We start from the raw sequence: 53,424 nt of genomic DNA, 5'->3' as shown, positions 1-53,424 counted from the left end.
GCGGCAGGTTCACCCGGTCGTCGTAGTTCGTCGCCCGCGCGCCGCCGACGGCGTAGTTGCGGGCCTTGCCGTTGCCGCTCCGGAAGGCCGGCGCGACGTCGCCGGCCAGGCCCCGGCCCTGGGCGAACTGCTCGATCCAGGTCGCGCCGTTGCTGAAGTGGTGGCCGCCACGCGCGTACGGCGCGCCGGGCACGAGCGACTCGTCCAGGGCGTCGTAGGGCGGCGTATTGTGGATCACGCTGCCGTCCAGGCTCAGGCCGTCGACCGGGTGCGCCAGGAGGGAGAACGCGTTGCCCGGGTCGGACAGGCTGCTGCCGAAGACGACGATGCTGCCGAACGACATCTGGGCGCTCGCCCATCCGGAAACGGCAAGCAGCAGGACGGCAAGCAGCGAACGCATGCCACGCGATGATTTGGTCATGATCTTGTTACCTCCGATGCCGGGCGGCGCCCGGCGCTGTCCCATGTGGAAACCGCTGATGAGGTGCCGAACCCGGCACGGCCTCGGGCATAGCTTGCCCGCTTCCCGGGCGAACGGCAACCGGGTTCCCGCCCGGGCGGGAACGACGCAACGGCTAGAATCCCGGAGGTCGCGGTACTGCGGGGCGGCGCCCCGCCCGGGGGCGCCCGGTCAGTCGCGGAAGTTCTGGTACTGGAGCGGGAAATCGCTGATCGATTTGCGCACCAGGGCGATGCATTCCTGCAGGATGTCGCGTTTGGCGCCGGAAACCCGCACGGTGTCGCCCTGGATGTTGGCCTGGACCTTGAGCTTGCTGTCCTTGATCAGCTTGACGATCTTCTTGGCCAGGTCCTGCTCGATGCCCAGCTTGATCTGCAGCACCTGCTTGACCTTGTTGCCGGAGATCTTCTGGATGTCGCCATGCTCCAGTCGCTTGGTGCTGTCGCGTTCCTTCTTCTCCATCTCGGGGAACAGGATCATCTGGACCTGTTCGAGCTGGAAATCGGAATCGCCATGCATGGTGATGGACTTGGCCTTTTCGTCCAGCTCCACCGCCGCGCTGGTGCCCTTGAAGTCGTAGCGGTTGCCGATCTGGCGCGCCGCCACGTCGATGGCGTTCTTCAGCGCGACCATGTCGGACTCGGAGACGATGTCGAAGGACGGCACGGCGCTGACCTCAACCGAAGTGGCAGACGTAGTGGTAGGGCTCGCCCACCACCTCGATGTCGAACGACGAGTTGCCCGGAATGCTGAACGACTCGCCGGCCCGGCTGCTCTGCCAGTCGCCGTCCTTCAGCTTGTAGCGGCAGGCGCCGGCCACGCATTCCATGGTTTCCGGCACGCCGGTGTTGAAGGTCAGGGTGGCGGGCAGGACGACGCCGACCGACTTCTTGGTCCCGTCGGCGAACTGCACGCTGTGGGAGATGCACTTGCCGTCGAAGTAGACGTTGGCCTGCTTGACGACGCTGACGTTTTCGAACTGGGACATACTGGTTTCCATCGGTTAGTTGTTCGACCGCAGGGCGGCGAGTTTTGCGGCGATGCGCATGCGCAGGGCGTTCAGCTTGATGAAGCCGCCGGCATCCTTCTGGTCGTAGGCACCGGCGTCGTCCTCGAAGGTGGCGATGCTGGAATCGAACAGCGAGTCGGTCTTGGAATCGCGGCCGACCACGATGACGTTGCCCTTGTACAGCTTCAGGCGCACGAAGCCGTTGACGCGCTCCTGGGTGTGGTCGATCAGGACCTGCAGCGCCTTGCGCTCGGGCGCCCACCAGTAGCCGTTGTAGATCAGGCTGGCGTAGCGCGGCATCAGGTCGTCCTTCAGGTGGGCGACTTCGCGGTCCAGGGTGATCGACTCGATGGCGCGGTGCGCCTTGAGCAGGATGGTGCCGCCGGGGGTCTCGTAGCAGCCGCGCGACTTCATGCCGACGTAGCGGTTCTCGACCAGGTCGAGGCGGCCGATGCCGTGCTTGCCGCCCAGGCGGTTCAGCTCCGCCAGCACCTCGTGCGCCTTCATGGCCTGGCCGTTGATGGCCACCACGTCGCCCTTGACGTAGTCGAGGGTGACGTATTCGGCGGCGTCGGGCGCCTGCTCGGGCGACACGGTCCAGCGCCACATCTCCTCCTCGGCCTCGGCGTTGGGGTCTTCCAGGTGGCGGCCTTCGTAGGAGATGTGCAGCAGGTTGGCGTCCATGGAGTACGGCGAGCCGCCCTGGCGGTGCTTCATCTCGATGGGGATGCCGTGGGTCTCGGCGTACTTGATCAGCTTCTCGCGCGAGAGCAGGTCCCACTCGCGCCAGGGGGCGATGACCTTGATGTCCGGCTTGAGGGCGTAGGCGCCCAGTTCGAAGCGGACCTGGTCGTTGCCCTTGCCGGTGGCGCCGTGGCAGATGGCGTCGGCGCCGGTCAGGTTGACGATCTCGATCAGGCGCTTGGCGATCAGCGGCCGCGCGATGGAGGTGCCGAGCAGGTATTCGCCCTCGTAGACGGTGTTGGCGCGGAACATCGGGAAGACGAAGTCGCGCACGAATTCCTCGCGCAGGTCGTCGATGAAGATCTGCTCGGGCTTGATGCCGAACTTGAGGGCCTTGGCCCGCGCCGGCTCCAGTTCCTCGCCCTGGCCGAGGTCGGCGGTGAAGGTCACCACCTCGCATTGGTAGGTGTCCTGCAGCCATTTCAGGATCACCGAGGTATCGAGGCCGCCCGAATAGGCGAGTACGACTTTTTTGATGTCAGACATGTTCGTTCACCGATGGATCATTGGGGTCATTTCAGACGGTAGCCGACATGGCAGGCCACGCAGGCTTCCGTCACGGGTTGGAGTGCCGCATAGGCCGCGGCCCGGTCGCCCTGGCGCGCCACCTTGGCGAATTCGCTGGCCGCCTCGTGCATGGCGAAGCCGGTTGCCCGCATGGCGTCCGGCATGAAGCGGCCGGGGCCCATGCCCTGGGTGCGCGCGGCATGCTTGCCCATGCTGGCGAAGCCGAGCTCGCGCTCGGCCCGGTCGGCCGCCTCGGCCAGCTTGCCCGCGGCGATCAGGCCGAGCAGGTCGTTCAGGGTGGCCAGGTTCTGGATCATCTCCTCGCGCACCAGGGCCCGCTGCAGCGGCGGCATGGCGACCGCCTCGCGGGTGTCGGCCGGGACGTCCTCGGCGCCGGCGGCCGGCGCGGCCGCCGACAGGACGACGGCGATCAGCAGGTGGATCGGTTTCATCGGCCGGTCTCCAGAGGCATGTCGGGGGGTCAGGCGGTGAGGGGGCCCAGGAGCAGGTATTCGATCAGGGCCTTCTGGGCGTGCAGGCGGTTGGCCGCCTCGTCCCAGACCACCGACTGCGGGCCGTCGATCACCTCGGCGGCGACCTCCTCGCCCCGGTGCGCCGGCAGGCAATGCATGAACAGCGCGTCCGGCTTGGCCATGCGCATCATGTCGGCGTCGACCTGCCAGTCGGCGAAGGCCTTCTGGCGGGCATCGTTCTCGGCCTCGAAGCCCATGCTGGTCCAGACGTCCGTGGTGACCAGATCGGCACCCCGGCAGGCCTCCATGGGGTCGGCGAAGGACTCGTAATGGCCGGTGCCGTAGAGGTTGGCGCGCTCCGGCTCGACCTCGTAGCCGGCCGGGGTCGACACCCGGATGTGGAAGTCGAGCACCTCGGCGGCCTGCAGCCAGGTGTTGCACATGTTGTTCGAGTCGCCGATCCAGGCCACCGTCTTGCCCTGGATGGAGCCGCGCGTCTCGATGTAGGTGTAGATGTCGGCGAGGATCTGGCAGGGGTGATATTCGTTGGTCAGGCCGTTGATCACCGGCACCCGGGAGTGGCTGGCAAAACGCTCGATGATGTCCTGCTCGTAGGTGCGGATCATGACGATGTCGACCATGCGCGAGATCACCTCGGCGGCATCCTCGACCGGTTCGCCACGGCCCAGTTGGGTGTCGCGGGTGTTCAGGTAGATGGCGCTGCCGCCGAGCTGCTGCATGCCGGCCTCGAAGGACAGCCGGGTCCGCGTCGAGCTCTTCTCGAAGATCATCGCCAGGGTCCGGTCGGCCAGCGGATGATAGGGCTGGTAGCGCTTGAAGCGATCCTTGATCAGCCCGGTGCGCCGGAACAGGTAGTCGTATTCGTCGCGGGTGAAATCGCGGAACTGCAGATAGTGCTTGACCGCCATGACCACCTCAGTTCAGGAAGGCCCAGATCAAGGCAGCCAGCTTGTCGGTCAGCAGCGCCGCCTCCTCCCGGTTCATCACCAGCGGCGGGATCAGGCGTACGACGTTGTCGGAGGTGACGTTGATGAGCAGCTTCTCGGCCAGCGCCATCTTGACCAGTTCGCCGCACGGGCGATCCAGTTCGACGCCGATGATCATGCCCTGGCCGCGCACTTCGCGCACGCCCGGCACCTGGCCCAGCTCGCGCTTCAGGGTGTCGCGGATGAAGGTGCCGATGCTGGCGGCATTGCCGGGGATGTCCTCGGCCGCCATCACCGACAGGGTGGTCAGTGCCGCCGTGCAGGCGAACGGATTGCCGCCGAACGTGGAGCCGTGCTTGCCGGGGGTGAACACCTCGGCGGCGGCGCCGCGCGCCAGGCAGGCGCCGATGGGCACGCCGGACCCCAGGCCCTTGGCCAGCGACATGACGTCGGGCAGGCAGTTGGAATGCTGGAAGGCGAACCACTTGCCGGTACGGCCGATGCCGGTCTGGACCTCGTCGAGCATGAGCAGCCAGCCGTTGCCGTCGCAGATGGCGCGCAGGCGGTCGAGGTAGTCCGCCTGCGGAATCTGCACGCCGCCCTCGCCCTGGTAGGGCTCGACCAGGACGGCCACGATGTTGTTGTGGTGTTCGGCCAGCTTGGCCACCGCATCGGCGTCGCCGAACGGCACCCGCACGAAGCCGCCCACCAGGGGCTCGAAGCCGGCCTGCACCTTGCGGCTGCCGGTGGCCGACAGGGTCGCCAGGGTGCGGCCGTGGAAGCTCTTTTCCATGACCACGATGGCCGGGTTGTCGATGCCCTTGTTGTGGCCGTGCAGGCGGGCCAGCTTGATGGCCGCCTCGTTGGCCTCGGCACCCGAGTTGCAGAAGAACACGCGGTCCATCCCGGACAGGCCGCACAGGCGGTCGGCCAGTTCTTCCTGCTTCGGGATGCGGTACAGGTTGGAGGTGTGGATCACCCGGCTGGCCTGCTCGCACAGGGCCTTGGCCAGGACCGGATGGCCGTGGCCGAGGCCGACCACGGCCACGCCGGCCACCGCATCCAGATACTTGTCACCGTTCTCGTCGTATAGCCAGACGCCCTCCCCATGCGTGAAAGCGATGGGCTGGCGGCCATAAGTCTGCATCAAATGCTCGGACATAACTCGTTCACCGAAGATACAAATTCGGCGGCCTAGGCGCCGCCGTGAACGATCAACTATACCCTCAAATGATGTTCAAACAAACCGTTACGGCGGCGGGGAGGTCGTTCCGGAGGGCATCCGGGCCAGTCGCCCGACGCTTATCCACAGAAGCTGTGGATAAAACTGTGCAAAAACCCTGCACATTGCACCTAAATGACTGTCGCCACTTGATTTCTATACCCGAGGCCAATTTTTGGGCCCTCGGTATAGGTCTTTATAATCAAATGCTTATAAATTTATCCAGTGTCTTCAAAGACCTACGGCCGGAATCGGACCGGGCGATGACGACTGTGGATTTCAACGCCCGTTTGTCAAGTCCCATCCGCCTGCCAATAGCGTCTATCGGCCACCCGGGCGGCCCGCACCGGCAGCCCGCGCCCGGCCACCGCCAGATGCAGGGCGCCGTCGCGGTCGGTGCGGGCGATCGCGGCGCCGGCGGCCCGGAAGCGTGCCAATACGGCGGCGTCCGGATGCCCGAAGCGGTTGCGCAGGCCGACCGAGAAGACGGCCAGCCGGGGCGCCACGGCCTCGACGAACGGGGCCATCGAGGAGCCGCCGCTGCCATGGTGGGCGACGACCAGGACATCGCTGCGCAAACGGTCGCCGGCCAGTTCCAGCAGGCTCAGCTCGCCCAGCCGCCCGATGTCGCCGGTCAGCAGGGTGCTGCCGTCGCGCCCGGCGACCCGGACCACGCAACTGAGATCGTTGTCGGGGAACCCCGGCTGGGCGTAATAGCGGGCGGGCGGATGCAGGACCTCGAAGCGCACGCCGTCCCACTGCCAGACCTGGCCGGCGGCGCATCGGCGGGCACCCGGCAGCGGCGCCGAGGACAGCCGCCAGGCCGGTGCGTGACTGGCCAGCAGCGCCGCCATGCCGCCGCTGTGGTCGGCATCGTCGTGGGATACCACCATGCCGTCCAGGCGCCCGATGCCCTGCCCGAACAGAAACGGCGCCACCACCCGGGCGCCGGCGTCCTCGCCCGACGCATAGCGCGGCCCGGCATCGTAGAGCAGGACATGGCCGGCCGTGCGCACCAGTACCGCCAGCCCCTGGCCGACATCGATCACGTCGACCCAGTAACTGCCCGGTACCGGATGGTCCAGGCGCGGCGCCAGCAGCGGCAGGCACAGCAATAGGCCCAGCCAGCGGCCGGGCAGGCCGCGCGGCGCCAGCAGGACGGCCACCCCGAGCAGCGCCAGGAGGAGCGCCGGCCAGGTCGGCGTGGCGCCGTGCCAGACCGGCTGCGGCAGGCCGGCCAGCCAATCCAGCGCCGCCATGGCCGCCGCGACCAGGCCGTGCCCGAGGGTGGCCAGGAACGGCACCGGCAGCAGCGCGGCGGCCAGGATCACGGGTACCGCGAGCAAGCCGATCAGCGGGATGGCGACGGCATTGGCCAGCGGCGCCACCAGCGACACCTCGTGGAACAGCACCAGCAGGGCTGGCGCCAGGGCCAGGCTGACCGCCCATTGGGCCGCCGGCCAGGCGGTCCAGAACGAACGCCGGCGCAAACGCCCGGCCGCCGCGTACATGAGGGCGGCGACGGCACCGAAGGACAGCCAGAACCCGGGCGCCAGGGCCGCCCAGGGGTCGATCGCGACGACCACGCCGGCGGCGGCGGCGAGCACCCTGGAGGGTGAGTCGGTGCGGCCCAGCCAGAGCGCCACCGCCGCCGCCGCGAGCATGTAGAGGGTCCGCTGGGCCGGCAGGCCGAAACCGGCCAGGGCCACGTACAGGGCGGCGGTCGCGAGGCCGGCCAGGCTGGCGGCACGCCCGGCCGCCAGACGTACGGCCAGACCCGGCAGCCGGCGCCAGGCCAGGTTCACCAGGGCGTAGACCAGGCCGGCCAGCAGGGTGACGTGGAGACCGGAGATGCTCATCAGATGGGTGACCCCGGTGCGCCTGAACAGGGTCCACTGGGCATCCGGGATGGCCTCCTGGTCGCCCACGGCGAGGGCGACCACGACGCCGGCATACGGCCGGCCGGCGAGTTCACCGGCCAGGCGGTCGCGCAGGGCCTGGCGCCAACCGTCGACCAGGGCGGCCGCGCTGGCCGGACAGGCGGCGGACGCCCGGGCCGGCGCGAGGGCGTAGCCGACCGCCCGGATGCCGCGTTCGAACAGCCAGGCTTCGTAGTCGAAACCGCCCGGATTGACGTTGCCGTGCGGCCGGTTCAGACGCACGCTAAGGGCCAGGCAGGCCCCGCCGCGCGGGGCCGGCTCGGGGGCGCCGGCGAAGGCGTAGCGGCTCAGCTGTATCCGGGCCGGCACCCGGGCGCCCGGGCTGTCCACCCGTTCGACGTCGAGCACCAGGCGCCAGCCGCGCGGGGTCGCCTCGGGCAGGCCGGCGACCCGGCCGACCAGGGCGACATCGCGGCCCTGCCAGGCGGCCGGCAGTTCGTCGGCCAGGCGCCGCTCGGCACGCCAGCCGGCGTAACCGAAGCCGAGCGCGCCGGCGAGCAGGCCCACCAGCAGACGGCGCGGCCAGGCGTCCGGGAGCAGGCCGGCGAGCGCCCAGCCACCGGGCAGCAACCAGAGCCAGCGCGGGTCCGGCAACTCCGGCCGGGTCTGCAGCCAGGCGGCACCGGCCACGAACGACAGGATCAGCAGCCTTAATGGCATGAGTTCCGTTCCCGGCTAGAATGCCTTGCCATGTCCTCCCCTCCCGGTGCCGCATGCCGCGCAAGCACTTCCGGAAATTCCTGCCCGATCACGCCACGATCCGCGAACATCGGCACCTGAAGCTGTTCCAGCCGCTCCTGCGCCATCCCAACCTGTGGCATCTGAACCGCCACTCGGTGGCCGGCGGGGTCGCCGCAGGACTGTTCGCCGGCCTGATCCCGGGACCGGTGCAGATGCTGTCCGGTGCCATCCTGGCGATCATCTTTCGGGTCAACCTCCCGGTGGCCATGGTGACCACCTGGTATACCAATCCCTTCACCTGGGGACCGCTTATCGTCGCGGCCTACTGGCTCGGCTCGCTGTTCACCGGCGAGACCATCGCCCGGGCCATCCCGCCGGATTTCGACTGGGGCGGCGGCCAATGGTCGAATTATCTGCCCGAATTATGGCTGTGGTTCAAGAACCTGGGCGAAACCTACCTGATCGGCAGCGTGGCGCTCGGCCTGCTCCTGGCCGCCCTCGGCTACGTCGGGGTCCAGTTGGCCTGGCGCCTGTACATCCTGGCCTACCTGCGCCGGCGCAAGCGGCGCGCTCAGGCGCGCACCTGAACCAGGTCGCCGTCGCGCAGTTCGAGCACCCGCTCCATGCGGGCGGCGAGCAGGGGATCGTGGCTGACGACCAGGAAGCTGACGGCATGGCGGGCGTTCAGCTCCAGCATCATGTCCTGGATGCGCTCGGCGGTATGGCGGTCGAGGTTGCCGGTCGGCTCGTCCATGAGCACGCAGGCCGGCCCGGTCACCAGGGCACGGGCGATGGCGGCGCGCTGGCGCTCGCCGCCCGACAATTCGCCCGGACGGTGGTGCAGGCGGTGGCCGAGGCCGACCTCCTCGAGCCAGGGCCGCGCCGCCGCCAGGGCCGCCGCCTTGTCCATGCGCCGGATCAGCAGCGGCATGGCGACGTTCTCCAGGGCGGTGAACTCCTGCAGCAGGTGGTGGAACTGGTAGACGAAGCCCAGGGTGGCGTTGCGCAGGCGGCCGCGCTCGCCCTCGCCCAGGCTCCAGATGTCGCGCCCGGCCACCTCGACGTGCCCGGCATCGGGCTTGTCGAGACCGCCGAGCACGTGCAGCAGGGTGCTCTTGCCGGACCCCGAGGCGCCGATCACGGCGACCCGTTCGCCGGCCGCCACCGCGAGGTCGACGCCGGCCAGGACCGGCACCTCGGTCTTGCCCTGCCAATAGCTCTTGGCCAGGCCGGTACAGGCGAGTACGGCGTCACTCATAGCGCAGCGCCTCGGCCGGCTGGACACGCGCGGCGCGCCAGCTCGGGTACAGGGTGGCCAGGAAGGCGAGCGTGAGGGACACCCCGGCGATGGTGCCGACGTCCGACCAGATCACCTTCGAGGGCAGCTCCGAGATGTAGTACACGTCGGCCGGGAAGAGGTCCATGTGGAGGGCGCGCTCGAGCAGCGGCACCACGGTCTCGACATTGAGCGCCAGCAGGACGCCGAGGACCACCCCGGCCAGCGTGCCGATCACCCCGATCAGGCTGCCCTGCACCATGAACACCTTCATGATGCTGGCGGGGCTGGCGCCCAGGGTGCGCAGGATGGCGATGTCGGGCTGCTTGTCGGTGACCGCCATGACCAGGGTGGAGACGATGTTGAAGGCGGCCACGGCGACGATCAGGAGCAGGATGATGAACATCATGCGCTTCTCGATCGCCACGGCGCGGAAGAAGTTGGCGTGGCTCATGGTCCAGTCGGATAGGTAGTAGTCGCCCACCAGGGTGTGGGCCAGCTCGCGCGTCACCCAGGGCGCCCGGTCCATGTCGGCGAGTTTGAGGCGCAGGCCCGAGACGGCATCGCCCAGGCGGTACAGGCGCGCGGCGTCGTCGATGTGCATCAGGGCCAGGCCGGCGTCGTACTCGAACATGCCGACCGAGAACAGCCCGACCACCCGGAATTGTTTCATGCGCGGCAGCAGGCCGGCGGGCGTGACCACGCCCTGCGGCACGATGACGGTGACCTTGTCGCCCACGGTGACGCCCAGGGCATTGGCCAGGTCGGCGCCGAGGACGATGTTGAACTCGTGGGCCTTGAGTTCCGCCAGGGTGCCGATCCGCATGTGGGCGCCGATGTCGGTGACCTGGGCCTCCTGCTCGGGCAGGATGCCGCGGATCATCGCGCCCTTGGTGCTGTCGCCCATGACCAGCAGGCCCTGGCCCGCCACGTAGGGGGCATAGCCGCGGACGTCGGGATGCTTGCGCACCTGCTCGGCCAGGGCCGGCCAGTCGGCCAGGCGGCCATCCGGCCCGGAGATTTCCATGTGCGAGGCGACGCCCAGGATGCGGCTACGCAGTTCGTCCTGGAAGCCGTTCATCACCGACAGCACCACGATGAGCGCCATCACCCCCAGGGCGATGCCCGCCATGGAGACGCCGGAGATGAATGAGATGAAGTGGTTGCGCCGTTTGGCGCGGGTATAGCGGAGGCCGATCCAGAGTTCGTAGGGACGCATCCGCGGCAGTCTGCCACAGGCCGCGCCCGGCCACCAGATTGCCTCAGCGGTATTGCGCGCGGGCGACGATCTGGCGCCCGCTCAGGCCGCCGCACATCAGTTCCCGCTCGTGCAGCAGGGCCTCGTGCTCGGCCAGATAGAGCCGGCGGGCGGCCGGATCGGTCAGGCTGACCAGATCGGCCCGGTACTGCCGGCACTCCGCTTCGGTCATCAGGCGGTCGCAAGCCGCCTTCCGGTCCGCCGCGCCGGCCTCGGGCCCGGCCAGGGCCGTCCCTGAAGCTGCCAACAAGATGAACAACACTGCCGTCTTCATGATCCGCCCCCGCGCTCGATGATGTATACCCGATTATATTTATCAACTATTGCGCGTCAACGCCACGCGCGACAGGGTTATTCGCCGATCACGTGGGCGGCCACGCTGCGCCGATGGCTGGCGCGGCGGTGCTCGAACAGATAGATGCCTTGCCAGGTCCCGAGCACCATGCGGCCGTCGCGCACCGGGATGGTCAGGTGGGTCTGGGTGAGCGCGGCGCGCACGTGGGCGGGCATGTCGTCCGGGCCCTCGAGGACGTGGTTGTAGAGCGGGTCGTGCTCGGGCACCAGGCGGGCCAGGAAGGCGGCCAGGTCACGCTGGACGTCGGCATCGGCATTCTCCTGGATCACCAGGCTGGCCGAGGTGTGGCGCACGAACAGCGTCAGCAGGCCGTCGCGCAGGCCGGTCCCGGCCAGCCAGCGGGCCACCTCGGCGGTGAAGTCGTACAGGCCCTGGCCCCGGCAAGCGATATCGAATTGGCTGTGTTCTTGGCGCATGGCGGCATTGTAGCGACGAAAGCCGGCCGGCGCCGGGCATACAATCCCGGCCATGAGACACCTGCATCTGATCCTCGCCGACACCGACGACCTCGGCGAGTTGCCCTACCTGGCCCGGCTGATCGCCCGCGGCCGGGTCGACGCCTGTCCCGGCGCAGGCGGTACCAGTGCCGCACTGGCCGGCCTGTTCGGCATCGACGATGCCGCCCTGGCGCCCTACGCCCTGGCCGCGGAGGGCGTCGATCCGGGTGCCGGTGCCTGGTTCCGGGCCGACCCGGTGCATCTGGCGGCCGGCATGCACAGCCTGACCCTGCTCGACCGACGCCACTTCGCCCTGGCCGCGGCCGAGGCCGCCGAACTGGTCGCCGCCCTCAACCGCGCCTTCGCCGGCGACGTCGACTTCATCGCCCCGCATCCGACGCGCTGGTATGCCCGTTTCCCGGCGCCACCCGCCGTCACCGCCCCGCCGCTCGACGAAGTCGCCGGCGCCCAGGCGCTGCCCGGCCGGCTGGCCGGCCCCGATGCCGGCGCCGTACAGCGTACCCTGGTGGAGATTCAGATGTGCCTGCACGACCATCCGGTCAACGCCGCCCGCGAGGCCCGCGGCGAGCCGGTCGTGAACGGCGTCTGGCTGTGGGGCGGCGGCCGTCCGGCCGCCGTCGTGGCGGCCTGCGACCGGGTCCTGGCCGACGACTTCCTGGCCCGGGCGCTGGCGGCCGCGGCCGGAATCCCGGCCGCCGCCCTGCCGGTCAGCTTGCCGGCCGATCCCGCCGACGGCGTCACCCTGGCGGTCCTCGCCGACCCCGGCGCGGCCGACCGCAACTGGCTGAAGCCCGCCCTGCGCGCCGTGCAACTGGGCCGCCTGGACCGCCTCGAACTGACCCTGACCGGCCGCGCGCCGCGCCGCTGCCGGCTCGAGCGCGGCGCCGCCCTGCGCTTCTGGCGGCGGAGCTAAGGCGCCTCAGCCGACGATCAGCTTGGCGCCGATCAGGATGGTGGTGACCTCGAAGGCGCGCTTGACCCACAGGTTGCCCTTGACGATGGCCACGTGGCTGCCCAGGTAGCCGCCCAGCAGGGCGCCGATCAGAAGGACCGGCATCCAGTCCCAGCGGACGTTGCCGAGCACGCCCAGGACCGCCGCCCCGGTACCGTTCCAGAGCACGCCGCCGACCACCATGGTGTAGGCGACCGCGCGCTTGTAGTCGAGGCCGAAGTGGCGCACCAGCCAGAGGGTCAGGAACAGGCCCGAGCCCGAGGTGATCGAGCCGTTCAGGAAACCGACCGAGAACAGGCCCGCCAGGCCCACGGCCAGCCCGATCCCGGTGCGGTTGCGGGGCGCGTAGTCCAGGCCCAGCTTGGGCTTGACCATGGAATACAGGCCCAGCCCCAGGGTCAGGATGCCGAGCGCCAGGATGGCCGGGCGCTCCGGCACGTACAGGATGACCGAGGCGCCGAGGGCGACGCCGGGCACGCCGGCCCCGACGATGGCGAGCACGAAGCGGCGCTCGAGATGGCTCTCCTTCAGGTGGCGCAGGGCGGCACCCAGGCCCAGGAATACCGTGGCGACCTTGTGGGTGGCGAGGGCGACGCCGAACGGCAGGCCCAGGAAGATCAGGATGGGGAACTGGATCAGCCCGGCGCCGCCGCCCGAGAGGGCGGAAAACCAGTTGGCGACGAAGGAGGCGACGAAGAGTACGAGTTGGTCGACGGCGGACAAGACGGCGACGGCGTGGCTAGACGTTGCCGGTCACGCCGGTGGTCACCGGGTGGAGCACGTAGACCAGGCGCAGGCCGGCCCGGCCGACCCGAACCAGGAGCGCCTGGATGAGGCCCTCGACGGCGAAGAACTCGACCGTCTCCGGCAGTTTGCCCGCCAGTTCGAAGAAGGTGTCCTCGTGCAGGCCGTGCCGGCCGTAGCCGGCACTGGCGCGGAAGCAGGTACCGCCGGCGATGCCGATCTCGCGCGCCGTCTGGAACAGCCATTCGTGGATGGGTTCGCCGGCATGGCGCATGCCTTCCTGGACGAAGAAGCGCACGCATAGGGTCGTCATGGTCCTACCCCCTGATCAGTTTGAAGGTCAGCACGCCCAGGCCGGTCATGGCCAGCGAGCCGGCCACGTGCAGGCCGATGGCGGCCAGGCCGGTCGCCAGCTGGGCCCGCGCGAAAAGGGTGAACATCTCGGCCGAGAAGGTCGAGAAGGTGGTCAGCCCGCCCAGGAAGCCGGTCACCAGCAGCAGCCGCCATTCCGGCGACAGGCCGGGGTGCTGGGCGAAAAAGGCGATGGCGAGGCCGATCAGGTAGCCGCCGCCCAGGTTGGCGACCAGGGTGCCGAGCGGGATGGCCGAATAGAGCGGATTGAGCCACAGGCTGAGGCCCCAGCGCAGCCATGCGCCGACCGCCGCGCCGATGCCGATTGCGATGAATGCCAGATAGCCCAATGCCCGCTCCGTTTCAGGTCAGGGAAATGCCGACTTGGCCGTCATGCCCGGGCAGAACGAGCCGACGCTTCCTCGGCCCGGATTTTGGCACGAATGCCGGCACCGGCGGCCATGCCTCAGTACTTGACCCGCACCCGCCAGCTCAGGACGGTCTTGCCCTCGGCCGCCACCGGCACCCGCCAGACCGCCGTGTGGGCGCTGTCCTTGTCGTGCTTGAGGCTCTCGGAGACCATCTGCCATTCGCCCGGCATCGGCTCCGCCACCTTGACCTCGACCGGCTCGTTCTTGGCATTGCGGATCTCGATCTGGTAGGCCGTCTCGTAGACCCCGCCGCGCAGGCCGGCGGCGATCTTCTGGTAGTCGGTCTGCTTCTTGTCGGCGGTGATGTCGAAGGCCTCGCCGAGCCGGAGCCGGACGGTCTCGTTCTTGGCGGTGTGGTCGATGCGGTCCTCGCCGACGAACTGGGCGCGTCCGGCGCGATCCTTCTTGTACACGCGCACGATGCCCTTGGGCAACGGCACGCCCAGTTGGCCGCCCTTGTTGTCGAACTGCAGGTAGATCGCCGGCTTCAGCTTGCGGCCCAGCTCGCCGTACTGGCCCGAGTAGTAGTATTCGGCACCCTGCAGCAGGTATTCCTTGCTCGCCGGCACGCGCTGGGCCGAGAGCAGGGCAACCTGCTTGGTCTGGTTGTCCAGGATGGTGGTGGGCCGCTCCAGGGTATACAGGTGGTAGTCGAGCAGGGATTCCTCCTGCATGGCCGCCGTCGGCGCCGCCATGGCCACCATGTCGCGCATCATCTTCATCGGCGTCACCTCCGGCCGGGCCCGGTTGATCTCGCCGGCGACCAGCTGCAACTGGGCGTCGTGGTAGGCGGTGCCGCTGACGTTGGTGAGGGTGACCCAGCCGTTCAGGTCCAGGCTGTCCTCCTTGCCGGAAAGCTCGGCCACGTAGTCCGCCTTCCAGGACAGGCCGCCGGTCAGGTAGCTGAGCTCCAGGCCCTGCTCGCCGCCCTTGCCGGCATCGAGCAGCATGGACAGGGTCGGCCGGTCGCGCAGGTTGGCCGGCACGTGGTCGAAGGCCAGGCGTCCCGGCACGCCGGTCTCGACCCGGTCCTTGAACTGGAGCACGACGCCGTCGTTGGCCGACAGCACGGTGGCCGACTCATAACTGTCGGTACCCATGGTCGGGTGGGTCTTGACCACCCGCACGGCTTCGCCGACCGACTTCTCGAGGAGCTTCTGCGGCGTCAGCAGGTCGAAATCGAAATTCTGCTCGAGCAGGCTCAGCGGCTTGCCGTCGAGCGAGCGCAGCAAGGCCGTCTCGGGCTGCATGCGGGCCGAGACGTTGCGCCAGGCGAGCTGGTTCTCGCCGGCCTCCAGCCTGACCTTGCGGGCATCCTTCACGAGGGCCAGGTCGCCGTTGTAGATGGTCACCGCCAGACCGGTCTGGTCCTTGTCGGTGGCCAGCCGTTCCGCGCCCCAGGCCGTGCTCGCCAAACCCAGCAGGATCGCCAACGCGATGCTCTTCATGCTCGTTCTCCATATGCCGATTGATCGATCAGGACATCCACCCCGGCGGCCGGCCGGATCGCCGCCGCCGGAATGGCCGCGCCGCCGCGCCAGGCGGCCACCGCCGCCCGCTTGCCGGCACCGCCGGCCAGGAACAACACCCGGCGCGCCTCGGACAACCGGCGCGCCGACAGGCTGACCCGCTCCGGCGGCGGCTTCGGCGCGTCGAACACCGCCAGGGTATCCGGGGCGTCGGCCGCCGTGCCCCAGTCGTGGCCCGGGAACAGGCTGGCGGTATGACCGTCCTCGCCGAGGCCGAGCAGGACCAGGTCGAAGCGCGCGGCCCCGGCCAACTGGCGGGCGTAGACTTCGGCCCCGGCGCGGGCGCCGAGTTCCGCGGGAATGCTGTGCACGTTGGCGGCCGGGATCGGCACCCGGCGCAGCCAGGCCTGTTCGGCCAGGGCGGAATTGCGCTCGGGATGGCCGGGCGGCAGGCAACGTTCGTCGCCGTACCAGACCTGCCAGCGCGGCCAGTCGCGCGCGGTCGCGGCCAGTTCGCGGTACAGCCGCCCGGGGGTGCCGCCACCGGCCAGGCAGACGCGGAACTGGCCGTGTTCGGCCAGCGCCTCGGCCTCGGCGGCCAGGGTGTAGGCCAGCGCCTGCGCCAGCCAGTCGGTCTCGTCCTCAGCCACGTGCCAACGTGTCGCCATCGGTCCGCCTCCCCGAGAAGGTAGAATACGGCCGATTCTACCTCCTAGCGATCATGACTCCCGTACTCGTTTTCGACATCGAATGCATCCCGGACATCGCCGGCCTGCGCCGCCTGCACGAGCTCGGCCCGGCCCCCTCCGACGACGAGGTCGCCGACATGGCCATGCTGATGCGCCGGCAGCAGACCGGCGGTTCCGACTTCATGCCCCTGCACCTGCAGCGGGTGGTGACCGTCTCCTGCGCCCTCCGGGCCGGCGACAGCTTCAAGGTGTTCTCCCTGTCCGAGCCGGAGGCCGACGAGGGCGAGATCATCCAGCGCTTCTTCGACGGCATCGAGAAGTACACGCCCCAGATCGTGTCCTGGAACGGCGGCGGCTTCGACCTGCCGGTCCTGCACTACCGCGGCATGCTGCACGGCGTCAGCGCCCCGCGCTACTGGGACCAGGGCGAGGACGACAAGGACTTCAAGTGGAACAACTACATCAGCCGCTACCATAACCGCCACCTCGACCTGATGGACCTGCTCGCCCTGTACCAGCCGCGCGGCGCCGTGGCCCTGGACGCCCTGGCCAAGCTGTACGGCTTCCCGGGCAAGCTGGGCATGGACGGCAGCAAGGTATGGGAAGCCTACCAGGCCGGCCGGATCGCCGAGATCCGCGACTACTGCGAGACCGACGTGGTGAACACCTACCTGGTCTACCTGCGCTTCCAGCTCATGCGCGGCCACCTGACGCGTGCGCACTACGCGCAGGAGATCGCCCTGGTGCGTGCCACCCTGGCCGGCATCGGCGCCCCGCACTGGCAGGAATTCCTGGCCGCCTGGCCGGACGACGCCGCGCCCTAGCCCGTCCCGGCCGCCGCCGGGCGGCCCGGCCCACATCCCGATCGCACCGCACCATGAGCTACCGACTATTCATCGAATCCCTCGACCACGAAGGCCGCGGCGTCGCCCACCACGACGGCAAGGCGGTCTTCGTCGACGGCGCCCTGACCGGCGAGGTCGTCGACGCCTCGCCCTACCGCAAGAAGGACACCTACGAGCAGGCCCAGGTGGAACGCATCGTGCGCGCCAGCCCGTACCGGGTGACGCCGAAATGCGCCTGGTTCGGCGTCTGCGGCGGCTGCACCCACCAGCATCTCGACGAGGCGGCCCAGGTGGCCGCCAAGCAACGCGTCCTGGAGGACTGCTTCGCCCACATCGGCAAGGTGCGCCCGGAGACCATGCTGGCGCCCATCCACGGGCCGACCTGGGGCTACCGCACCAAGGCGCGCCTGTCGGTGCGCAACGTACCCAAAAAGGGCGGCGTCCTGGTTGGCTTCCACGAGCGCCGGAGCAGCTACGTCGCCGACATGCTCGGCTGCGAGGTGCTGCCCGCCCACATCGGGCGCCTGCTGCCGGCCATGCGCGAACTGGTGGCCGGCCTGGCCATCCGCGACCGCCTGCCCCAGATCGAGGTCGCCGTCGGCGACACCGTGTCGGTCCTGGTCCTGCGCATCCTGGAGCCGCTCGGCCCGGACGACGAGACCCGCGTGCGCGCCTTCGCCGACCGCCACGGGGTACAGGTCTGGCTGCAGCCGAAGGGCCCGGACACTGCCCACCCCTTCCACCCCCTGGACTCGCCGGCGCTCGCCTACAGCCTGCCCGAGTTCGAACTCACCATGCCGTTCAAGCCGACCGAGTTCACCCAGGTCAACCACGGCGTCAACCGCATGCTGGTCCGGCGCGCCGTGCGCATGCTCGACCCGAAGCCGGGCGACGAGGTCGCCGACTTCTTCTGCGGCCTCGGCAACTTCACCCTGCCGATCGCCCGCAGGGGCGCCCGCGTCCTCGGCATCGAAGGCAGCCCGGCCCTGGTCAGCCGGGCCCTGGAGAACGCGCGCCTGAACGGGCTCGACCCTCTGACCCGCTACCAGGTGATGAACCTGTTCGAGATGGCGCCGGAGATCCTGGCCGCCCTCGGCCGCTTCGACAAATGGCTGGTCGACCCGCCCCGCGACGGCGCCGTCGAACTGGTGAAATCCCTGCCCGAGGACGCTTCCGGCCCGGGCCGCATCGTCTACGTATCGTGCAACCCGGCCACCCTGGCACGCGACGCCGCGGTCCTGGTGCACACCAAGGGCTATGCGCTGCGCGCCGCGGGGGTCGCCAACATGTTCCCGCACACCGCCCACGTCGAGAGCATCGCCCTGTTCGAGCGCATCTAGCGGGGCGCCTCGCGGGCCCGGATCATGTCGCGCACGGCGTTGATCTGGCCCCGCGCGCCGATGATGACCAGGGTATCTCCGACGTCCAGGTTGTGGTCGATGTTGCGGGTGCTGAAGATCAGGTCGCTGCCGTGTTCGGCGTCGACCACGCCGAACAGCAGGACGTTCTGGGTCATGCGCCGGCGCAGTTCCGAGAGACGCACGCCGTGCACCCAGGAACCGTGCGGGATGGTGACCTCGGCGATATTGAGGTCCTGCTGGCCGAACACCGTCTCCTCGAGCAACTCCACCACCTCGGGCCGGGCGATCAGGTCGTGGGCGCGGGCACCGCTGATGGCATAGGGATCGACGACCTTGTCGGCCCCGGCCGCGAGCAGCTTGGAGGCCGCCTCCGGCTGGCGGCAGATGGCGACGATGCGCAGGGCGGCATCCATGGCCCGGGCGCTGATGGCCAGGAAGACGTTCTCGGAATCCTCCGGCAGCAGGCAGAAGATGCCTTCGATGTCCTCGCCCAGGCCCAGGTGGCGCAGGGCCTCGTCGTCGGTGAAATCGAGCGTCTCGACCCGGAAGCCCTCGTCGCGCGCGCGCTGAACGCGTTCCGCGTCGAGGTCGACCATGATGAACGGCTGCTCGAGGTCGGCCAGCCGGCGCGCCACCTCGAGGCCCAGCGTGGTGCAGCCGAACAGGGCCAGCTTGCCGGCGGTCACGGCGCGCCTCGCCACCAGGTCCGCAGCGACTGGCCCTGCTGCTTGCGGAAGTGGTTCAGGCTGACCTCGTAGCCGATCAGCACCAGGATGTCGTGCGCCTGCAGGCGGAAGCGCGGGCGCGGGTTGAAATAGAAGCGCTTGTCGGCCATCAGGTAATGCTCGTCCTCGGCCGCCAGGGCGTCGGCCTTGGGCCGGATGACGCCGAACAGGAGCAGATTGCGGGCGGCGAAGTCCATGGTCCCGACCGTGATGCCGTCCAGGCGGCTGCCCGGCAGGACCGGCAGCGGTTCGAGATGGATGCCCTTGCTGCCGGTGACGACGTCCTGGATGGCGTCGAAGGCGACCGGCTGGCCGATGAACTCGGCGGCCATGCGCGCGACCACCTCGTACGGCCGCACCACGTGGTTGGCCCCGGCATGGACCAGCTTGCGCACGCTCTCCGCCTTGTTGGCGCGCGAGATGATCAGCACGTCGTGCGAGAACTCGCGCGCCGTCAGGGTGATGTAGACGTTCTTCACGTCATCCTCGGTCAGGCACAGGATGCGGGTCGCCTGGCGGCCCAGGCGCAGGTTGTTGAGGACGCTGCCGTCGGAGGCGTCGCCGGCCACGGCCAGGTAGTCGAGCCGGCGGGCGCGCTCGACGGCCGCCTCGTCCTTGTCGACGACCACGAACGGCTCGCCGGCGTCGGCGAGATGCTGGGCCACCACCTGGCCGATGCGCCCGAAGCCGCACACCACGGTGACCCCGGACAGGCGCTCGACCTCGGAGAACACCCGGTTGTCGTGCAGCTCGCGCATCTTCTCGTGGAAGGCCATGACGACGATAGAGGTGGCGAACGACACCACCCCGATGCCGGCGAACACCAGCACCATGGCCACCACGCGCCCCTCGGGCGTGATCGGCGAGACGTCGCCGTAGCCGACCGTGGTGATGGTGATGACGGCCCAGTAGACCGCGTCCGCCAGGGTCTGCACCGAGGTCCCGGGCACGCCCGCCTCGAACAGGTACACCGCAATGCTGGAGATCAGGACCACGGCGCCGACGAAGATCGACAGGGTGAGCAGCTCGAAGCGCTTCTCGACCACCACCTTGCCGAAGGCGTTCAGGCTGCGCGCATAGCGGAACAGCTTGAGCAGGCGGAAGAGCAGGAACAGGCGCATGAAGGCGAGCGGCCGGTAGCTGGGCAGGATGGCGAGCAGATCGATGATCGCCAGCGGGCTGGTCATGTAGGCCAGCTTGCTCCGCAACACCGCCCAGAGCGCCGGCACCAGGCGGAAGCGCATGCCGACCAGCTCGGCATGCTCGTAGTGCTCGATGACGATCTTGTGGCCGGCGCTGGCGAGCCACAGGCGCAGCAGGTACTCGCTCACCAGGGCGCTGAACACCAGGCGCTCGAAGGCGGCGGCGAAGGGCCCGACCGGGTGGTGCACCTGGTAGATGAGCAGGAACACGCTGGCCAGGATCAGCCCGATCATGACCATGTCGAACCAGGCCCGGCGGCGCGAGCGCGGGTTGACCAGGAGATCGGCGAAGAAGGCCTCGACGCTGGCGTAGCGCGGCGAGGCGTCGAGCCAGTAGGCGAGCCGGACGGCGAGGCCGGAGACGTTCATGCCGCTACCTGACCGGACGCGCGGAGGTGACGAAGGACAGGGTGCGGTTGCCGGTGACGTCGGCGTGTACCGCCTCGACGATGGGCACGTTGACCGGCTTGTCGGCCTGCCAGGCGATGAGGAAGTTGGCGCCCGAGCCGCCGGCCAGGTCGTTGCGTTCCAGGAACAGTTCCAGGGTAGCCAGCGGAGCCAGCGTGCGCGGCGCGTTCAGGTACTCGCGCAGCAGCTTGCCGTTGGTGTCGTAGTAACGCGCCGAGGTCAGCCGGATCGGCTGCCGGGGATCGGTGTTGCGCAGGCTGACCAGGATGGAGAGCGGGTACAGGCCCGGCTTGTCGGCCGCCACCCTGTTGCCGTAGGGCAGATGCGAATAGATGGGCAGGTAGAGGGTCTGGCCGGTCGAGAAGGCCGCCTCTTCGGCCCGGGCCAGGCCGACCGACAGCAGCAGGACGAGCAGGACCAGCGTTCTCATGGCGACCCCGATTCCCATAGTGGTGGCATAGGAAACATAGCACGCCCGGCCCTGGCAGCGGACATGAAAAAAGCGGCCGCAGCCGCTTTCCTCGGGGTGCCCGGAACGTTCAGTCGCGTTCGCCCATCAGGGCCATCAGCAACTGCAGCAGGTTGACGAACAGGTTGTAGATGTCCAGGTAGATCGCCAGGGTGGCCATGACGTAATTGGTCTCGCCGCCGTTCACCACCCGGCTGACATCGAACAGGATGAAACCGGAGAAGAGCAGGACGGCCACCGCCGACAGGGTCAGGGCCAGGGCCGGGATATGGAAGAACAGGTTCGCGACCGAGGCCAGGATGAGGAGCACGATGCCGACCAGCAGGAACTTGCCCATGAAGCTGAAGTCGCGCTTGCTGGTCGAGGCGATGCCGGCCAGGACCATGAAGATGGCGGCGGTGCCGCCGGCCGCCAGGCCGACGATCTGGGCACCGTTCGACAGGTGCAGGGCGACCTGCAGGATGGGCCCCAGCATCAGGCCCATGAAACCGGTCAGGACCAGGAGCAGGACGACGCCGAGACCGCTGTTGCGGGTGGCGGAAATGGCGAAGAACAGGCCCATCATGACGGCGAACATGCCGACCGTGTACAGGATCGGGTGGCCGGCCATGAAGGCGAAGTTCATGCTCATGCCGACCAGGGCGCCGACCACCGTCGGCACCAGGGAGATGCCGAGGAGCATGTAGGTGTTGCGCAGGACCTTGTTGCGGCTGGTGCCGAGGCTGACGGAACCGTCGTAACCGGTCATGTCGTATTGGGGTTGCATGGCTACGTTTCCCTATGGGTTGCAAACACCGCTAAGACTAAGGGCATGGCCATGAAGTTTCAACCGCCAACAATCATGCGACTGCGGTAACATGTTCAGCTTTTCAAGCGATTATTGGGAAATCATGGCACTGATCGTGCAGAAATACGGCGGCACCTCGGTCGGTTCGATCGAGCGTATCCGCAACGTGGCGGAGCGGGTGGCGAAATTCAAGATGCTCGGCCACCAGGTGGTGGTCGTGGTCTCGGCCATGTCCGGCGAGACGAACCGGCTCATCGCCCTGGCCAAGGAAATCAACAAGGACCCGGACCCGCGTGAACTGGATGTCCTGATCTCCACCGGCGAACAGGTCACCATCGCCCTGCTGGCCATGGCGCTCAAGGACCTCGGCCTGAAGGCGAAGAGCTTCACCGGCTGGCAGATCCCCCTGCGTACCGACAATGCCTTCACCAAGGCACGCATCGAGGAGATCGACGACCGGGCCATGCGCGCCGCGCTCGACAACGGCCAGGTGGTCGTGGTCGCCGGCTTCCAGGGCGTCGATGCCGACAACAACATCACGACCCTGGGCCGCGGCGGCTCGGACACCACCGGCGTCGCCCTGGCTGCCGCCCTGACCGCCGACGAGTGCCAGATCTACACCGACGTCGACGGCGTCTACACCACCGACCCGCGCGTGGTACCCGAGGCGCGCAAGCTCGACACCATCACCTTCGAGGAGATGCTGGAACTGGCCAGCCTGGGCTCCAAGGTGCTGCAAATCCGCTCGGTCGAGTTCGCCGGCAAGTACAAGGTCAAACTGCGGGTGCTGTCCAGCTTCGAGGATGAAGGCGAAGGCACCCTGATCACATTCGAGGAAGATTCCATGGAACAAGCCATCATCTCCGGCATCGCCTTCAACCGCGACGAGGCCAAGCTCACCATCCTGGGCGTACCCGACAAGCCGGGCGTCGCCGGCCACATCCTGGCCCCGATCGCCGACGCCAACATCGACGTCGACATGATCGTGCAGAACGTCGGCGTCGACGGCACCACCGACTTCTCCTTCACGGTGAACCGGGGCGAGATGAAGAAGGCCATGGAGGTTCTCAACATGGTCAAGACCGCCATCGGTGCCCGCGAGGTGGTCGGCGACGACCGCATCGCCAAGGTGTCCATCGTCGGCGTCGGCATGCGCACCCACGCCGGCGTGGCCAGCAAGATGTTCAAGGCCCTGGCGGCCGAGAACATCAACATCCAGATGATCTCCACCTCGGAGATCAAGATTTCCGTGGTGGTCGAGGACAAGTACATGGAACTGGCCGTGCGTACCCTGCACCAGGTATTCGGCCTGGAGAACGGTCCGGACGCGAAGGCCGCCGTCGCCTGACGGGGAGCGATCCGCCCGGGCGGATCCGCCGCGCGCGTCGACCGACGCGCCGGCATTGATTTTTCGGGCCTGCGCGGGTATCCTGCCGGCCTCTCGCAACCCGGTTCGCCGGGACGGGAACGGAGACGTGGCCGAGTGGTCGAAGGCACTCCCCTGCTAAGGGAGCATCTGGGCAAAACCTGGATCGGAAGTTCGAATCTTCTCGTCTCCGCCAGATTACACGGCGATGAAAATTTGTCGTTGCGAAAAAGCCGGAGTTCTATATAATCCGCGCTCTTTCCGAAGCGCTCGTAGCTCAGTTGGATAGAGTACCTGGCTACGAACCAGGGGGTCGTGGGTTCGAATCCTGCCGAGCGCGCCAAGTTGTACGAGGCTGAGCCATCAGCGTCGGAGCAGTACTAGGAGTGGTAGTTCAGTTGGTTAGAATACCGGCCTGTCACGCCGGGGGTCGCGGGTTCGAGTCCCGTCCACTCCGCCAACCTCCCCTGATCCCGAGTTCCCGCCGTGCAGACAGTGCCGGCCATTCGTGGGAAACTTACGACCGCATTAAACAATCGGGAGCCAGCTCATGACCGCATCCAAGCGCATCCTGTCCATCCTCGGGCTCGCCGTGGCAGCCGCCGCCGGCAGCGTGCAAGCGGCCGACATGCCGCAGCGCAAGTCCGGCCTGTGGGAAATCAAGACCAGCGCCGATGGCACCCCGGGCATGACCGTCCAGATGTGCGTGGACCAGCGGCAGGACGACGTCAGCGCCCAGCGCGACAGCAACCAGGGTATCCGCAAGCAGTGCTCGAAGATCGATACCAAGCGCTCCGGCAATACCGTCGTGATCGACTCGGTGTGCAAGTTCGACCAGACCACCGCCACCGGACACACGGTCATCACGGGCAATCTGAGCAGCCAGTACCGCATGGAATCGACGACCCAGTTCTCCCCGCCGGTGCACGGCATGGCCAGCAACCACGCGGTCATGGAGGGCCGTTGGCTGGGCCCCTGCAAGCCCGGCCAGAAACATGGCTCGATGACCGTGACCGGCATGCCGGGCGGCGGCAAGTTCGACATCGATCCCGAGATGATGAAACAGATGCAGAAGATGCAGCAGCAATACGGGCGCTGACAGCGCCTAGCGTGGCGTCGGCGTCAGACAAGAATTAACATTCCGGAACCCGTATCCCGTTCCACACAGGTGCCGACGGCATGACCGCCACCGCTGACCACGACAAGATCAAGAAGATCCCGGTCGAACACCTGCGCCCGGGCATGTACGTCCATGACGTCAACTGCGGCTGGATGGACCATCCCTTCGTCGCCAGCCATTTCCTGATCAAGGACTTGGCCACGGTCCGCAAGATTCGCGAACTGGGCATCCACGACATCTACATCGACGTCAGCCGGGGCCGCGACATCGACCAGCAGGCGCCCACCGAGGACGAGGTGCGGCGCGAGATCGAATCCCAGCTGATCGCCATCGCCGAGGAGCCGGCGGCGCCGACGCGCACGCCGCTCGCCGAGGAACGCCGGCGTGCCGAGCGCCTGCACAGCGAGGCCAACGAAATCGTCCACGGCATGATCCAGGACATCCGCCTCGGCAAGCAGATCGAGATGGAGAAGGTCGAGCCGCTGGTCGAAAGCATGGTCGATTCGATCTTCCGCAATCCGGATGCCCTGCTGCCGCTCGGCATGCTGAAGGAGCACGACAACTACACCTTCCAGCACTCGGTCTCGGTGTGCACGCTGATGATCGCCTTCGCACGCGGCCTCGAGTTGGACCGGCCGACCATCCGCGAGATCGCCATCGGTGCCCTGCTCCACGACGTCGGCAAGGCCAAGGTGCCGGAAAGCATCCTGAACAAGCCGGCCAAGCTGACCGAAGCCGAATTTGCCAAGATGAAATCGCACGTCGTGCAGAGCAAGATCATCCTGCAGCACACGCCGGGCATTTCCCAGATCGCCCTCGACGTCGCCGCCCTGCACCACGAACGCTACGACGGCACCGGCTATCCGAACCGCCTCAAGGGCGAGGAGATTTCGCTATACGGCCGCATGGGCGCGATCGTCGACGTCTACGACGCCATTTCTTCCGACCGCGTCTACCACAAGGGCATGCCGCCCACCGAGGCACTGGGCAAGCTGCTGGAGTGGAGCAAGTTCCACTTCGACCCGGAGTTGGTACGCCACTTCGTCCGCGTGGTCGGCATCTATCCGACCGGCTCCCTGGTGCGTCTCGACAGCGGCCGCCTGGGCATCGTCATGGAGCAGCATCCGGACCGCCTCATGCAGCCCGTGGTCCTGGTGGTCTTCAACGCCAAAGGCAACCTGTACGTGAAACCCGAGATCGTCGACCTCGCCCAACCGGCCAGCCGCGACAGGGTGGTCGGTCACGAGGCGTTCGAGGCCTGGAACATCGATCCACGGAAGTGGATTTGAGCCGGGGCCTGGCCGCCCCTAGTCGAAGCCGATCTCGCGCCGCTTGTTCTTGACCGCCGAGGCGATCCGCCCGGGCAGGGCCCGGGCCTGGCGGTAGATCCGCTCGACCTCCCTCACCACTCTCGCCAGGCCACGCCGTTTCAGACTCTTGCGCCGCCGCCGCGCCTCGATTCGAGACGCCTCGATGTCACTCGACGATGGTGTCGCGGTGACCAGTTGTTCCTGGGCGGCGATCGCCGGGCTCAGCTGATAGACCTTGTTGGCGAGCAGCCAGGGACTTTTGGTCGCGAACTGAAGGATGTCAACGGCATGACGGAGGGTGCGCCCTTCCCGGAGCAGCTTGGCGGCACCGCGGGCGGATACGAGGTAGCAGGCCGCACTGAAAGTGGTCGAGCGGATACGGTATACCGCCCGGTGCCGAATCCGCCGCCCCAGCCTGGACAGGACGATCTCGCCCGGCCAGTTGTCCAGTTTGACCAGATCGAAGTCCAGGTCCGCCCAGCACCCGGACGCCATGAAATCGGCGAATTCGCGGCTGAATACGACGTCGTCCTCGAGGACGCAAGCGAGCGGGTGGCGTTTCTCGACGACATCCCGCCAGACCGCCTCATGGCTGAGATAACAGCCGATCTCGTTACGCGTCAGCTTCGCCGACACCTCCCGTCCGGCCAAGGCATCCGCCGCCAGCCGGTTGCCGTCGAACGCCGGCACGCGCGTGTATACGAGGCCGCGTAGCCGTTCCTGCATCGCCGCCAAACGGTCGGGACGCTGGTCCAGATTGATCAGGTAAATGGGAATCCGCATATCCGGCTTGTTCTCCCGGCTCCGCGCCAGGAGCAGACCTCGCTCTATCACTTTGTCCCGGGCCGCCGTCCGACGCGCCCCGCTCCCGCGGGACACCCTGGACCAGGGCAAGGTTGCTTATCCAAGCTGTGGGGGCGAATCATATCACCGCGCGCGGCCTGATTGCCGGGCCACGGCGGACCTCGGGGGTTTTTCCGGCGGCGGCGACTGGTGGTATCCTTCGACGCTTTCCACAAACCGGACCTCTCCATGGACACGGTCAGCTTCGACCCGCGCAACGACATCGAACGCCTGCTGGCGGAAATGCTGCAAGGCGCCGTCGAACCGGAGGAGTTCGCCCGCCGGATCATGGACATGCAGGTGTTCATGCCGGTCAAGGACGAAAAGAACGCCATCGCCGGTTTCCAGCGCTCCACCCAGGCGGACCCCCTGGTGCTGGAGGATGACGACGGCAACCGTGCCCTGATCGTCTTCAGCGGACCCGATCGCGCCAAGGATTTCCTGGCCGCCTACCCCGGTTATGGCGGCGGCCTGCTCACCGAGCTGTCCTGGATCGTCCGCCGCATGAGCGCCGACATCGCCATCGCCCTCAACCCGGGCATGGAAGCCGGCTTCGATTTCGACCCCGGCATGGTGGCCATGCTCGCCGCCCTGCTGCCGCAAGAACAGGAATGAGCGAAATACACGTATTCACCCGGCCGGACCTCCCGTCCGACAGCCGCCGCATCGGCGAACCCTATTCGCCCGACTACAACCGTTACGACGAGGGCGTGCGCTACCTGTACAAGAACGGCGCCCACGACCTCACCCTGTTCTGGTCGGGGCCGAGTCCGGCCGAACTCGCCGGCCTGCGCGACCGGCCGGTCACGGTCGGCCTGTACGACCATGGCCCCGCCGCCTTCCTGCTCTACAAGGTCGACGACGTCTGCGAGTGGTCCGACGCGGCCTTCAACGTGCATCTGGTGCCGGAAGGCGAACGCGAACTGCCGGCCGAGCCGACCGGCGAACGCAGCCGCCTGATCATCACCCTGGTCGACGCCGACGACGGCATCATCAAGGGCCGCCGCCTGGTCTCCCTGGACAAGGTGATGACCCAATCCCTGCGCCACGTCATGGCGACGCAGGCCGAGGCGCCCTTCGTCCGGCCCCTGTACGACATCGCGGTGCAGGAGACCTACGCCCGCTTCCCGGATACCGACGCCATGGCGGAGGCGGCCGAAATCATCGAGGCGGCCCTGGGCTGATGCTTTCCGAGCCATTGCAGAACGAGTTCGTCGCCCTGCTGGGCGCGGACCGGGTCCACACCGACCCCGCCACCCTGGCCCTGTACGCCAGCGACGAAACCCCGAAATCCTGTACGCCCGAGGCGGTGCTGTTCCCGGCCAGCCACGACCACGTCGCCGGCATCGTCGCCATCGCCGGGCGCGCCCGCCTGCCCATCACGCCGCGCGGCGCCGGTTCCGGCAACGTCGGCGGCGCCCTGCCGACGCCGGGCAGCCTGGTCGTCAGCTTCGAATGCATGAACCGCGTCCTCGAATTCGACCCCGACAACCGCCTCATGGTGGTGCAGCCGGGCGTGGTGACCGACGACATCGACGAACTGGCCGCCAGTGCCGGCCTGATGTACGCGCCGGACCCGGGTTCCGGCGCCTACAGCCGGATCGGCGGCAACCTGGCCATGAATGCGGCCGGGCCGCGCGCGGTCAAGTACGGCACCACGCGCGACCACGTCCTCGGCCTGCGCGCCGTGCTCGGCGACGGGCGCGAGATCCGCACCGGCAGCCGGACCACCAAGTACGCCACCGGCTACGACCTGACCCGCCTGCTGGTCGGTTCCGAGGGCACGTTGGCATTGATCACCGAGGCCACCCTGCGGCTCCTGCCGGCGCCGCGCCGCATCGCCAGCCTGCGCGTCTGCTATTCCGGCACCCGGGCCGCCTGCGAGGCGGTGATCCGCGCCATGCGCCAACCCGTGGTGCCCTACGCCCTGGAATTCATGGACGGCCGTTCCATCGACGCGGTGCGCGAATACGGCGCCGCCGAGGGCCTGCCGGCCGGTACCCAGGCCATCCTGATGGTCGAGGTGGAGGGCGACGACGAGGACATCCCGCGCCACCTGGCGGCCCTGGAGGCGGCCCTGCGCGGCGACGGCCTGCTCGAGGTGCAGAGCGGCTTCTCCAAGGCCGAGATCGCCCACCTGTGGACGGCCCGCAAGTCGCTCTCGCACGCCGTCAAGAAGATCGCCCCGCTCAAGATCAACGAGGATGTCGTGGTGCCGGTCGGCAAGCTCGCCGACCTGGTCGCCGCCATCGACGACCTGGGCCGCCGCCACCGCGTGCCGGTGGTCGCCTTCGGCCATGCCGGCAACGGCAACCTGCACGTCAACATCATGGTCCATCCGGACGACATCGACGAGATGACGCGCGCCCGGGCCTGCCGGCTGGAGTTGGTGCGCACGGTCCTCGGCCTGTCCGGCAGCCTGTCCGGCGAACACGGCATCGGCAGCGAGAAGCGGCCGTTCGTGGGCCTGGAGTTCGAGCCGGCCACCCTGGCCCTGATGCGTCAGGTCAAGGCGCTGTTCGATCCCCACGGCATATTGAACCCGGGCAAGAAACTGCCCGATTGAAAAGGCGCGCCAAGTCGGCGCGCCCAATTTCCCGTCCCCACCGGCGCGACGCCGGCCGTATGACGTTCAGATCGCCGCTTCGTTGGTCTCGCCGGTACGGATGCGGACGACCTGCTGGACCTCGGAGACGAAGATCTTGCCGTCGCCGATCTTGCCCGTGCGGGCCGCCTTGACGATGGCGTCGATGGCGGAATCGACGAGGCCATCCGCCACCACCATCTCCACCTTCACCTTGGGCAGGAAGTCGACCACGTATTCGGCCCCCCGGTACAGTTCCGTGTGGCCCTTCTGGCGGCCGAAGCCCTTGACCTCGGTGACCGTGAGGCCGGTGACGTTGATCTCCGACAGGGCCTCGCGTACTTCGTCGAGCTTGAACGGCTTGATGATGGCTTCGATTTTCTTCATCTGTCTCTCCTGACAATCAGAATGGTGCCTGATATTTGTTGGTAATGGGGTACCGGCGGTCGCGCCCGAACCCCCTTTGCGTGATGCGCACGCCTGGTGCGGACTGGCGGCGCTTGTATTCCGAACGGTCGATCAGACGCACGACCCGGCGCACGTCGGCCTCGGCATAACCCTCGGCAACGATCTCGCGTGGCGCCATATCCAGTTCCATATAGCGCTCCATGATCGCGTCCAGGACCTCGTAGGGCGGCAGGCTGTCCTGGTCGGTCTGGTCCGGCCGCAGTTCGGCGGACGGCGGACGCGTGATGATGCGTTCGGGGATCACGGCCGAGATGGTATTGCGATAACGTGCCAACCGCCACACCAGTGTCTTGGCGACGTCCTTGAGGGCGGCGTAGCCGCCCGCCATGTCGCCGTACAGGGTGGCATAGCCGGCCGCCATCTCGCTCTTGTTGCCGGTGGTCAGGACCATGCGGCCGGACTTGTTGGACAACGCCATGAGCAGCACGCCGCGCACGCGTGCCTGGATGTTCTCCTCGGTCAGGTCCTCGGCGAGGCCGGCGAACTCGCCGGCCAGGGCAGCCCGGAAGCCGTCGAACAGGGGCCGGATCGGCAGCACGCTGTGTTCGATGCCGAGCCGGTCGGCCAGGGCGCGGGCGTCGGTCAGGCTCATGTCGGCGGTGTACTGGGACGGCATCATGACCGCCTTGACCCGCCCGGGCCCGAGTGCGTCCACCGCGATGCACAAGGTGAGCGCCGAGTCGATGCCGCCCGAGGAGCCGACGATGACGCCCGGGAAGGCGTTCTTCTCGACGTAGTCGCGCACCCCCAGGACCAGGGCGCGATAAACCCCCTCCTCAAGGTCGGGCAACCGGTGCAGCGGCCCGCTGGGCACGCCGTCCGCGAAGTCGACGAGACAGAGCGCCTCCTCGAACAGGGGAAACTGGGCGCTCAGCTCGCCCATCGCCGAGACGGCGAAGGAACCGCCGTCGAACACCAGTTCGTCCTGGCCGCCGACCAGATTGACGTAGACGACGGCGACGCCGGCGGCCAAAGCCTGCTCCCGGACCACCGCGTGGCGTACCGGCTGCTTGTTCTTGTGGTAGGGCGAGGCATTCAGTACCAGCAGGGTTTCCGCGCCGGCCGCCCGGGCCTGCTCGGCCGGGCCGTTCTGCCAGATGTCCTCGCAGATGACCACGCCGAAACGATGCCCGGCCAGTTCGAAGACCAGCGCCGCGTCGCCCGGCACGAAGGTGCGCATCTCGTCGAACACCGAATGGTTGGGCAGCCATTGCTTGCGGTACAGCGCCTCGATCCGGCCGCCGCGCAGCAGGGCCGCGGCGTTGTAGCGGGCTTCACCTTCCTGGAGCGGGAAACCGACCACCGCCGGCAGGCCGGCGGGCAGGTCCGCGGCCAGTCGCTCCAGCCGGCAGGCATTCTCCCGATAGAAATCATCGCGCAGCGCCAGGTCCTCGGGCGGGTAGCCGCAAAGGGCCAATTCCGGCGTCACCAGCAGACTCGCCCCACCCCGTTCAGCCTCGGCCGCCAAGGCCAGTATCCGGCCCGCGTTGCCGTCCAGATCGCCGACCGTGGCGTTGAATTGTGCCAATGCGATTTTCATGTCCGCATCATGCCCGCAGGGCCTGCGGCCAGCAAGCCGTCGGCGGCCGGCGGAAAAAAAAAGCCGGGGACGAACCCCGGCCAATCGTTGCCCTTATCTAGGTGTTCTCAACTCGCGGGCTTGTCTGAACACAGGGCATAGCAATTCGGACAATCGAACGCCGTCACGTGACCTTGCGAATTCTTGTAGGTCTTGCAGGTCGCGATACGTTGTTCGATGTACGGAAAGCCACTCGGATGGTGACGCACGCAATCGCAGGTCTTGCGCAACGTCTCCACCACTTCGCCGTTTTTCGCGGCATCGGCGGCCAGCGTGGCGGTCGCCAAGCCGGCCATCGCACACAACAACAACCCCGTCATGATCGTCCGCATGGTTTCTCCTCCTTACGGTCATATGGTTGTCGGGAACCCGGCAGTTGAGATTGGCACGGCAAAACCACTGTTTACAAGTGGTTATTTGTGACATTAATCAATTCCATTAACCAACTCAATACATGGACCGACTCCGGGAAAGCGGCGAGAATGAACGGGCCTGCAATCGACCCACCGCCATGAACCAGACCGATCCCGTTCCGGCCACGACCGCCAGCGGCGACAGCAGCCTCGCCCTCGCCCACGTCATCTACGGCCTGCATGCCTTGAGCGCGCTGGCCGGGCTGACCAGCGCCGCGTTCGTGATCACGGCTTTCCTGTCCGGCTGGCCGTCGATCATCGCGGTCATACTCAATTACCTGAAGCGCGGCGACGTCCGCGGCACTTGGCTGGACAGCCACTTCGGCTGGCAGATCCGTACCTTCTGGTTCGCCCTGCTCTGGCTGCTGGTGGCGTGGTCGTTGGCCTTCACCCTGATCGGCATCCCGGCCGCCCTCCTGCTCATGCTCGGCGTCGGGCTCTGGATCGTCTACCGCATCGCCCGCGGCTGGCTGGCCCTGCTCGACCGCAAGCCCATGCCGACGGCGTCAGCCGGTTGACTGGCGCGCCTCCAGCGCCTCCCAGCGGGCCAGCAGGTCGAGCAGTTCCAGCTCGATCGCGTCCAGGCGCTCCTTGAGCCCCGCCACCTTCCCGGCCGCGCTCTTGTACAGCTCCGGGTCGGCCAGACGCCCGTTGAGCGCCGCCTGCTCGGCCTCGAGCGCCTCGATGCGGGCCGGTATGGCTTCCAGCTCCTTCATCTCCTTGTAGGACAGACCGGCCTTGGCGGCCGGCTTGCGCGGGGCCGCCGCCTCCTTCACCTTGGCCGGCTTCGTGGCCAGCGCCTCGACGGCGGCCTGACGCGCCCGCCAGTCCAGCCAGTCGGCATAGCCGCCGGCGATCTCGACCAGCCGGCCGTCGCCGGCGAAGACGAGCGACTGGGTCACCACGTTGTCGAGGAAGGCACGGTCGTGGGAGACCAGGATCACGGTACCGGGGTAATCGAGCAGCAACTGCTCGAGCAGCTCCAGGGTGTCGATGTCGAGGTCGTTGGTGGGTTCGTCGAGGACCAGCAGATTGGCCGGGCGGGCGAACAGCCGGGCCAGAAGCAGGCGGTTGCGTTCGCCGCCCGAGAGCGCCGAGACCTTGGCGCGGGCCCGCTCGGGCGGAAACAGGAACTCCTCCAGATAGCCGATGACGTGGGTCCGGCGGCCGCCGATCTCGACGTAGTCGGAGCCCGGCGAGATGGTGTCGATCAGCGTCGCCTCGTCGTCGAGCCGGTTGCGGAACTGGTCGAAGTAGGCGACGCTGAGGTTGGTCCCGTGTTTGATGCGCCCCTGATCGGGCGCCAGCTCGCCCAGGATCAGGCGGATCAGCGTGGTCTTGCCGCAGCCGTTGGGGCCGATCAGGCCCAGCTTGTCGCCGCGCATCACCCGCGTCGACAAGTCCTGGACCAGGGCGCGGCCGCCATAGCCGTGGGTGACGTGCTCGAGTTCCGCCACCAGCTTGCCGGAGCGCTCGCCGGCGTCGAGCGCGAAGCCGACCTGGCCGAGGCGCTCGCGCCGCGCGGCGCGCTCCCGGCGCAGGGCCTCGAGGCGGCGGACGCGACCCTCGTTGCGGGTACGCCGGGCCTCGATGCCCTTGCGGATCCAGACTTCCTCCTGCTTCCAGAACTTGTCGAACTTGCGGTTGTGGGCCGCCTCCACCTCCAGTTGTTCGGCCTTCTTGGCCTGATAGGCGGAAAAGTTGCCGTCGTATTCGCGCAACTGGCCGCGATCCAGTTCGACGATGCGGTTGGCGACGTTGTCCAGGAAACGCCGGTCGTGAGTGATGAACAGCAGGGCGCCGGCGAAGTCGCGCAGCAGGCCCTCAAGCCATTCGATGGCGGTGAAGTCGAGGTGGTTGGTCGGCTCGTCGAGCAGCAGCAGTTCCGGCTCGGCGACCAGGGCACGGGCCAGGGCGACGCGTTTCTTCTGGCCGCCGGACAAGTTCGCCACGGGCTGGTCGGCATCCAGGCCGAGCCGGCTCAGGGTCTCCTCGACCCGCGCCGACAGGCGCCAGGCGTCACGCGCCTCCAGCTCGTGGCTGAGGCGGTCGAGTTCGCCCAGGTCACCGTTTCCCAGGGCGACCCGGTGCGCCGCATCGTGGTAGGCGAGCAGCAGTTCGCGCGCCGCGCCGACCCCCTCGGCCACCGCCTCGTAGATGCTGTGGCCTTCGGCGAAGGCCGGCTCCTGGGGCACGTAGCCCAGACGCAGGCCGGGTTGCCACCAGACGTCGCCGGCGTCCGCCTTCTCGCGCCCGGCGACGATGCGCAGCAGGCTCGACTTGCCGGTGCCGTTGCGCCCGATCAACCCCACCCGCTCGCCCTTGTCGACCACCAGTGAGGCCTCGTCGAGCAGCGGCCAATGGCCGAAGGCAAGTTCCAGTTTGTCCAGGATGAGCAGCGGCATACGTAAAAAGGGCGGCCATCTGCCGCCCGGTCAGGGATGGTGCGGGGATTTTACAGGGAACCGTGGGCCTGTCCGCCGTGGCTGCGTTCATATGCAGACTGGCATTCGATGCAGCGCTCGGCGGCTGGATTGGCGACCAGGCGGGCCACCGGAATGGCCTTGCCGCACTCGACGCAGACACCGAATTCGCTGCCGTCGAGCCGCTGCTCGGCCGCCTTCAGGGCCTGCCACTGGCGGATATCCAGGTCGAGCCGGGCCGCCGACAGGTCACCCAGGGAGACGGCCAACGCCTCGTCGCTGCTGTCGCCGGTGCCGCGCCCGAGGATGGCGTTGAACTGGTTCTGTTCGCTCTCCGACAAGCCGTCACGGATGTGCGCGGTAAGGTCGGCCAACCGGCTTGCCAAGGCATCGCGCACGGTCTGCATGTCCTGTTTCGAATAATGACGCATGACTCGCTTTCCTTGTTGCCATATGGACATTATGGTTCGCCCGGCAGTAGGGACAAGACGAATTTACCAGGGCTGGCACGCACCTTTACTCATTACCATCGCGGTACTTCAGCCGCCCTTCCGAACCATGCATTTCAGCCTACCCGCGCCCGCCATGCTGGCCTCGCTCGTCGTAGCGGAAATCGCCATGCTGGTCGCGGTGGGCGGCAGCGCGGCGCCGCATGGCGTGGTGCATGCCGGCCTGGTCCTGGCCGCCCTCCTCGTCCCCCTGGTCGGCATCGGCGTCATCGGCCTGGCGGAACAGGCGCGCCTGCAGCGCGCCGCTCTCGACCTCTCCGAGCGCCGTGCCGATCTCGCCCTGGCCGGGGCCCGCCTGGCGTTCTTCGACGTCAACGTCACAACCGGCAAGGGCGTCGTCAACGCGCGCTGGCACGAACTGCTCGGCACTACGCGCGACGAGGTCGGCGACAACGTCCACGAGACCTGGGTGCGCAGCCTGCACCCCGACGACGTCCAACGCGTGCTGGAAGTCGGGCGGCGCTACAAGAACGGGGAACTCGCCGAATACGAGGTCGAGTACCGCGGCGTCACCCGGCATGCGGAGACGCGCTGGTTCGCCTCCAAGGGCATGCTCGTCGACGCCGGCCCGAACCGGCCGCTGCGCATGGTCGGCGTGTTCCAGGACATCACCACCCGCAAGCGTGCCGAAGTGGCCATGCGGCAGGCGAAGGACGCCGCGGAGGGTGCCAGCCGGGCGAAGTCGGAGTTCCTGGCCAACATCTCGCACGAGATACGGACGCCGATGAACGGCATCATCGGTCTCGCCGAGCTGCTCCTGCGCGCCGATCTCCCGGCCGGGCACCGCCAGCAGGTACGCATGATCCGCGATTCCGCCACGACGCTGCTCGACGTCATCAACGACATCCTGGATTTCGCCCGTATCGAGGCCGACCGCCTGGAGCTGAAGCCGGCGCCCACCGGCCTGCGCGCCGCGCTGGCGCGCTGCATGCTGCCCTTGCAGGCAAACGCCGTGGTGAAGGGCCTGGCGTTCGACATCGCCGTCGCACCGGAGGTACCCGAACAGGTGTTCTGCGACGCCCTCAGGCTGGGCCAGATACTGAGCAACCTGGTCGGCAACGCGATCAAGTTCACCGATGCCGGCAGCGTCATCCTCTCGGTCAAGCTGAAGGACGAGCGGGCCGGCTCGGCAAGACTCGCCTTCGCGGTGCAGGACACCGGCATCGGCATCCCGCAGGACCGCCAGGCCAGCATCTTCGAGGCCTTCAACCAGGTCGACGCCTCGGCCAGCCGGCGGGCGGGCGGCAGCGGCCTCGGCCTGTCCATCGCCTCCCGCCTGGTTGCCCAGATGGGCGGCGAGATCAAGGTCGAATCCACACCCGGGCGGGGCAGCCTGTTCAGCTTCGAGATCGACCTCCCCCGGGCCGAGACGGTCCTGGCCGCCCCCGCCGACCAGCCGGCGACGACAGCGGCCGTACGGCCCGTCGGGATGGCGCGGCTGGCCGTCCTGGTCGCCGAGGACAACCCGGTCAACCAATGGGTCATACGTCATCTGCTCGAGGATCTCGGCCACCACCCGACGGTCGCGGAAAACGGCCGCGCCGCCCTGGCGGCATGGCGCGACGGCCGCTTCGACGTCATCCTGATGGACATCCAGATGCCTGAACTGGACGGCTACCAGGCCACTGTCGAAATCCGTGGCGCGGAACGCGACCGCGGGCAAGGCCATATCCCGATCATCGCCCTCACGGCGCACGCCAGCCGGGACGACGAGGCGAAATGCCTGGCGGCCGGGATGGATGGTTACCTGGCGAAACCGGTCGAGGCCGGCCGCCTCACCGAGATGTTGGACAAACTGGCCGTCCCGGCTGCAGGGTCAGCCCAGGCCGGGTAGAATCACGCCCGCCGCCCTCGTAGCTCAGTGGATAGAGCATCCCCCTCCTAAGGGGAGGGTCGCAGGTTCGATTCCTGCCGTGGGCGCCAGCTCAATTCTTTCCCGGATGTGCCGTTATCGTGGCTGAGCGCACAAGCCAGCGCGCGGCCGGAGGTTGCCATGACCTGCTTCGAAACGGTAATCCGCCACATCAGCCAGGGCACGACCTATTCCTGGGATTTGACCGTACTGCTCGGACTCGGTCTCGCCCTCTCCCTCCCCTTGCGCCAGAGGCTGCTGCAAGGTGGCACCAGTCAGGAAGACGCCGCCTACGTAACCTCGATGTACACCGGCAAGCTGCTGCGCCGGCTCGGTCGCTGAACCGTCAGGCGAAGCGCACCAGTTCCTCCAGTTTTGCGCGCGCACGGCCGCTGGCGAGCGCTTCGCGGGCGCGTGCCACACCGTCCTGCAAGTCGCCGGCGACGCCAGCCGCATAGATCGCCGCGCCGGCGTTGAGCAACACGATGTCGCGCGCCGGACCGGGCACGTTGTCGAGGACGCGCAGGACCACGTCCCGCGATTCCTCGACATTGGCGACGCGCAACACATCGATGTCGTGCACCGGCAAGCCGAACTGCTCCGGGTGTACGGTGTACTCGGTGACCGCATCGTCGCGCAATTCGCCGATCAGCGTTTCGCCGGCAATCGATATCTCGTCCAGACCTTCGCGGCCGTGCACCACCACGGCATGGCGGGCGCCCAGGCGCTGCAGCACCCGCGCCTGGATGCCGACCAGATCGGGATGGAACACCCCCATCACCTGATTCGGCGCCCCCGCGGGGTTGGTGAGCGGGCCGAGGATGTTGAACAGGGTACGCACGCCCAGTTCCTTGCGCACCGGGGCGGCATGCTTCATGGCACCGTGGAAATTGGGCGCGAACATGAAGCCGAGCCCCACCTCGGCGATGCATTGGGCGACCTGCTCGGGCACCAGGCCGATGTTCACGCCCAACGCTTCGAGGACGTCCGCGCTGCCCGACTTGGACGACACCGAGCGGCCACCGTGCTTGGCGACCCGGGCACCGGCGGCGGCGGCCACGAAGGCGGCGGCCGTGGAGATGTTGAAGGTGTGGGCGGTGTCGCCGCCGGTACCGCAGGTGTCGACCAGATGGGCGGTGTCGGCGACCTCCACCTTGGTGGAGAACTCGCGCATCACGGTTGCCGCGGCGGCGATTTCACCGATGGTCTCCTTCTTCACGCGCAAGCCGGTGATCAGGGCCGCGATCAGCACCGGGCTCATCTCCCCGGACATGATCGCCCGCATCAGCCCGAGCATTTCGTCGTAGAAGATCTCGCGGTGCTCGATGACCCGTGCCAGGGCCTGCTGGGGTGTGATGGCGTCGTCGGTCATGCCCGCGCCCCCTCGAGGAAGTTCTTCAACAGGGCATGGCCGTGTTCGGTCAGTATCGATTCCGGATGGAACTGCACGCCTTCCACCGCCAGGGTCTTGTGGCGCACGCCCATGATCTCGCCATCCTCAGTCCAGGCGGTGATCTCGAGGCAATCGGGCAGCGTCTCGCGCTCGATGACCAGGGAGTGGTAGCGCGTCGCGGTGAACGGGTTGGCCAAGCCGCGGAAGACGCCGACATCCTTGTGATGGATCGGCGAGGTCTTGCCGTGCATGAGTTCCTTGGCGTGCACGATGCGCCCGCCGTAGGCCTGGCCGATGCTCTGGTGGCCCAGGCAGACGCCGAGCAGCGGCACCTTGCCGGCCATGGCCTGGATCAGAGGCACGGAGATGCCCGCCTCCGTCGGGGTGCAGGGCCCCGGCGAGATGACGATGTGGTCCGGGCACAGCGCCGCGACGCCGGCGAGGTCGATCTCGTCGTTGCGGATCACCCTGACGTCCTCGCCGAGTTCACCGAAGTACTGCACGAGGTTATAGGTAAAGCTGTCGTAGTTATCGATCATCAGCAGCATGTCGCGGCTTCCTGTCTAGTGTTGGCGGACGCCCGCGCGCCCCGTTCGGCCCCGTCTGCGACGCGGAAGTCCTCACCGGTATGGCGGTCCAGGCCGAACTCGCACCAGGTGGCACCGGCCTTCGCCTTGTCGAGGTGGAACCGGTTCGGATTGCTCTCCTCCGGTGCCCGCCGACTGGGATGATAGAGATGCATGGCAATCCCGGCATATTTGAGCAGGCGGACGCGGCAGCCGCTGTTGCGCAGGCGGATCACCAGTTCCTTGTCCTCCATGCCCCAGCCCTCCATGGCCTCGTTGAAACCGTTCACCCGGAGCAGGTCTTCCTTCCAGAACGCCATGTTGGAGCCGGTGACGTTCTGCAGGGATCGCGTGGCCTGGCGCCGGTAGTGGCTCAGCAGATGGCTATGGAGGAGATGGCGTCTACCCCTGATATCAGCCGCGAAGAAGCCGGGCCAGAGCAGCTGATGTTCAAGTAGGCGCCTGGTCAACCCCTTACCGGCCTTCGCGCGCACGTCTTGAACGTAGGCTCCCCTGGCTGCGGCCCGCTTGTGGTCCCCGACGAAGCACGGATGCAGCACCATGTCGCCATCCAGGAAGACCAGGTAATCGCCGGTAGCCGCCAGCACCGCGAGGTTGCGGGCGCGCGCCAGGCGGAAGCCCGTGTCCGCCTGCCAGACGTGTACCAGCGGCACCGGAAACCGCGCCCGCCAACGCGCGATCAGGGCCGCGGTATCCGGCCCCGAACCGTCATCGGTGACGATCACCTCGCGCGGCAGGACGGTCTGGCGGGCGACGCTCGCCAGCACGAGGTCGAGCGCCGCCGGCCAGTTGTAGGTGCTGATGCACAGTGAGAGGCGGAGGCCAGCCGGCACGGATCAGTGTTTCGCCTTGTTCGTGTAATGCCGGCCACTGGTGTAACGGCGGCCGGTCTTGCCCGCGGCGACCGGCTTCACTTCCGCCTCCAGGGCGCCCGCTGCGGACTTGGCCACGACCGGTTTGGCCGACACGGCCTTGGCGGCGCCCGGCTGGGCCGCGTTCAGGGTCTGCAGGCGGGCCTCCAGATCCTTCAGCATGGCTTCCGCCTGCTTGATCAGGTCCATCGCCTTGGTCGCCGACTGCTCGGCGTGGCTGGCCGCTTCCTGGGCACGGGCACCGACCTCGGTGACGGTGTTGGCGGACTGCGCGAACACCGCCATGCCTTGGGCGGCGCGCTCGGCGACGGCCTGGACCTTGGCACTCATGGCCTCGGCACGGGCCGCGGCCTGGTTGGCCACTTGGGCCGCCTGCTCGGCCTTGTTGCCGGCCGCCACGACCTCGTTCGCGGATTGCGCAAAGGTGGCCATGCCCTGGGCCGCCTTCTGGGTGAAGGCGCTGGCCCGGTCGACCACCTCGCCGGCCGCCTTGGCGGCATTGTCGGCCTTGGTCGCGCTCTCGTTCGCCTTGACCGCGGCGGCACCGGCGCTCTGGCCGGACTGGATCACGTTGCGGATCGCTTCCAGTACCTTCGGATCGACGTTGGCGGGGATCGGATAGGGCACGTAGCCATACTGCTGCGGCATCATCTGCGGCATGTAGGCCGGTGCGTACTGCTGCGGCACCATCTGGGGCGCGTAGCCGGGCATGTACTGGGGCGCCGGCTGGTAGGTCAGCTGCGGAAAGGGAAACGGGAAGAACGGGTATTGCGGCATCGCAGGCTGGGCATAGACCGCCTGCGGCGCGGTCGGTTGCGCCTGGCCATCGGCGGCGTAGGCGGCGGGAATGAACAGGGCCAGGCCGAACGGAACCAGGGTGCGGGTGAGATACCTCATGATGTCTCCAAGTCCAGGAAAATAATCGAATAAGTGTAGCGCCAACCGATGACGACCGTCACCAGACGACGGGTCGGATCAGACCGTCTCGCCGCTGAATCCGGCTTGGGCCAATTCCGCGGCACGCAACACCGCGCGCGCCTTGTTCTGCGTCTCCTGCCACTCGTTCTCGGGCACGGAATCGGCAACCAGACCTCCCCCCGACTGCACGTACAGCGTCTTGTCCTTGATCACGGCGGTACGGATGGCGATGGCCAGGTCCATGTCGCCGTTGAAGCCCAGGTAACCGACCGCGCCGGCGTAGATGCCGCGCTTGCTCGGCTCGATCTCGTCGATGATCTCCATCGCCCGCACCTTCGGCGCCCCCGACACGGTCCCGGCCGGGAAGGTGGCGCGCAGCACGTCCATGGCCGTCTGGCCCGGGCGCAGCCGGCCCTCGACGTTGGAGACGATGTGCATGACGTGCGAGTAACGCTCGATGACCATCTTTTCGGTCACCTTGACCGTACCGGTCTGCGCCACCCGGCCGACGTCGTTGCGGCCGAGATCGACCAGCATCAGGTGTTCGGCCAGTTCCTTGGGGTCGGCCAGCAACTCGCGTTCGAGGGCAAGGTCGTCCTCGCGGGTGCGGCCGCGCGGACGCGTGCCGGCGATGGGCCGCACGGTGACCATGTCGCCCTCCAGGCGGGTCAATATCTCCGGCGAGGCGCCGACCACCTGGAAGTTGCCCATGTCGTAATAGAACATGTAGGGCGACGGGTTGAGCCCGCGCAGGGCCCGGTACAGGGTGAGCGGATGGGCGTTGAACGGCCGGCTCATGCGTTGCGAGGGCACGACCTGCATGATGTCGCCATCGCGGATGTAGCGCTTGGCCTTCTCGACCGCCTGCTTGTACGCCTCCTTGCCGAACTCCGACTGCGCCTCGACGACCTCGCCCGGCTCGTCCTTGGGGGCGTCACCGCGCGCGACAGATGCTTCGCCAATTCGGCCAGACGCAGTTGGGCCTTGGCGTAGGCATCGTCCTGCAACGGGTCGGCGAAGACGATCAGGGTCAGGCGGCCCGACAGGTTGTCGACCACCGCCAGTTCGTCGGTGAGCATGAGCAGGATGTCGGGCGTACCGAGCACGTCCGGCTTGACCACGGCGGCCAGGCGCTTCTCGATGTAGCGCACCGTGTCATAGCCGAAGTAGCCGCACAGGCCGCCCGGGAAGCGCGGCAGGCCGGGCAACGGCGCCGCCTCGTAACGGCCCAGGAAGGACTCGACGAAGGCGAGCGGATCAGCCTGGTCGCTCTGCTCGACCGGCAGCCCGTCGGTCTCGACGCTGACGAAGTGGCCGCGCACGCGCACGACGGTGCGGGCGGGCAGGCCGATGAAGGAATAGCGGCCGAAACGCTCGCCCCCCACCACCGATTCGAGCAGGTAGGTGTAGGGCTGGTTGGCCAGCTTGAGATAGATGGACAGGGGCGTGTCCAGGTCGGCCGGGAATTGCCGGTAGACGGGGATACGGTTATAGCCCTGGCGGGCGAAATCGATGAATTCCTGTTCGGTCATGGTCGCTCTCTGAAAAACGGATTACCTGAGTCGTGCGCAACGCGGGGATATGGCTCAGCAACGCCATCGCCACGCCGGGCGGCTCACTTTTCCGGTTTTCAGGGAGACTGAGTTCATTTCTTCACGACCAATTTAGAGGCTTCGGTGAGGCTGGGCACCACCGCATCGAGGTCCAATTCTGCCACCGGACGGCCCCGATTGTAACCGTACGGAACGCAGAAGACCGGACAGCCCGCGGCACGCGCGGCCTGGGCGTCGTTGAGCGAGTCGCCGATCAACAACAGCTCGCCCGGCTCGACGCCGAAGTACTGGCAGGCATGCAGCAAAGGCAACGGCGACGGCTTGCGTTCGGGCAGGGTGTCGCCCGACAGGATCAGTTCGAAAAACGGATACAGCTCGGTGTCCTGCAGGAGCGGTACGGTGAACCGCTCGGCCTTGTTGGTGATGCAGGCGACGTGCAAACCCATCGCCTTGAAGGCCTGCAGGCCGTCGACCACCCCCGGGAACGGCCGGCTCTTGCGCGATACCCATTCGGCGTAATGGCGCTCGTAGATCGGCATGGCCCGAGCGAACAGTTCCTTGTCCGGCTCGGCCTCCATCTGCCGCGTCAGCACCCGCTTGACCAGGCGCGAGACGCCGTTGCCGATATAGGTCTTCACCGTCGCCAGGTCGATCTCGGGCAGGCCCAGGTCGGCCGCCATGGCCATGGCGGCATCCGCCAGGTCCGGCGCGGTGTCGAGCAGGGTGCCGTCGAGATCGACGACGACCGCCTTGATCGCCAGGGGGGTGCCCGCCACCACGTTCAGACCTTGGCCAGTTCGGCACGCATGGCGCCGATGATGGTGTCGTACTTGTTCTTGTCGTCGGCGTTGTACTTGCCGAACACAGCGGAGCCGGCCACGAAGGTGTCGACGCCGGCACGGGCGACCTCGGCGATGTTGGCCGGGCCGACGCCGCCGTCGATCTCCAGGCGGCAGTCATAACCGCCGGCGTCGATCATGGCGCGCACCTTCCTGGCCTTGTCGAGCACGTAGGGGATGAACTTCTGGCCGCCGAAGCCGGGGTTGACCGACATCAGCAGGACCATGTCCAGCTTGGGCAGGGTGTATTCCAGCACGTCGAGCGGGGTGGCCGGGTTGAACACCAGGCCGGCCTTGCAGCCGCTTTCCTTGATCAGGCCGATGGTGCGGTCGATGTGCTCGGAGGCTTCCGGATGGAAGGTGATGTAGCTGGCGCCGGCCTTGGCGAAATCGGGGATGATGCGGTCCACCGGCTTGACCATCAGGTGGCAGTCGATCGGGGCGGTGACGCCGTGCTTGCGCAGGGCCTCGCAGACCAGCGGCCCGATGGTCAGGTTGGGCACGTAGTGGTTGTCCATCACGTCGAAGTGGACGATGTCGGCACCGGCAGCCAGGACGTTGTCGACTTCCTCGCCCAGTTTGGCGAAGTTGGCGGACAGGATGGAGGGGGCGATCATGTATTGCGTCATTTTTCTGCTACCCGGTTTCGTTGCAAACCGTATGATTCTACCTGCTCCCCCCTTCTCTGGACAGACGCGGCCAATTCGTGTGCAATGGCCGCCAGTTCAGCCCACGTCCCAGCAATAACCATGGCCGAAGACAGGAAATACCACATCACGGTGACCCCGACGACGCACTACATTCCGGACCAGTCGGACGAGGCCACGGACCGCTATGTGTTCGCCTATACGATCACCATCGTCAACACCGGCACCGTCACCGCCCAGCTCATCTCCCGGCACTGGATCATCACCGACGCCCACGACGAGGTGCAGGAAGTGCGCGGCGTCGGCGTGGTCGGCGAGCAACCCGTGCTGCAGCCCGGCCAGAAGTTCGAATACACCAGCGGCACGGCCATCTCCACTCCGGTCGGCAGCATGCGCGGCAGTTACCAGATGGTGGCCGAGGACGGCGAGCACTTCGAGGCCGAAATCCCGGAATTCACCCTGAACATGCCCCGGGTGTTGCATTGAGCGGGTAGCCGACGTTGAAGCGTTGCCTGTGGTACCTGGCGGCCTTGCCCTGGCTGGTCGCCTGCCAGAATCTGCCCGTCCAGCCGAACGCCCCTGTGGTCGAGTCGGCACCCGAACCGGAAATCACGACAGTCGTCGGCGACGGACCCGAGCCCGTGCCGCCCGCCCCACGGCGGCACCGGTCGCGGCCCCTTCCGCCCCGCCCGTCGGCATGCCGGCCGCCGTCCTGCCCGAGATCCGGACCGCCGCCGTCGCCATGGACTGGCTCAAGGCGGCCGGTTGGAACGATCTGCCCGGCTGGAAGAACGACGACCTCAAGGCCGCCTGGCCGGCCTGGCTGCAGTCGTGCACGGTGATCCAGCGCCAGAGCGGCTGGCGCGCGGCCTGTGAGGAGGCCGCCCGGCTGGTCGACCCGAGCCCCGAGCGCATCCGCGCCTATTTCCAGAACCGCTTCACCCCCTACCGGGTACGCGAACCGGACGCCAGCGTCGAAGGCCTGGTCACCGGTTATTACGAACCCCTCCTGCGCGGCGCCCGCGCGCCGTCGCCGACCTACCGCTACCCGTTGCGCGCGCCCCCCGACGATCTCCTCGCCATCGACCTCAGCGACCTCTACCCGGAGCTGAAGGGGCTGCGCCTGCGCGGCCGCCTGGACGGCAACCGCGTGGTTCCCTATTACCCGCGCGGCGACATCGAGGCAGGCCGGACCCCGGCGCCCGGACGCGAGATCGCCTGGGTGGACGACCCCGTCGAGCTGTTCTTCCTGCAAGTCCAGGGGTCCGGCCGCATCCAGCTGGAAAACGGCGAGCTCATGCGGGTGGGCTATGCCGACCACAACGGCTACCCGTACCGGTCGATCGGCAAATGGCTGGTCGAACGCGGCGAGCTGACCCTGGACAAGGCCTCCATGCAAGGCATCAAGGACTGGGCCCGCAATCACCCGGACCGCCTGCCGGAACTGCTCGCGGTCAACCCGAGCTATGTCTTCTTCCGCGAGCTGCCGGGCCAGGACGGCGGCCCGCTCGGTTCCCTGGGGATTCCGCTCAGCGCGGAGCGCAGCCTGGCCGTCGACCCGACCGCGATCCCGCTCGGCGCCCCGGTCTGGCTGGCCACCAGCCGCCCCAACGCCAGCGAAGCCCTGAATCGCCTGATGCTCGCCCAGGACAGCGGCGGGGCGATCAAGGGCAAGGTGCGGGCCGACTTCTTCTGGGGCTTTGGCGACGAGGCCGGCCGCCTGGCCGGCGCGATGAAGCAGAAGGGACGCCTCTGGCTGCTCCTGCCCAAGGACTACCCGCTGCTCGGCAACGGGGTCCGCGGCGGTCTATAGTGGCGTCATGACGGATCACGGAAAACCATGATGGACAGCGTCTCCTCGGCCCTCGCCGCCAGCCAGAGCCTCACCCAGAGCCAGGTCGGCATGGCGACCCTGAAGATGGCCGTGCAGGCCGAGCAGCAGATGGCGGCCATGCTCGCCCAGGCGGCCCAATCCGGCCAGGTCCTGGCCAGCAACCCGGCCCACCTCGGCCAGTCGCTCGACACCTACGCCTGACGGCGACACCCGGCCGTACCTAGTCGCCGAGTTGGTAGCGCACCGGCATGTCGAGCTGGACGCGCACCGGACGGCCGTCCTTGCGCGCGGGCCGGAAGCGGAGTTGCCTGAACGCCGCCAACGCCGAGTCTTCGAACACGCCGGGCGGATGCGCCTCCACCACTTCCAGTTGCCGCACCACCCCGGCCTCGTCGATACGCAACCGGAGCCGTACCCATCCTTCCAGACCCTGCTGCCGAGCGCCGGCCGGGTAGTCCGGCGCGACCCAGGCAAGCGGTTCGGGCATGGCATCGAGCTGACGGGCCTCATACCAGTTGGTATCGATCGGGAGGGCCGGTCCCACCGGCGCCGGGGCGGCGCGCCCCGGCGGGGCCACCATACCGGTCGGCCGGGCGGCAAGCGACTCGGGCGCGGCGGCCGGCGCCGGTGACGGGACGCTGGCCAGCGTGGCGACCTTCGCTGGGGCCGGCGCCAGACGCGCGTCGATGGCGACGGTGTCGGCCAGAAACGGGAAGCGGCGGGCCGGAACCAGGGTGATCAGGGCGCCGTGCACGGCCGCCGACAGGACCACCATGCGGACCAGCAGCCGCCACCCGGCCGCCCCGCGCGGCGCGGTGGGCGGCGTATCCGGTGGCGCCGACATGGCCCAGGCCCGGCAGGGCCGGTGCCTCTACCGGCCCGTTCGGACAGCGCCTTAGCGGCTGGCCGCGTTGAGCATGGCGTCCAGCTTGTCGGCCGGGGCATAGCCCGGCAGGCGCTGGCCGTTGCCCAGGATGATGGCCGGCGTGCCCTGGATATTGAGCTTCTGGCCGAGCGCCTCGACGGCATCCAGCGGCGTCTGGCAATCGTCCTTGCCGTCCGGCACCTTGCCGTTCAGCATCAGATCCTGCCAGGCCTTGGCGCGGTCCGCGCTGCACCAGACCAGGCGCGCCTTGTGCGGCGCGTCGGCGTGCATGGGCAGGGGATAAAGGAAGACGTGCACCGTGACGTTGTCGAGCTGCGCCAGTTCATGCTCCAGCTTCTTGCAGTACGGACAGTCGGGGTCGGAGAAGACCGCCATCTTGCGCTTGCCGTCGCCCTTGACGATGGTGATCGACTGGTCGAACGGCAGGCTGTCCCACTTCACCTCGTTCAGCTTGTCCAGCTTCTCGCGCGTCAGGTTGTGCCGCTTGGCCGTCTCCAGGAGGTCGCCCGTGACGACGTAGTCGCCCTTGGCGTCCGAATAGACGATCTCGTTGCCGCCCACGACGACCTCGTAGAGCCCCTTCATGGGCGTCTTGCTGACGCTGTCGACCTTGGCCCCCGGGAAGCGGGCCTCGATGTTCTTCTTGATCTCGGTCTCGTCGGCGTTGCAGGCCGAGGCCAGCAGGACGGTGAGCAGCAGGGGGGTAAAGATGCGCATCTTTTCTCTCTTCAAGTTATTGGACAGCATGGCGCATGAGCGCCTGTTTCAGCCAATCCTGGCCATTGGTCAAGCCCAGGCCGGCGTTGCGCAGGCCGCGCAGCATCGGGTCGGGATTCGTGAACAGCGACTTCAGGCCGCCGGTGGTGAACTGCATGGAGGCGACGTCCTCCAGCCGGCGTACCGCGTAGGCTTGGAGGCGGCCGATGTCGCCCGGGTTCCCGCCCGCGGCGAGCATCTCGGCGAGCAACCGGCAATCGCGAAAGCCCAGGTTGACGCCCTGGCCGGCCAGCGGGTGCACGGTGTGGGCGGCATCGCCGATCAGGGCCAGGCCCGGACGCACCCATTCGCGGGCGCGCCGGATTTTGAGCGGGAAGGCGGCCTGCGGGGTGATCCGGCGCAGTTCGCCGAGGACATGCTGGCCGGCCGCCGCGACGTCGGCGGCGAAGTCGTCCGCGGCGCGGGCGATGCGTTCCGGCACCGCGTCCTCGTGGGTCGACCAGACGATGGAGATACGGCGGCCCGGCAGGGGCAGGTAGGCGAGCACGCTGTCGCCGGCGAACCACTGCCAGGCGATGCCGCGATGCGGCTTCTCGGTCTCGAAATTGGCCACCACGCCGGCCTGGTGCTGGTCCTTGACCGTGAAGCCGATGCCGGCCTGGTCGCGCAGCCAGGAACTGGCGCCATCGGCCCCGACCAGCAGGTCGGCGACGAGCTCGCGGCCGTCGGCCAGGACCAGGCGGTGGCGGCCGGCCTCGCCCCAGGCCACCGCCTCGGGCTGGGCGGCCACCAGTTCGATGTTGCCGACCTGCCCGGCGGCCTGCCAAAGGGCGTACTGCAGGCGGCCGTTCTCGGCGATCCAGGCCAGTTCCGGCAGGCCCGTCTCGAGGGCGTCGAAGCTCAGGCGGCCGCCGGCGTCGCCGAATATGCGCATGGCGTGGATGGCCTGGGCACGCACCGGCTCGGCCCAGCCACCCAGACCGCGCAGCCAGTCGACGTTGCCCGGACTGTAGGCGTAGACCCGGGCGTCCCAGTCCGCGCCGGGCGGGCCGGGCGGCCTGGGCTCGACCAGGGCGACCCGGTAGGGCGAATTCCTGAGCGCCAGGGCGAAGGCGGTGCCGGTCAGGCCGCCGCCGACAATCACGATATCGAAGCGATCAGTGGCGTTCACCATACCTCCTCCACAAACTTGCCAGGTCGGCGGCCGGCGCCGACTCGCGGCCGCTCGCACCCCCGCAAGCGGGGCCCCGGCTCCCCGCCCGCACCGCCCCGACGCCCGGACCGTCGTCGCGGGCTACCACGCCTGCACCCCGAACATCATCTTGCGGGCGAAAGATTGCTTGACCAGGGGCAGCATGTCCATGGCGGTCAGGGCCAGGCCGCGTGCCTGGGACAACACCGGCAGGTCGTTGGCGAACAGCTCGACCAGGATGTCGGTCATGGCGATGCCACCGCGCACGTCGGCACGCCGACGCTTGCGGTAGGCAGCCAGGAACTCGGGGCCGCCGAACGCCTCGCGCGGGAAGTCGAGCGCGCACTCGGCCAGCCACCAGGCGTCGCGCAGGCCCAGGTTGAAGCCCTGGCCGGCGACCGGGTGCAAGGTCTGGGCGGCGTTGCCGATGCGCACCAGGCCCGGCTCCGCCACCGCGCTGGCGGTCACCAGCCGGAGCGGAAACACGGAACGCGGCCCGGCCGCGAGGAAGCGGCCCTGGCGGTCGCCGAATGCCGCCTGCAGGTGTTCCAGGAAGGTCGCCTCGTCCCAGGCCATGCGGGTCTCGACCAGGTCGTTCGCGGTGGTCCAGACCAGGGCGTAGTCGTCGCCCAGCGGCAACAGGGCCATCGGTCCGGCCGGCGTGAAGCGCTCGTAGGCGCGGCCGCCGTGGCCGACCTCGGTCTGCACGGTGCAGATGATGGCGCTCTGGCCGTAGTCCTTGATCTTGACCGCGCCGGGCAGGCTCTTGCCGCCGTCGGCCAGGACGATCAGGCGGGCCGACAGGCCGCGGACGCTGCCGCCCTGCTCGAACTCGACCAGGCCGAGTCCGGCGGCCGGCCGCACCGCACTGACCCGGGCACCGGTGATCAGCGTGGCGCCGGCCTCCGGCAGGGCCGCGGCCAGGGCCTGGTAGAGATCGCCGTAGGCCGTCGTGTAGCCGAGCGCGGGCACGCCCATGTCGCGCGCCTCCAGGAGCGCCCGGCCGATGCGGCCGCGCTGGGAGACGTGAATGGTTTCGATGGCCGTGGCGTGCGGCGCCAGGGCGTCCCAGACGCCCAGCCGGGCCAGGATCAGGCGGGTGCCCTCGGCCAGGGCGAGGGCACGCGGATCGCGGGCGGCGAATTCCTGCTTCGCCTCGAGTACGGCGACCGCCAGGCCGCTGTCCCGGAGGGCGATCGCCAGGGCGGCGCCGACCGGGCCGCCGCCGACGATGGCGATATCGAAGGTATCGTTGCTGCTCAAACTGTCGCTCCTAGTGGACCGGCGCGCTTCAGGCGCGCATGACGGCCTCGATCTCGGCCACCGCCTTGGGCGCCTCGGCACTCAGCACCTCGCAGCCGGTGTCGGTGACCAGGACGTCGTCCTCGATGCGGATGCCGATGTTCTCCAGGCGCCTGGGCACCCCCTCGCCGGGCCGGATGTACAGGCCGGGCTCCACGGTCAGGGCCATGCCCGGGGCGAGCGCCCGCCAGTCGCCGTCCTGCTTGTATTCGCCGACGTCGTGCACGTCCAGGCCGAGCCAATGGCCGGTCCGGTGCATGTAGAAGCGCCGGTAGGCGCCCGACTCGACGAGGCCGTCGACATTGCCCTTGAGCAGCTTCAGGTCCTTCATGCCCTGGGCCAGGACATGCACGGCGGCGCCGTGCGGGTCGTTCCACGAGCGCCCCGGGCGGACCTCGGCGATGGCCGCCGCCTGGGCCGCGAGAACGATCTCGTAGACGTCGCGCTGGGGGCCGGTGAAGCGGCCGTTGACCGGGAAGGTGCGGGTGATGTCGCCGGCATAGCCGCGGTATTCGGCACCGGCGTCGATCAGCACCAGGTCGCCGTCGCGCAGCGGCCGGTCGTTGAACACGTAATGCAGCACGCAGGCATTGCCGCCGCCGGCGACGATGGAACCGTAGGCCGGCGCCTCGGCGCCCTGGCGCCGGAACTCGTGCAGCAACTCCGCTTCCAGTTCGTATTCGTGCAGGCCGGGCCGGCACTGGCGCATGGCGCGCCGATGGGCGGTCGCCGAGATGGCGGCGGCGCGCCGCATCAGGTCGGCCTCGGCCGGCTCCTTGGTCAGGCGCAGTTCGTCCAGGATGCCGGCCGCGTCGACCAGCACCTCGGGGGCCGCGACGCCGGCGCGCGCCTGGGCCCGGACCGCGTTCAGCCAGGCCATGACGCGGGCATCCCAGGCCGGCTCGGCGCCGACCCGGTAATACAGGGCGGGCTGGTCGGCGAGCAGGCCGGGCAGGCGCTTGTCGAGCTGCTCGATCGGCCAGGCGGCGTCGAAGCCGAAGGTCGCCTTGGCGGCCTTCGGGCCCCAGCGGAAGCCGTCCCAGATCTCGCGCTCGGGGTTCTTCTCCCGGCAGAACAGGTAGTGCCGGGGCCGCTTGCCGGCGACCAGCACCAGCACCGCGTCGGGTTCGGCGAAGCCGGTCAGCCACCAGAAATAGCTGTCCGGCCGGTACGGGTAGTGGCTGTCGCGGTTGCGCACCACCTCGGGGGCGGTGGCGACGATCATGACGCCCTCGGCCATCTCGCGCATGACGCGGCGGCGGCGTTGGCGGTAGCGATCCGGGTCAGGCGGCGATGCGGTCATGCAGTTCCTCGTCGAGAGCGGCGAGCCGCGCCGGGGTGCCGACGTCCTCCCAGCGGCCCGCGTAGTGTTCGCCGGTCACCCGCCCGGCGGCCATGGCGGCGAGCAGGAGCGGGGCCAGCTTGGCACGCTCGCCGGGAACGATGCCGGCGAACAGCTCCGGCCGGTAGCAACCGATGCCGGAGAAGGTCAGACGGCCGACCGCGTGGGTCGGCGGCGCGGCGACGCGACCGTCGGCGAGCGTGAAATCGCCCCCGGGGTGGTGGGCCGGGTTGTCGACCAGGACCAGGTGGGCGAGCCGGCCCGGATCGGCCGCCATGGCGGCCAGGACCGGCACCAGGCGGGCATAGTCGTATTCGCAGTAGACGTCGCCGTTGGTCACCAGGAAGGGCGCCGGGCCGAGCAGGTGCGCCGCCTTGGCGATGCCGCCGGCGGTCTCCAGGGGCGTGCCCTCGGGCGACCAGGCGATGGCGACGCCGAGCCGGCGGCCGTCGCCCAGGCGCGTCTCGATCTGCTCGCCCAGGTGGGCGTGGTTGATCACCAGTTCGCCGAAGCCGGCCGCGCGCAGGCGTTCGATCTGCCATTCGATCAGCGGCCGGCCGCCGGCCTCGAGCAAGGGCTTCGGGGTGTGCTCGGTGAGCGGACGCATGCGCTCGCCCAGCCCGGCCGCCAGGATCATGGCCTTCATCAGAAGGTGTACCCCACCTCGGCCGGCTTGCCGGCGACCTCGTCGAGCAGGCCGAGCAACGGCCGCAGTTCGGCGTAGCGCTCGCAGGCACCGCGCAGGTAGTGCAGCACGCGCGGCATGTCGTCCAAGTAGCCGGCCTTGCCGTCGCGGTGATACAGGCGGGCGAAGATGCCGAGCACCTTGAGGTGGCGCTGTACCCCCATCCATTCGAAATCGCGGTAGAAGTCGGCGAAATCCGGCCGCACCGGCAAGCCGGCACGGCGAGCCGCCTCCCAGTAGCGGATCACCCAGTCGAGCACCCGTTCCTCCTCCCAGGCCACGTAGGCGTCCTTATAGATGGACACCAGGTCGTAGGTGACCGGCCCGTAGACCGCGTCCTGGAAGTCGAGCACGCCGGGGTTGTCGGCCCCGGTCACCATGAGGTTGCGGCAATGCCAGTCGCGGTGCACGTACACCCGCGGCTGGGCCAGGTTGTTGGCCAGGATGGCGGCGAAGGCCTGGTCGAGCACGCCGCGCCGGCGCGCATCCAGCTCGACCGCCAGGTGGCGGCCCAGGTACCAGTCCGGAAACAGGGCCAGCTCGCGCCCGAGCAGGGCGGCGTCGTAGTCGGGCAGTTCGCCCGCCCGGCTGGCGGCCTGGATCTTCACCAGGGCCGCATTGGCATCCCGGTACAGGGCATCGGCGCTGGCCTCGTCGAGCGCGGCCTGATAGGTGGTGGAACCGAAGTCAGTCAGGAGCAGGAAGCCCTCGGCCAGGTTCTCGGCCAGGACTTCCGGGGTATTGGCGCCGGCCGCGCGGAACAGGCGGGCGACGTGGACGTAGGGCCGGCAGTCCTCGTGGCTGGGCGGCGCATCCATGACGATGTAGCTGGCCGCCGCGGTCCGGGCCCGGTAATAGCTGCGGAAGCTGGCGTCCGCGGAAGCGACCTCGATATCCGTCATGGCGGCCGGCAACGCCTCGGCCGTCCATTGCCGCAGGCGGGCGAAGCGACCGTTTCCTGCCGGGGAGTCGGGGTTTTCTTCCGGTTCCAAGTTATAATCCGCGCGCTCAATTAACCGAACCGATTCTACCACCGCCCGTCCATGGCCCCGCACCGCCTTCTCCCACTGACCGTCGCCATGATGGTCGCCTCCGGCGCAAGCCTGGCGGTGGACGCCCCCCTTCCCCTCAAGCTGTCGCTCAACCTGACCGCCGAACGGCCGTCGGGGACGGTCGGCAACGACCCGGTGTTCTTCGACGCCGACCGCCTGAAGACCCTGGACGACGGCAGCATCGAGGTCGAGGGCCAGGTCCGGGCGCGCAGCCTGGGCAAGAACTTCGAGGCGGACTGGGCGCGCTACATCCCGACCACCGACGAGGTGTTCGCCCGCGGCAACGTCGTCCTGGTCGAGGGCGAGCGGCGCCTGGAGAGCAGCGACCTGCACCTGCGCATGAGCGAGAACATCGGCGAGGTCAACCAGGCGCGCTTCTACTTCACCAACCAGAGCGGCGTGAGCGGACGCGGCGAGGCCAGGAAGGTCTACATCGACGACCGCGAGCACTACCGCATGGAGTCGACCCGCTACACCACCTGCCCGGCCGGCAACGACGACTGGGCGATGCGCACGGACAACCTGAACCTCGACTACGTCAGCAAGGTCGGCCAGGCCCGCGACGTCACGGTCGAGTACCTGGGCGTGCCCATCCTGTACGCCCCTGGCTCGACTTCGCCCTCGACAAGAACCGCAAGAGCGGCTTCCTGAGCCCGTCGATCGGGGTATCCGACGACCGCGGCCTGGAAATCCTGGCACCCTGGTACTGGAACATCGCGCCCAACCTGGACGCCACCTTCCTCCCCCGCATGATGAGCAAGCGCGGCGTCCAGCTGGGCGCCGAATTCCGCTACCTGGAACCCGACTACCGCGGCCAGATCGGCATCGAGGCCCTGCCCTACGACGCCATGACCGGCAAGGGCCGCTACCGGGGCCGCATCGAGCACCAGCAGGACTTCACCTCGCGCCTGTCCGGCGAGTTGCTGGTCGACAGCGTCTCCGACAGCACCTATTTCACCGACCTGTCCAACCTGGTCAACCAGACCTCGCAGGTCCTTCTGCCCCGGCGCGGCTCGCTGACCTACGACGGCGACTGGTGGACCCTGACCGGCCGGGTGCAGACCTACCAGTTGCTCCAGGACCCGGCGTCGCCCATCACGCGCCCCTACGAGCGGCTGCCCCAGATCCTCTTCAACGCCAACCAGAACGCCCACCTGCTGGGCAGCACGCTGCAGTTCAACCTGGACAGCGAGACGGTCCGCTTCGAGCACAAGTCGAGCGACAAGGCGGTCGGCAACCGTTTCTATGCCTATCCCAGCGTCGAGGCCACCTTCGAGCGCACCTACGGCTACATCCGGCCCAAGGTCGGCTGGCACTACACCGTCTACGATCTGGACCGCAACCCGGACCCGAACGACGCCAGCGTGCTCTGGGA

General features: G+C 68.3%; 58 protein-coding genes, 4 tRNA genes and 1 pseudogene (1 of these 63 only partly in view). 22 read left to right on the top strand and 41 right to left on the bottom strand.

The features are described from left to right. The 8 genes from EZJ19_RS14115 to EZJ19_RS14080 form a co-directional block, all read right to left on the bottom strand. Nucleotides 1-421 carry the 5' end (the start) of an SGNH/GDSL hydrolase family protein gene (locus tag EZJ19_RS14115; RefSeq protein ID WP_131448676.1) on the bottom strand. It extends 617 nt beyond the left edge of the window, so 421 of the gene's 1,038 nt are visible here — the first part of the coding sequence; its start codon is at nt 419-421; the stop codon falls past the left edge of the window. 210 nt (nt 422-631) lie between these two features. Next, the gene (locus EZJ19_RS14110) at nt 632-1,126 is read right to left on the bottom strand and encodes a YajQ family cyclic di-GMP-binding protein (protein ID WP_131448674.1); all 495 of its coding nucleotides are present in this window, start codon (nt 1,124-1,126) and stop codon (nt 632-634) included. A 10-nt stretch (nt 1,127-1,136) separates the two neighbouring features. Next, entirely contained in the window at nt 1,137-1,448 is a 312-nt protein-coding gene (ppnP, locus tag EZJ19_RS14105; RefSeq protein WP_131448672.1) for a pyrimidine/purine nucleoside phosphorylase, read from the bottom strand. A gap of 15 nt (nt 1,449-1,463) precedes the next feature. Next, nucleotides 1,464-2,699 carry an argininosuccinate synthase gene (locus EZJ19_RS14100; RefSeq protein WP_131448671.1) on the bottom strand — a complete coding sequence of 412 codons (1,236 nt, stop codon included), beginning with the start codon at nt 2,697-2,699 and terminating at the stop codon, nt 1,464-1,466. A 26-nt stretch (nt 2,700-2,725) separates the two neighbouring features. Then, nucleotides 2,726-3,172, bottom strand: a complete 447-nt coding sequence (locus EZJ19_RS14095) for a cytochrome c (protein ID WP_131448669.1) — start codon at nt 3,170-3,172, stop codon at nt 2,726-2,728. Nucleotides 3,173-3,201: 29 nt separating this feature from the next. Continuing rightward, on the bottom strand, nt 3,202-4,122 hold the full coding sequence (gene argF / locus EZJ19_RS14090; RefSeq protein WP_131448667.1) for an ornithine carbamoyltransferase: 921 nt from the start codon (nt 4,120-4,122) through the stop codon (nt 3,202-3,204). 7 nt (nt 4,123-4,129) lie between these two features. After that, nucleotides 4,130-5,302, bottom strand: coding sequence for an aspartate aminotransferase family protein (locus tag EZJ19_RS14085; RefSeq protein WP_131448665.1), 1,173 nt, complete (start codon nt 5,300-5,302; stop codon nt 4,130-4,132). 353 nt (nt 5,303-5,655) lie between these two features. After that, nucleotides 5,656-7,962: a DNA internalization-related competence protein ComEC/Rec2 gene (locus EZJ19_RS14080; protein ID WP_131448663.1), complete on the bottom strand. Its 2,307-nt coding sequence runs from the start codon at nt 7,960-7,962 to the stop codon at nt 5,656-5,658. Nucleotides 7,963-8,015: 53 nt separating this feature from the next. On the opposite strand from EZJ19_RS14080, the gene EZJ19_RS14075 reads away from it, so the two are divergent. Next, a complete protein-coding gene (locus EZJ19_RS14075) occupies nt 8,016-8,570 on the top strand; it encodes a DUF2062 domain-containing protein (RefSeq protein WP_131448661.1) in 555 nt (184 codons plus the stop codon). Here the strand turns inward: EZJ19_RS14075 and lolD are convergent. The 4 genes from lolD to EZJ19_RS14055 form a co-directional block, all read right to left on the bottom strand. After that, on the bottom strand, nt 8,555-9,241 hold the full coding sequence (gene lolD, locus EZJ19_RS14070) for a lipoprotein-releasing ABC transporter ATP-binding protein LolD (protein ID WP_131448659.1): 687 nt from the start codon (nt 9,239-9,241) through the stop codon (nt 8,555-8,557). The two genes, EZJ19_RS14075 and lolD, sit on opposite strands and share 16 nt — an antisense overlap. Further along, on the bottom strand, nt 9,234-10,478 hold the full coding sequence (locus EZJ19_RS14065; protein WP_131448657.1) for a lipoprotein-releasing ABC transporter permease subunit: 1,245 nt from the start codon (nt 10,476-10,478) through the stop codon (nt 9,234-9,236). Before EZJ19_RS14065 ends, lolD begins: the two co-directional genes overlap by 8 nt. A 43-nt stretch (nt 10,479-10,521) precedes the next feature. Beyond that, nucleotides 10,522-10,791 (bottom strand): hypothetical protein, encoded by a 270-nt coding sequence (locus tag EZJ19_RS14060; RefSeq protein WP_131448655.1) that lies wholly within the window; start codon nt 10,789-10,791, stop codon nt 10,522-10,524. Between the two features lie 77 nt (nt 10,792-10,868). After that, a complete protein-coding gene (locus tag EZJ19_RS14055) occupies nt 10,869-11,288 on the bottom strand; it encodes a secondary thiamine-phosphate synthase enzyme YjbQ (RefSeq protein WP_131448653.1) in 420 nt (139 codons plus the stop codon). A gap of 52 nt (nt 11,289-11,340) precedes the next feature. On the opposite strand from EZJ19_RS14055, the gene EZJ19_RS14050 reads away from it, so the two are divergent. Further along, nucleotides 11,341-12,243, top strand: coding sequence for a hypothetical protein (locus EZJ19_RS14050; RefSeq protein WP_131448651.1), 903 nt, complete (start codon nt 11,341-11,343; stop codon nt 12,241-12,243). Between the two features lie 6 nt (nt 12,244-12,249). Here EZJ19_RS14050 and EZJ19_RS14045 read toward each other — a convergent pair whose 3' ends face one another. The 5 genes from EZJ19_RS14045 to pgl all read right to left on the bottom strand — a co-directional run bounded on the left by EZJ19_RS14045 (nt 12,250) and on the right by pgl (nt 15,945). Further along, complete coding sequence (locus EZJ19_RS14045; protein WP_131448649.1) at nt 12,250-13,005, bottom strand: sulfite exporter TauE/SafE family protein; 756 nt, start codon at nt 13,003-13,005, stop codon at nt 12,250-12,252. A gap of 16 nt (nt 13,006-13,021) precedes the next feature. Then, nucleotides 13,022-13,339 carry a DUF190 domain-containing protein gene (locus tag EZJ19_RS14040; RefSeq protein ID WP_131448647.1) on the bottom strand — a complete coding sequence of 106 codons (318 nt, stop codon included), beginning with the start codon at nt 13,337-13,339 and terminating at the stop codon, nt 13,022-13,024. Nucleotides 13,340-13,343: 4 nt separating this feature from the next. Next, entirely contained in the window at nt 13,344-13,727 is a 384-nt protein-coding gene (gene crcB, locus EZJ19_RS14035) for a fluoride efflux transporter CrcB (RefSeq protein ID WP_131448645.1), read from the bottom strand. A 116-nt stretch (nt 13,728-13,843) separates the two neighbouring features. Further along, nucleotides 13,844-15,256 carry a DUF4139 domain-containing protein gene (locus EZJ19_RS14030; RefSeq protein ID WP_131448643.1) on the bottom strand — a complete coding sequence of 471 codons (1,413 nt, stop codon included), beginning with the start codon at nt 15,254-15,256 and terminating at the stop codon, nt 13,844-13,846. Beyond that, the gene (pgl, locus tag EZJ19_RS14025) at nt 15,253-15,945 is read right to left on the bottom strand and encodes a 6-phosphogluconolactonase (RefSeq protein WP_131448641.1); all 693 of its coding nucleotides are present in this window, start codon (nt 15,943-15,945) and stop codon (nt 15,253-15,255) included. The genes EZJ19_RS14030 and pgl overlap by 4 nt, the downstream gene beginning before the upstream one ends. Before the next feature lie 53 nt (nt 15,946-15,998). Here pgl and EZJ19_RS16090 point away from each other — a divergent pair, with 53 nt between their 5' ends. Beyond that, the gene (locus tag EZJ19_RS16090) at nt 15,999-16,790 is read left to right on the top strand and encodes a 3'-5' exonuclease (RefSeq protein WP_131448639.1); all 792 of its coding nucleotides are present in this window, start codon (nt 15,999-16,001) and stop codon (nt 16,788-16,790) included. Continuing rightward, nucleotides 16,766-18,151 (top strand): 23S rRNA (uracil(1939)-C(5))-methyltransferase RlmD, encoded by a 1,386-nt coding sequence (gene rlmD, locus EZJ19_RS14015; RefSeq protein WP_276320117.1) that lies wholly within the window; start codon nt 16,766-16,768, stop codon nt 18,149-18,151. Before EZJ19_RS16090 ends, rlmD begins: the two co-directional genes overlap by 25 nt. Here rlmD and EZJ19_RS14010 read toward each other — a convergent pair. From EZJ19_RS14010 to EZJ19_RS13995, 4 genes are all read right to left on the bottom strand, one after another. Beyond that, a complete protein-coding gene (locus EZJ19_RS14010) occupies nt 18,148-18,858 on the bottom strand; it encodes a potassium channel family protein (protein WP_131448635.1) in 711 nt (236 codons plus the stop codon). The two genes, rlmD and EZJ19_RS14010, sit on opposite strands and share 4 nt — an antisense overlap. After that, nucleotides 18,855-20,468 carry an NAD-binding protein gene (locus EZJ19_RS14005; protein ID WP_131448633.1) on the bottom strand — a complete coding sequence of 538 codons (1,614 nt, stop codon included), beginning with the start codon at nt 20,466-20,468 and terminating at the stop codon, nt 18,855-18,857. Before EZJ19_RS14005 ends, EZJ19_RS14010 begins: the two co-directional genes overlap by 4 nt. Nucleotides 20,469-20,472: 4 nt before the next feature. After that, nucleotides 20,473-20,937 (bottom strand): DUF3124 domain-containing protein, encoded by a 465-nt coding sequence (locus tag EZJ19_RS14000; protein WP_131448631.1) that lies wholly within the window; start codon nt 20,935-20,937, stop codon nt 20,473-20,475. A gap of 109 nt (nt 20,938-21,046) precedes the next feature. Then, nucleotides 21,047-21,742 carry a Bax inhibitor-1/YccA family protein gene (locus tag EZJ19_RS13995; protein ID WP_131448629.1) on the bottom strand — a complete coding sequence of 232 codons (696 nt, stop codon included), beginning with the start codon at nt 21,740-21,742 and terminating at the stop codon, nt 21,047-21,049. A 124-nt stretch (nt 21,743-21,866) separates the two neighbouring features. Here EZJ19_RS13995 and EZJ19_RS13990 point away from each other — a divergent pair, with 124 nt between their 5' ends. From EZJ19_RS13990 to EZJ19_RS13965, 6 genes are all read left to right on the top strand, one after another. Further along, on the top strand, nt 21,867-23,111 hold the full coding sequence (locus EZJ19_RS13990) for an aspartate kinase (RefSeq protein WP_131448627.1): 1,245 nt from the start codon (nt 21,867-21,869) through the stop codon (nt 23,109-23,111). A gap of 121 nt (nt 23,112-23,232) precedes the next feature. Further along, a tRNA-Ser gene (locus tag EZJ19_RS13985) sits at nt 23,233-23,325 on the top strand. Between the two features lie 70 nt (nt 23,326-23,395). Next, nucleotides 23,396-23,472 (top strand) — tRNA-Arg (locus EZJ19_RS13980). 40 nt (nt 23,473-23,512) lie between these two features. Beyond that, a tRNA-Asp gene (locus EZJ19_RS13975) sits at nt 23,513-23,589 on the top strand. A 90-nt stretch (nt 23,590-23,679) separates the two neighbouring features. Then, entirely contained in the window at nt 23,680-24,228 is a 549-nt protein-coding gene (locus tag EZJ19_RS13970; protein ID WP_131448625.1) for a DUF3617 domain-containing protein, read from the top strand. A gap of 80 nt (nt 24,229-24,308) precedes the next feature. Next, nucleotides 24,309-25,538, top strand: coding sequence for an HD-GYP domain-containing protein (locus EZJ19_RS13965; protein ID WP_131448623.1), 1,230 nt, complete (start codon nt 24,309-24,311; stop codon nt 25,536-25,538). Nucleotides 25,539-25,556: 18 nt separating this feature from the next. On the opposite strand, the gene EZJ19_RS13960 is transcribed toward EZJ19_RS13965, so the two are convergent. Then, the gene (locus EZJ19_RS13960) at nt 25,557-26,342 is read right to left on the bottom strand and encodes a glycosyltransferase family 25 protein (protein WP_131448621.1); all 786 of its coding nucleotides are present in this window, start codon (nt 26,340-26,342) and stop codon (nt 25,557-25,559) included. 210 nt (nt 26,343-26,552) lie between these two features. Here EZJ19_RS13960 and EZJ19_RS13955 point away from each other — a divergent pair, with 210 nt between their 5' ends. Genes EZJ19_RS13955 through EZJ19_RS13945 form a run of 3 tightly spaced genes read left to right on the top strand, consistent with a single transcriptional unit; the run spans nt 26,553 to nt 28,968 of the window. Next, nucleotides 26,553-27,017, top strand: a complete 465-nt coding sequence (locus tag EZJ19_RS13955; RefSeq protein ID WP_240754784.1) for an SseB family protein — start codon at nt 26,553-26,555, stop codon at nt 27,015-27,017. Then, complete coding sequence (locus EZJ19_RS13950) at nt 27,014-27,586, top strand: hypothetical protein (RefSeq protein ID WP_131448619.1); 573 nt, start codon at nt 27,014-27,016, stop codon at nt 27,584-27,586. The genes EZJ19_RS13955 and EZJ19_RS13950 overlap by 4 nt, the downstream gene beginning before the upstream one ends. Continuing rightward, entirely contained in the window at nt 27,586-28,968 is a 1,383-nt protein-coding gene (locus EZJ19_RS13945; RefSeq protein ID WP_131448617.1) for an FAD-binding oxidoreductase, read from the top strand. Before EZJ19_RS13950 ends, EZJ19_RS13945 begins: the two co-directional genes overlap by 1 nt. Before the next feature lie 66 nt (nt 28,969-29,034). Here the strand turns inward: EZJ19_RS13945 and EZJ19_RS13940 are convergent, their stop codons facing one another. The 3 genes from EZJ19_RS13940 to EZJ19_RS13930 all read right to left on the bottom strand — a co-directional run bounded on the left by EZJ19_RS13940 (nt 29,035) and on the right by EZJ19_RS13930 (nt 31,365). Continuing rightward, nucleotides 29,035-29,373, bottom strand: a complete 339-nt coding sequence (locus EZJ19_RS13940; RefSeq protein WP_131448615.1) for a P-II family nitrogen regulator — start codon at nt 29,371-29,373, stop codon at nt 29,035-29,037. 16 nt (nt 29,374-29,389) lie between these two features. After that, on the bottom strand, nt 29,390-30,994 hold the full coding sequence (locus EZJ19_RS13935) for an NAD+ synthase (RefSeq protein ID WP_131448613.1): 1,605 nt from the start codon (nt 30,992-30,994) through the stop codon (nt 29,390-29,392). A 107-nt stretch (nt 30,995-31,101) separates the two neighbouring features. Then, a complete protein-coding gene (locus EZJ19_RS13930; protein ID WP_131448611.1) occupies nt 31,102-31,365 on the bottom strand; it encodes a hypothetical protein in 264 nt (87 codons plus the stop codon). 179 nt (nt 31,366-31,544) lie between these two features. Between EZJ19_RS13930 and EZJ19_RS13925 the strand changes: the two genes are divergently transcribed. Further along, the gene (locus tag EZJ19_RS13925) at nt 31,545-31,964 is read left to right on the top strand and encodes a DUF4870 family protein (protein ID WP_131448609.1); all 420 of its coding nucleotides are present in this window, start codon (nt 31,545-31,547) and stop codon (nt 31,962-31,964) included. Here EZJ19_RS13925 and EZJ19_RS13920 read toward each other — a convergent pair. Next, nucleotides 31,953-33,851, bottom strand: a complete 1,899-nt coding sequence (locus tag EZJ19_RS13920; protein WP_131448607.1) for an ATP-binding cassette domain-containing protein — start codon at nt 33,849-33,851, stop codon at nt 31,953-31,955. The genes EZJ19_RS13925 and EZJ19_RS13920 overlap by 12 nt on opposite strands. Before the next feature lie 50 nt (nt 33,852-33,901). Further along, complete coding sequence (locus EZJ19_RS13915) at nt 33,902-34,300, bottom strand: TraR/DksA family transcriptional regulator (protein ID WP_165873586.1); 399 nt, start codon at nt 34,298-34,300, stop codon at nt 33,902-33,904. Between the two features lie 127 nt (nt 34,301-34,427). On the opposite strand from EZJ19_RS13915, the gene EZJ19_RS13910 reads away from it, so the two are divergent. From EZJ19_RS13910 to EZJ19_RS13900, 3 genes are all read left to right on the top strand, one after another. Beyond that, a complete protein-coding gene (locus tag EZJ19_RS13910; protein WP_165873585.1) occupies nt 34,428-36,212 on the top strand; it encodes a PAS domain-containing hybrid sensor histidine kinase/response regulator in 1,785 nt (594 codons plus the stop codon). Between the two features lie 13 nt (nt 36,213-36,225). Then, nucleotides 36,226-36,301: transfer RNA gene (locus tag EZJ19_RS13905), tRNA-Arg, on the top strand. A gap of 70 nt (nt 36,302-36,371) precedes the next feature. After that, nucleotides 36,372-36,572, top strand: coding sequence for a hypothetical protein (locus EZJ19_RS13900; RefSeq protein ID WP_131448601.1), 201 nt, complete (start codon nt 36,372-36,374; stop codon nt 36,570-36,572). A 4-nt stretch (nt 36,573-36,576) separates the two neighbouring features. On the opposite strand, the gene trpD is transcribed toward EZJ19_RS13900, so the two are convergent. The 7 genes and pseudogenes from trpD to rpe form a co-directional block, all read right to left on the bottom strand. After that, nucleotides 36,577-37,602: an anthranilate phosphoribosyltransferase gene (trpD, locus tag EZJ19_RS13895; protein ID WP_131448599.1), complete on the bottom strand. Its 1,026-nt coding sequence runs from the start codon at nt 37,600-37,602 to the stop codon at nt 36,577-36,579. Further along, entirely contained in the window at nt 37,599-38,171 is a 573-nt protein-coding gene (locus EZJ19_RS13890; RefSeq protein ID WP_131448597.1) for an anthranilate synthase component II, read from the bottom strand. Before EZJ19_RS13890 ends, trpD begins: the two co-directional genes overlap by 4 nt. Continuing rightward, complete coding sequence (locus tag EZJ19_RS13885) at nt 38,162-39,043, bottom strand: glycosyltransferase family 2 protein (RefSeq protein ID WP_131448595.1); 882 nt, start codon at nt 39,041-39,043, stop codon at nt 38,162-38,164. The genes EZJ19_RS13890 and EZJ19_RS13885 overlap by 10 nt, the downstream gene beginning before the upstream one ends. 3 nt (nt 39,044-39,046) lie before the next feature. Beyond that, the gene (locus EZJ19_RS13880) at nt 39,047-39,979 is read right to left on the bottom strand and encodes a hypothetical protein (protein ID WP_131448593.1); all 933 of its coding nucleotides are present in this window, start codon (nt 39,977-39,979) and stop codon (nt 39,047-39,049) included. Between the two features lie 78 nt (nt 39,980-40,057). Further along, nucleotides 40,058-41,532, bottom strand: a pseudogene (trpE, locus tag EZJ19_RS13875) (anthranilate synthase component I). Between the two features lie 113 nt (nt 41,533-41,645). Next, nucleotides 41,646-42,329 (bottom strand): phosphoglycolate phosphatase, encoded by a 684-nt coding sequence (locus EZJ19_RS13870; RefSeq protein ID WP_131448591.1) that lies wholly within the window; start codon nt 42,327-42,329, stop codon nt 41,646-41,648. A 5-nt stretch (nt 42,330-42,334) separates the two neighbouring features. Further along, entirely contained in the window at nt 42,335-43,021 is a 687-nt protein-coding gene (rpe, locus tag EZJ19_RS13865) for a ribulose-phosphate 3-epimerase (RefSeq protein ID WP_131448589.1), read from the bottom strand. 120 nt (nt 43,022-43,141) lie between these two features. Here rpe and apaG point away from each other — a divergent pair, with 120 nt between their 5' ends. From apaG to EZJ19_RS13850, 3 genes are all read left to right on the top strand, one after another. After that, nucleotides 43,142-43,525: a Co2+/Mg2+ efflux protein ApaG gene (gene apaG / locus EZJ19_RS13860; RefSeq protein WP_131448587.1), complete on the top strand. Its 384-nt coding sequence runs from the start codon at nt 43,142-43,144 to the stop codon at nt 43,523-43,525. Nucleotides 43,526-43,736: 211 nt separating this feature from the next. Beyond that, a complete protein-coding gene (gene mltA / locus EZJ19_RS13855) occupies nt 43,737-44,852 on the top strand; it encodes a murein transglycosylase A (RefSeq protein ID WP_131448585.1) in 1,116 nt (371 codons plus the stop codon). 27 nt (nt 44,853-44,879) lie between these two features. After that, nucleotides 44,880-45,074, top strand: coding sequence for a putative motility protein (locus tag EZJ19_RS13850; RefSeq protein ID WP_131448583.1), 195 nt, complete (start codon nt 44,880-44,882; stop codon nt 45,072-45,074). A 19-nt stretch (nt 45,075-45,093) separates the two neighbouring features. On the opposite strand, the gene EZJ19_RS13845 is transcribed toward EZJ19_RS13850, so the two are convergent. The 7 genes from EZJ19_RS13845 to EZJ19_RS13815 all read right to left on the bottom strand — a co-directional run bounded on the left by EZJ19_RS13845 (nt 45,094) and on the right by EZJ19_RS13815 (nt 51,899). Further along, the gene (locus tag EZJ19_RS13845) at nt 45,094-45,717 is read right to left on the bottom strand and encodes an energy transducer TonB (protein ID WP_131448581.1); all 624 of its coding nucleotides are present in this window, start codon (nt 45,715-45,717) and stop codon (nt 45,094-45,096) included. Between the two features lie 51 nt (nt 45,718-45,768). After that, the gene (locus tag EZJ19_RS13840) at nt 45,769-46,476 is read right to left on the bottom strand and encodes a DsbC family protein (protein ID WP_165873584.1); all 708 of its coding nucleotides are present in this window, start codon (nt 46,474-46,476) and stop codon (nt 45,769-45,771) included. Nucleotides 46,477-46,492: 16 nt separating this feature from the next. Next, complete coding sequence (locus EZJ19_RS13835) at nt 46,493-47,650, bottom strand: FAD-dependent monooxygenase (protein ID WP_131448577.1); 1,158 nt, start codon at nt 47,648-47,650, stop codon at nt 46,493-46,495. A gap of 120 nt (nt 47,651-47,770) precedes the next feature. After that, on the bottom strand, nt 47,771-48,931 hold the full coding sequence (locus tag EZJ19_RS13830; protein WP_131448575.1) for an FAD-dependent monooxygenase: 1,161 nt from the start codon (nt 48,929-48,931) through the stop codon (nt 47,771-47,773). A gap of 28 nt (nt 48,932-48,959) precedes the next feature. Then, a complete protein-coding gene (pepP, locus tag EZJ19_RS13825) occupies nt 48,960-50,273 on the bottom strand; it encodes a Xaa-Pro aminopeptidase (protein ID WP_131448573.1) in 1,314 nt (437 codons plus the stop codon). Next, nucleotides 50,254-50,958 (bottom strand): N-acetylmuramate alpha-1-phosphate uridylyltransferase MurU, encoded by a 705-nt coding sequence (gene murU / locus EZJ19_RS13820; protein ID WP_240754783.1) that lies wholly within the window; start codon nt 50,956-50,958, stop codon nt 50,254-50,256. The genes pepP and murU overlap by 20 nt, the downstream gene beginning before the upstream one ends. Next, nucleotides 50,958-51,899: an aminoglycoside phosphotransferase family protein gene (locus EZJ19_RS13815; RefSeq protein ID WP_131448802.1), complete on the bottom strand. Its 942-nt coding sequence runs from the start codon at nt 51,897-51,899 to the stop codon at nt 50,958-50,960. Before EZJ19_RS13815 ends, murU begins: the two co-directional genes overlap by 1 nt. Before the next feature lie 177 nt (nt 51,900-52,076). Here EZJ19_RS13815 and EZJ19_RS13810 point away from each other — a divergent pair, with 177 nt between their 5' ends. Together EZJ19_RS13810 and lptD are read left to right on the top strand one after the other, a co-directional pair. Beyond that, nucleotides 52,077-52,700 (top strand): LPS-assembly protein LptD, encoded by a 624-nt coding sequence (locus tag EZJ19_RS13810; protein ID WP_165873583.1) that lies wholly within the window; start codon nt 52,077-52,079, stop codon nt 52,698-52,700. 98 nt (nt 52,701-52,798) lie between these two features. Then, nucleotides 52,799-53,424, top strand: a 626-nt coding sequence (gene lptD, locus EZJ19_RS13805; RefSeq protein WP_131448569.1) for an LPS assembly protein LptD, incomplete at its 3' end; no start/stop codon positions are given.

Origin of the sequence: Parasulfuritortus cantonensis, from assembly GCF_004337445.1 — a bacterium.
Classification (GTDB): Bacteria; Pseudomonadota; Gammaproteobacteria; order Burkholderiales; family Thiobacillaceae; genus Parasulfuritortus; species Parasulfuritortus cantonensis.
Note: the sequence above shows the minus strand (reverse complement) of the source record. Positions and strands in the feature narration are given on the sequence as shown.

Excerpts from the sequence above, each read along its gene's own strand:
- EZJ19_RS14095 (WP_131448669.1), bottom strand. The coding sequence starts at position 3,172 with ATGAAACCGATCCACCTGCTGATCGCCGTCGTCCTGTCGGCGGCCGCG.
- EZJ19_RS14040 (WP_131448647.1), bottom strand. The coding sequence starts at position 13,339 with ATGACGACCCTATGCGTGCGCTTCTTCGTCCAGGAAGGCATGCGCCAT.
- EZJ19_RS13880 (WP_131448593.1), bottom strand. The coding sequence starts at position 39,979 with ATGAGGTATCTCACCCGCACCCTGGTTCCGTTCGGCCTGGCCCTGTTC.
- EZJ19_RS13925 (WP_131448609.1), top strand. The coding sequence starts at position 31,545 with ATGAACCAGACCGATCCCGTTCCGGCCACGACCGCCAGCGGCGACAGC.
- EZJ19_RS14100 (WP_131448671.1), bottom strand. The coding sequence starts at position 2,699 with ATGTCTGACATCAAAAAAGTCGTACTCGCCTATTCGGGCGGCCTCGAT.
- EZJ19_RS14075 (WP_131448661.1), top strand. The coding sequence starts at position 8,016 with ATGCCGCGCAAGCACTTCCGGAAATTCCTGCCCGATCACGCCACGATC.
- EZJ19_RS13910 (WP_165873585.1), top strand. The coding sequence starts at position 34,428 with ATGCATTTCAGCCTACCCGCGCCCGCCATGCTGGCCTCGCTCGTCGTA.
- EZJ19_RS14050 (WP_131448651.1), top strand. The coding sequence starts at position 11,341 with ATGAGACACCTGCATCTGATCCTCGCCGACACCGACGACCTCGGCGAG.
- EZJ19_RS13930 (WP_131448611.1), bottom strand. The coding sequence starts at position 31,365 with ATGCGGACGATCATGACGGGGTTGTTGTTGTGTGCGATGGCCGGCTTG.
- EZJ19_RS13950 (WP_131448619.1), top strand. The coding sequence starts at position 27,014 with ATGAGCGAAATACACGTATTCACCCGGCCGGACCTCCCGTCCGACAGC.
- EZJ19_RS14065 (WP_131448657.1), bottom strand. The coding sequence starts at position 10,478 with ATGCGTCCCTACGAACTCTGGATCGGCCTCCGCTATACCCGCGCCAAA.
- EZJ19_RS13845 (WP_131448581.1), bottom strand. The coding sequence starts at position 45,717 with ATGTCGGCGCCACCGGATACGCCGCCCACCGCGCCGCGCGGGGCGGCC.
- EZJ19_RS13810 (WP_165873583.1), top strand. The coding sequence starts at position 52,077 with ATGATGGTCGCCTCCGGCGCAAGCCTGGCGGTGGACGCCCCCCTTCCC.
- trpD (WP_131448599.1), bottom strand. The coding sequence starts at position 37,602 with ATGACCGACGACGCCATCACACCCCAGCAGGCCCTGGCACGGGTCATC.
- EZJ19_RS13890 (WP_131448597.1), bottom strand. The coding sequence starts at position 38,171 with ATGCTGCTGATGATCGATAACTACGACAGCTTTACCTATAACCTCGTG.
- EZJ19_RS13835 (WP_131448577.1), bottom strand. The coding sequence starts at position 47,650 with ATGGTGAACGCCACTGATCGCTTCGATATCGTGATTGTCGGCGGCGGC.
- apaG (WP_131448587.1), top strand. The coding sequence starts at position 43,142 with ATGGCCGAAGACAGGAAATACCACATCACGGTGACCCCGACGACGCAC.
- EZJ19_RS13995 (WP_131448629.1), bottom strand. The coding sequence starts at position 21,742 with ATGCAACCCCAATACGACATGACCGGTTACGACGGTTCCGTCAGCCTC.
- EZJ19_RS13970 (WP_131448625.1), top strand. The coding sequence starts at position 23,680 with ATGACCGCATCCAAGCGCATCCTGTCCATCCTCGGGCTCGCCGTGGCA.
- EZJ19_RS13960 (WP_131448621.1), bottom strand. The coding sequence starts at position 26,342 with ATGCGGATTCCCATTTACCTGATCAATCTGGACCAGCGTCCCGACCGT.
- EZJ19_RS13945 (WP_131448617.1), top strand. The coding sequence starts at position 27,586 with ATGCTTTCCGAGCCATTGCAGAACGAGTTCGTCGCCCTGCTGGGCGCG.
- EZJ19_RS14085 (WP_131448665.1), bottom strand. The coding sequence starts at position 5,302 with ATGTCCGAGCATTTGATGCAGACTTATGGCCGCCAGCCCATCGCTTTC.
- murU (WP_240754783.1), bottom strand. The coding sequence starts at position 50,958 with ATGAAGGCCATGATCCTGGCGGCCGGGCTGGGCGAGCGCATGCGTCCG.
- lolD (WP_131448659.1), bottom strand. The coding sequence starts at position 9,241 with ATGAGTGACGCCGTACTCGCCTGTACCGGCCTGGCCAAGAGCTATTGG.
- mltA (WP_131448585.1), top strand. The coding sequence starts at position 43,737 with ATGCCGGCCGCCGTCCTGCCCGAGATCCGGACCGCCGCCGTCGCCATG.
- pepP (WP_131448573.1), bottom strand. The coding sequence starts at position 50,273 with ATGACCGCATCGCCGCCTGACCCGGATCGCTACCGCCAACGCCGCCGC.
- EZJ19_RS14060 (WP_131448655.1), bottom strand. The coding sequence starts at position 10,791 with ATGAAGACGGCAGTGTTGTTCATCTTGTTGGCAGCTTCAGGGACGGCC.
- EZJ19_RS14000 (WP_131448631.1), bottom strand. The coding sequence starts at position 20,937 with ATGAGAACGCTGGTCCTGCTCGTCCTGCTGCTGTCGGTCGGCCTGGCC.
- EZJ19_RS13920 (WP_131448607.1), bottom strand. The coding sequence starts at position 33,851 with ATGCCGCTGCTCATCCTGGACAAACTGGAACTTGCCTTCGGCCATTGG.
- EZJ19_RS13990 (WP_131448627.1), top strand. The coding sequence starts at position 21,867 with ATGGCACTGATCGTGCAGAAATACGGCGGCACCTCGGTCGGTTCGATC.
- EZJ19_RS13850 (WP_131448583.1), top strand. The coding sequence starts at position 44,880 with ATGATGGACAGCGTCTCCTCGGCCCTCGCCGCCAGCCAGAGCCTCACC.
- EZJ19_RS13915 (WP_165873586.1), bottom strand. The coding sequence starts at position 34,300 with ATGCGTCATTATTCGAAACAGGACATGCAGACCGTGCGCGATGCCTTG.
- EZJ19_RS13840 (WP_165873584.1), bottom strand. The coding sequence starts at position 46,476 with ATGCGCATCTTTACCCCCCTGCTGCTCACCGTCCTGCTGGCCTCGGCC.
- EZJ19_RS13965 (WP_131448623.1), top strand. The coding sequence starts at position 24,309 with ATGACCGCCACCGCTGACCACGACAAGATCAAGAAGATCCCGGTCGAA.
- pgl (WP_131448641.1), bottom strand. The coding sequence starts at position 15,945 with ATGGCGACACGTTGGCACGTGGCTGAGGACGAGACCGACTGGCTGGCG.
- EZJ19_RS14030 (WP_131448643.1), bottom strand. The coding sequence starts at position 15,256 with ATGAAGAGCATCGCGTTGGCGATCCTGCTGGGTTTGGCGAGCACGGCC.
- rpe (WP_131448589.1), bottom strand. The coding sequence starts at position 43,021 with ATGACGCAATACATGATCGCCCCCTCCATCCTGTCCGCCAACTTCGCC.
- EZJ19_RS13935 (WP_131448613.1), bottom strand. The coding sequence starts at position 30,994 with ATGAAAATCGCATTGGCACAATTCAACGCCACGGTCGGCGATCTGGAC.
- EZJ19_RS14055 (WP_131448653.1), bottom strand. The coding sequence starts at position 11,288 with ATGCGCCAAGAACACAGCCAATTCGATATCGCTTGCCGGGGCCAGGGC.
- EZJ19_RS13815 (WP_131448802.1), bottom strand. The coding sequence starts at position 51,899 with ATGACGGATATCGAGGTCGCTTCCGCGGACGCCAGCTTCCGCAGCTAT.
- ppnP (WP_131448672.1), bottom strand. The coding sequence starts at position 1,448 with ATGTCCCAGTTCGAAAACGTCAGCGTCGTCAAGCAGGCCAACGTCTAC.
- EZJ19_RS13940 (WP_131448615.1), bottom strand. The coding sequence starts at position 29,373 with ATGAAGAAAATCGAAGCCATCATCAAGCCGTTCAAGCTCGACGAAGTA.
- EZJ19_RS16090 (WP_131448639.1), top strand. The coding sequence starts at position 15,999 with ATGACTCCCGTACTCGTTTTCGACATCGAATGCATCCCGGACATCGCC.
- EZJ19_RS13900 (WP_131448601.1), top strand. The coding sequence starts at position 36,372 with ATGACCTGCTTCGAAACGGTAATCCGCCACATCAGCCAGGGCACGACC.
- argF (WP_131448667.1), bottom strand. The coding sequence starts at position 4,122 with ATGGCGGTCAAGCACTATCTGCAGTTCCGCGATTTCACCCGCGACGAA.
- EZJ19_RS14080 (WP_131448663.1), bottom strand. The coding sequence starts at position 7,962 with ATGCCATTAAGGCTGCTGATCCTGTCGTTCGTGGCCGGTGCCGCCTGG.
- EZJ19_RS14005 (WP_131448633.1), bottom strand. The coding sequence starts at position 20,468 with ATGAACGTCTCCGGCCTCGCCGTCCGGCTCGCCTACTGGCTCGACGCC.